The sequence below is a fragment of the Bacteroidota bacterium genome (assembly GCA_034439655.1).
Lineage (GTDB): Bacteria > Bacteroidota > Bacteroidia > UKL13-3 > UKL13-3 > CANJUD01.
In genome coordinates, this window is sequence record JAWXAU010000091.1 from 1 (window position 1) to 57671 (window position 57671).

61 protein-coding genes (1 of these 61 running past the window's edge) are annotated in these 57671 nt (G+C 37.0%); 36 read left to right on the forward strand and 25 right to left on the reverse strand.

The features are described from left to right. The first annotated feature begins 422 nt into the window (after positions 1-422). Both odhB and SGJ10_05935 read left to right on the forward strand, forming a co-directional pair. Complete coding sequence (odhB, locus tag SGJ10_05930; protein ID MDZ4757663.1) at positions 423-1631, forward strand: 2-oxoglutarate dehydrogenase complex dihydrolipoyllysine-residue succinyltransferase; 1209 nt, start codon at positions 423-425, stop codon at positions 1629-1631. Between the two features lie 6 nt (positions 1632-1637). After that, entirely contained in the window at positions 1638-2891 is a 1254-nt protein-coding gene (locus SGJ10_05935; protein ID MDZ4757664.1) for an amidohydrolase family protein, read from the forward strand. Between the two features lie 77 nt (positions 2892-2968). Here the strand turns inward: SGJ10_05935 and SGJ10_05940 are convergent, their stop codons facing one another. The 5 genes from SGJ10_05940 to SGJ10_05960 all read right to left on the reverse strand — a co-directional run bounded on the left by SGJ10_05940 (position 2969) and on the right by SGJ10_05960 (position 9118). Next, a complete protein-coding gene (locus tag SGJ10_05940) occupies positions 2969-5146 on the reverse strand; it encodes a ComEC/Rec2 family competence protein (GenBank protein MDZ4757665.1) in 2178 nt (725 codons plus the stop codon). A 190-nt stretch (positions 5147-5336) separates the two neighbouring features. Beyond that, the gene (gene lpdA / locus SGJ10_05945) at positions 5337-6725 is read right to left on the reverse strand and encodes a dihydrolipoyl dehydrogenase (GenBank protein MDZ4757666.1); all 1389 of its coding nucleotides are present in this window, start codon (positions 6723-6725) and stop codon (positions 5337-5339) included. Positions 6726-6871: 146 nt separating this feature from the next. After that, complete coding sequence (locus SGJ10_05950) at positions 6872-7516, reverse strand: VTT domain-containing protein (protein ID MDZ4757667.1); 645 nt, start codon at positions 7514-7516, stop codon at positions 6872-6874. A gap of 291 nt (positions 7517-7807) precedes the next feature. After that, positions 7808-8260 carry a D-aminoacyl-tRNA deacylase gene (gene dtd, locus SGJ10_05955; protein MDZ4757668.1) on the reverse strand — a complete coding sequence of 151 codons (453 nt, stop codon included), beginning with the start codon at positions 8258-8260 and terminating at the stop codon, positions 7808-7810. A 9-nt stretch (positions 8261-8269) separates the two neighbouring features. After that, complete coding sequence (locus SGJ10_05960) at positions 8270-9118, reverse strand: hypothetical protein (GenBank protein ID MDZ4757669.1); 849 nt, start codon at positions 9116-9118, stop codon at positions 8270-8272. A 123-nt stretch (positions 9119-9241) separates the two neighbouring features. Here SGJ10_05960 and SGJ10_05965 point away from each other — a divergent pair, with 123 nt between their 5' ends. The 3 genes from SGJ10_05965 to def are packed head-to-tail and all read left to right on the forward strand — an operon-like array spanning position 9242 to position 10982. Then, the gene (locus SGJ10_05965) at positions 9242-10015 is read left to right on the forward strand and encodes a glycosyltransferase family 2 protein (protein MDZ4757670.1); all 774 of its coding nucleotides are present in this window, start codon (positions 9242-9244) and stop codon (positions 10013-10015) included. A 5-nt stretch (positions 10016-10020) separates the two neighbouring features. Further along, positions 10021-10419 carry a Holliday junction resolvase RuvX gene (gene ruvX, locus SGJ10_05970; protein MDZ4757671.1) on the forward strand — a complete coding sequence of 133 codons (399 nt, stop codon included), beginning with the start codon at positions 10021-10023 and terminating at the stop codon, positions 10417-10419. Then, positions 10419-10982, forward strand: coding sequence for a peptide deformylase (def, locus tag SGJ10_05975; protein ID MDZ4757672.1), 564 nt, complete (start codon positions 10419-10421; stop codon positions 10980-10982). Before ruvX ends, def begins: the two co-directional genes overlap by 1 nt. A gap of 80 nt (positions 10983-11062) precedes the next feature. Here def and SGJ10_05980 read toward each other — a convergent pair whose 3' ends face one another. Next, positions 11063-13654, reverse strand: coding sequence for an AAA family ATPase (locus tag SGJ10_05980; protein ID MDZ4757673.1), 2592 nt, complete (start codon positions 13652-13654; stop codon positions 11063-11065). A 105-nt stretch (positions 13655-13759) separates the two neighbouring features. On the opposite strand from SGJ10_05980, the gene SGJ10_05985 reads away from it, so the two are divergent. The 4 genes from SGJ10_05985 (at position 13760) to SGJ10_06000 (ending at position 16811) form a co-directional block, all read left to right on the forward strand. Beyond that, complete coding sequence (locus SGJ10_05985; protein MDZ4757674.1) at positions 13760-14815, forward strand: class I fructose-bisphosphate aldolase; 1056 nt, start codon at positions 13760-13762, stop codon at positions 14813-14815. Between the two features lie 184 nt (positions 14816-14999). Further along, positions 15000-15215, forward strand: a complete 216-nt coding sequence (locus SGJ10_05990; protein MDZ4757675.1) for a hypothetical protein — start codon at positions 15000-15002, stop codon at positions 15213-15215. A 114-nt stretch (positions 15216-15329) separates the two neighbouring features. Beyond that, the gene (locus tag SGJ10_05995) at positions 15330-16151 is read left to right on the forward strand and encodes a hypothetical protein (protein ID MDZ4757676.1); all 822 of its coding nucleotides are present in this window, start codon (positions 15330-15332) and stop codon (positions 16149-16151) included. After that, positions 16152-16811, forward strand: coding sequence for a hypothetical protein (locus SGJ10_06000; protein ID MDZ4757677.1), 660 nt, complete (start codon positions 16152-16154; stop codon positions 16809-16811). It abuts the gene before it with no gap. A 45-nt stretch (positions 16812-16856) separates the two neighbouring features. Here the strand turns inward: SGJ10_06000 and map are convergent, their stop codons facing one another. Continuing rightward, the gene (gene map / locus SGJ10_06005; protein MDZ4757678.1) at positions 16857-17633 is read right to left on the reverse strand and encodes a type I methionyl aminopeptidase; all 777 of its coding nucleotides are present in this window, start codon (positions 17631-17633) and stop codon (positions 16857-16859) included. Positions 17634-17889: 256 nt separating this feature from the next. Between map and rpmH the strand changes: the two genes are divergently transcribed. From rpmH to SGJ10_06040, 7 genes are all read left to right on the forward strand, one after another. Beyond that, a complete protein-coding gene (gene rpmH, locus SGJ10_06010) occupies positions 17890-18048 on the forward strand; it encodes a 50S ribosomal protein L34 (GenBank protein ID MDZ4757679.1) in 159 nt (52 codons plus the stop codon). 224 nt (positions 18049-18272) lie between these two features. Then, positions 18273-18686 (forward strand): ribonuclease P protein component, encoded by a 414-nt coding sequence (locus SGJ10_06015; GenBank protein ID MDZ4757680.1) that lies wholly within the window; start codon positions 18273-18275, stop codon positions 18684-18686. A gap of 1 nt (position 18687) precedes the next feature. Then, positions 18688-18912, forward strand: a complete 225-nt coding sequence (gene yidD, locus SGJ10_06020; protein ID MDZ4757681.1) for a membrane protein insertion efficiency factor YidD — start codon at positions 18688-18690, stop codon at positions 18910-18912. A 107-nt stretch (positions 18913-19019) separates the two neighbouring features. Next, complete coding sequence (gene speB / locus SGJ10_06025; GenBank protein ID MDZ4757682.1) at positions 19020-19931, forward strand: agmatinase; 912 nt, start codon at positions 19020-19022, stop codon at positions 19929-19931. Then, a complete protein-coding gene (locus tag SGJ10_06030) occupies positions 19928-21055 on the forward strand; it encodes a cysteine desulfurase family protein (GenBank protein MDZ4757683.1) in 1128 nt (375 codons plus the stop codon). The genes speB and SGJ10_06030 overlap by 4 nt, the downstream gene beginning before the upstream one ends. A gap of 520 nt (positions 21056-21575) precedes the next feature. After that, a complete protein-coding gene (locus SGJ10_06035) occupies positions 21576-22118 on the forward strand; it encodes a DUF1572 family protein (protein MDZ4757684.1) in 543 nt (180 codons plus the stop codon). Further along, positions 22115-23179 carry an o-succinylbenzoate synthase gene (locus SGJ10_06040; GenBank protein MDZ4757685.1) on the forward strand — a complete coding sequence of 355 codons (1065 nt, stop codon included), beginning with the start codon at positions 22115-22117 and terminating at the stop codon, positions 23177-23179. The genes SGJ10_06035 and SGJ10_06040 overlap by 4 nt, the downstream gene beginning before the upstream one ends. On the opposite strand, the gene ndk is transcribed toward SGJ10_06040, so the two are convergent. The 4 genes from ndk to menD all read right to left on the reverse strand — a co-directional run bounded on the left by ndk (position 23144) and on the right by menD (position 26772). Beyond that, positions 23144-23563, reverse strand: a complete 420-nt coding sequence (gene ndk / locus SGJ10_06045; protein MDZ4757686.1) for a nucleoside-diphosphate kinase — start codon at positions 23561-23563, stop codon at positions 23144-23146. The two genes, SGJ10_06040 and ndk, sit on opposite strands and share 36 nt — an antisense overlap. Positions 23564-23639: 76 nt before the next feature. Further along, the gene (locus tag SGJ10_06050; GenBank protein MDZ4757687.1) at positions 23640-24356 is read right to left on the reverse strand and encodes a polysaccharide deacetylase family protein; all 717 of its coding nucleotides are present in this window, start codon (positions 24354-24356) and stop codon (positions 23640-23642) included. Positions 24357-24475: 119 nt separating this feature from the next. Continuing rightward, positions 24476-25072 (reverse strand): CAP domain-containing protein, encoded by a 597-nt coding sequence (locus tag SGJ10_06055; protein ID MDZ4757688.1) that lies wholly within the window; start codon positions 25070-25072, stop codon positions 24476-24478. Next, a complete protein-coding gene (gene menD / locus SGJ10_06060) occupies positions 25069-26772 on the reverse strand; it encodes a 2-succinyl-5-enolpyruvyl-6-hydroxy-3-cyclohexene-1-carboxylic-acid synthase (GenBank protein MDZ4757689.1) in 1704 nt (567 codons plus the stop codon). The genes SGJ10_06055 and menD overlap by 4 nt, the downstream gene beginning before the upstream one ends. A 32-nt stretch (positions 26773-26804) precedes the next feature. Between menD and SGJ10_06065 the strand changes: the two genes are divergently transcribed. The 11 genes from SGJ10_06065 (at position 26805) to SGJ10_06115 (ending at position 37078) form a co-directional block, all read left to right on the forward strand. Then, on the forward strand, positions 26805-27215 hold the full coding sequence (locus SGJ10_06065; protein MDZ4757690.1) for a DUF2452 domain-containing protein: 411 nt from the start codon (positions 26805-26807) through the stop codon (positions 27213-27215). 72 nt (positions 27216-27287) lie between these two features. Beyond that, positions 27288-28028 (forward strand): hypothetical protein, encoded by a 741-nt coding sequence (locus SGJ10_06070; protein ID MDZ4757691.1) that lies wholly within the window; start codon positions 27288-27290, stop codon positions 28026-28028. 68 nt (positions 28029-28096) lie between these two features. Next, positions 28097-29170, forward strand: a complete 1074-nt coding sequence (gene prfA / locus SGJ10_06075) for a peptide chain release factor 1 (GenBank protein MDZ4757692.1) — start codon at positions 28097-28099, stop codon at positions 29168-29170. 43 nt (positions 29171-29213) lie between these two features. Further along, positions 29214-29978 carry a triose-phosphate isomerase gene (tpiA, locus tag SGJ10_06080; GenBank protein ID MDZ4757693.1) on the forward strand — a complete coding sequence of 255 codons (765 nt, stop codon included), beginning with the start codon at positions 29214-29216 and terminating at the stop codon, positions 29976-29978. Between the two features lie 163 nt (positions 29979-30141). Further along, positions 30142-31446, forward strand: a complete 1305-nt coding sequence (locus SGJ10_06085; GenBank protein ID MDZ4757694.1) for an aminopeptidase P N-terminal domain-containing protein — start codon at positions 30142-30144, stop codon at positions 31444-31446. 129 nt (positions 31447-31575) lie between these two features. After that, positions 31576-32265: an outer membrane beta-barrel protein gene (locus SGJ10_06090; protein MDZ4757695.1), complete on the forward strand. Its 690-nt coding sequence runs from the start codon at positions 31576-31578 to the stop codon at positions 32263-32265. Between the two features lie 90 nt (positions 32266-32355). After that, a complete protein-coding gene (locus SGJ10_06095) occupies positions 32356-33294 on the forward strand; it encodes a glycosyltransferase family 2 protein (protein ID MDZ4757696.1) in 939 nt (312 codons plus the stop codon). A gap of 190 nt (positions 33295-33484) precedes the next feature. Next, a complete protein-coding gene (recO, locus tag SGJ10_06100) occupies positions 33485-34213 on the forward strand; it encodes a DNA repair protein RecO (GenBank protein MDZ4757697.1) in 729 nt (242 codons plus the stop codon). After that, a complete protein-coding gene (locus SGJ10_06105) occupies positions 34210-34674 on the forward strand; it encodes a low molecular weight protein-tyrosine-phosphatase (GenBank protein ID MDZ4757698.1) in 465 nt (154 codons plus the stop codon). Before recO ends, SGJ10_06105 begins: the two co-directional genes overlap by 4 nt. Before the next feature lie 25 nt (positions 34675-34699). Beyond that, on the forward strand, positions 34700-35215 hold the full coding sequence (locus SGJ10_06110) for a response regulator (protein ID MDZ4757699.1): 516 nt from the start codon (positions 34700-34702) through the stop codon (positions 35213-35215). 87 nt (positions 35216-35302) lie between these two features. After that, complete coding sequence (locus SGJ10_06115; protein ID MDZ4757700.1) at positions 35303-37078, forward strand: hypothetical protein; 1776 nt, start codon at positions 35303-35305, stop codon at positions 37076-37078. Between the two features lie 151 nt (positions 37079-37229). Here the strand turns inward: SGJ10_06115 and SGJ10_06120 are convergent, their stop codons facing one another. The 5 genes from SGJ10_06120 to SGJ10_06140 all read right to left on the reverse strand — a co-directional run bounded on the left by SGJ10_06120 (position 37230) and on the right by SGJ10_06140 (position 41020). After that, on the reverse strand, positions 37230-37586 hold the full coding sequence (locus SGJ10_06120; protein ID MDZ4757701.1) for a T9SS type A sorting domain-containing protein: 357 nt from the start codon (positions 37584-37586) through the stop codon (positions 37230-37232). After that, on the reverse strand, positions 37587-38117 hold the full coding sequence (locus SGJ10_06125; protein MDZ4757702.1) for a hypothetical protein: 531 nt from the start codon (positions 38115-38117) through the stop codon (positions 37587-37589). It lies immediately after the preceding gene. Between the two features lie 8 nt (positions 38118-38125). Then, positions 38126-38800 carry a hypothetical protein gene (locus tag SGJ10_06130; GenBank protein MDZ4757703.1) on the reverse strand — a complete coding sequence of 225 codons (675 nt, stop codon included), beginning with the start codon at positions 38798-38800 and terminating at the stop codon, positions 38126-38128. A gap of 1 nt (position 38801) precedes the next feature. Continuing rightward, positions 38802-38993: a hypothetical protein gene (locus SGJ10_06135; GenBank protein ID MDZ4757704.1), complete on the reverse strand. Its 192-nt coding sequence runs from the start codon at positions 38991-38993 to the stop codon at positions 38802-38804. Positions 38994-39247: 254 nt separating this feature from the next. Continuing rightward, on the reverse strand, positions 39248-41020 hold the full coding sequence (locus tag SGJ10_06140; protein MDZ4757705.1) for an ABC transporter ATP-binding protein: 1773 nt from the start codon (positions 41018-41020) through the stop codon (positions 39248-39250). 114 nt (positions 41021-41134) lie between these two features. Between SGJ10_06140 and gcvH the strand changes: the two genes are divergently transcribed. Genes gcvH through SGJ10_06155 form a run of 3 tightly spaced genes read left to right on the forward strand, consistent with a single transcriptional unit; the run spans position 41135 to position 42486 of the window. Continuing rightward, on the forward strand, positions 41135-41515 hold the full coding sequence (gene gcvH, locus SGJ10_06145; GenBank protein MDZ4757706.1) for a glycine cleavage system protein GcvH: 381 nt from the start codon (positions 41135-41137) through the stop codon (positions 41513-41515). Positions 41516-41542: 27 nt separating this feature from the next. Beyond that, complete coding sequence (locus SGJ10_06150) at positions 41543-41971, forward strand: hypothetical protein (GenBank protein ID MDZ4757707.1); 429 nt, start codon at positions 41543-41545, stop codon at positions 41969-41971. Beyond that, the gene (locus SGJ10_06155) at positions 41968-42486 is read left to right on the forward strand and encodes a hypothetical protein (GenBank protein MDZ4757708.1); all 519 of its coding nucleotides are present in this window, start codon (positions 41968-41970) and stop codon (positions 42484-42486) included. The genes SGJ10_06150 and SGJ10_06155 overlap by 4 nt, the downstream gene beginning before the upstream one ends. Before the next feature lie 152 nt (positions 42487-42638). Here the strand turns inward: SGJ10_06155 and SGJ10_06160 are convergent, their stop codons facing one another. Further along, positions 42639-43403, reverse strand: a complete 765-nt coding sequence (locus SGJ10_06160; GenBank protein MDZ4757709.1) for an exodeoxyribonuclease III — start codon at positions 43401-43403, stop codon at positions 42639-42641. Positions 43404-43520: 117 nt separating this feature from the next. Between SGJ10_06160 and SGJ10_06165 the strand changes: the two genes are divergently transcribed. The 3 genes from SGJ10_06165 (at position 43521) to SGJ10_06175 (ending at position 47729) form a co-directional block, all read left to right on the forward strand. After that, the gene (locus SGJ10_06165) at positions 43521-44615 is read left to right on the forward strand and encodes a mechanosensitive ion channel family protein (GenBank protein ID MDZ4757710.1); all 1095 of its coding nucleotides are present in this window, start codon (positions 43521-43523) and stop codon (positions 44613-44615) included. A gap of 114 nt (positions 44616-44729) precedes the next feature. Beyond that, complete coding sequence (gene typA, locus SGJ10_06170; protein MDZ4757711.1) at positions 44730-46547, forward strand: translational GTPase TypA; 1818 nt, start codon at positions 44730-44732, stop codon at positions 46545-46547. A gap of 150 nt (positions 46548-46697) precedes the next feature. Beyond that, positions 46698-47729: an acyltransferase family protein gene (locus SGJ10_06175; protein ID MDZ4757712.1), complete on the forward strand. Its 1032-nt coding sequence runs from the start codon at positions 46698-46700 to the stop codon at positions 47727-47729. A gap of 285 nt (positions 47730-48014) precedes the next feature. Here SGJ10_06175 and SGJ10_06180 read toward each other — a convergent pair whose 3' ends face one another. Both SGJ10_06180 and SGJ10_06185 read right to left on the reverse strand, forming a co-directional pair. Beyond that, on the reverse strand, positions 48015-48596 hold the full coding sequence (locus SGJ10_06180; protein MDZ4757713.1) for a thymidine kinase: 582 nt from the start codon (positions 48594-48596) through the stop codon (positions 48015-48017). Positions 48597-48616: 20 nt separating this feature from the next. Continuing rightward, on the reverse strand, positions 48617-49504 hold the full coding sequence (locus tag SGJ10_06185; protein MDZ4757714.1) for a hypothetical protein: 888 nt from the start codon (positions 49502-49504) through the stop codon (positions 48617-48619). A gap of 59 nt (positions 49505-49563) precedes the next feature. Between SGJ10_06185 and SGJ10_06190 the strand changes: the two genes are divergently transcribed. Together SGJ10_06190 and acs are read left to right on the forward strand one after the other, a co-directional pair. Further along, a complete protein-coding gene (locus tag SGJ10_06190) occupies positions 49564-50067 on the forward strand; it encodes a DUF6265 family protein (protein MDZ4757715.1) in 504 nt (167 codons plus the stop codon). An 18-nt stretch (positions 50068-50085) separates the two neighbouring features. Continuing rightward, a complete protein-coding gene (gene acs / locus SGJ10_06195) occupies positions 50086-51972 on the forward strand; it encodes an acetate--CoA ligase (GenBank protein ID MDZ4757716.1) in 1887 nt (628 codons plus the stop codon). 52 nt (positions 51973-52024) lie between these two features. Here the strand turns inward: acs and SGJ10_06200 are convergent, their stop codons facing one another. The 6 genes from SGJ10_06200 to SGJ10_06225 all read right to left on the reverse strand — a co-directional run bounded on the left by SGJ10_06200 (position 52025) and on the right by SGJ10_06225 (position 57211). After that, positions 52025-52210, reverse strand: a complete 186-nt coding sequence (locus SGJ10_06200; protein ID MDZ4757717.1) for a hypothetical protein — start codon at positions 52208-52210, stop codon at positions 52025-52027. Between the two features lie 264 nt (positions 52211-52474). Next, on the reverse strand, positions 52475-52897 hold the full coding sequence (locus SGJ10_06205) for a hypothetical protein (protein ID MDZ4757718.1): 423 nt from the start codon (positions 52895-52897) through the stop codon (positions 52475-52477). Positions 52898-53084: 187 nt separating this feature from the next. Beyond that, positions 53085-53471 (reverse strand): hypothetical protein, encoded by a 387-nt coding sequence (locus SGJ10_06210; protein ID MDZ4757719.1) that lies wholly within the window; start codon positions 53469-53471, stop codon positions 53085-53087. Between the two features lie 202 nt (positions 53472-53673). Further along, the gene (locus SGJ10_06215) at positions 53674-56127 is read right to left on the reverse strand and encodes a TonB-dependent receptor (protein ID MDZ4757720.1); all 2454 of its coding nucleotides are present in this window, start codon (positions 56125-56127) and stop codon (positions 53674-53676) included. Between the two features lie 265 nt (positions 56128-56392). Beyond that, on the reverse strand, positions 56393-56788 hold the full coding sequence (locus tag SGJ10_06220; protein MDZ4757721.1) for a hypothetical protein: 396 nt from the start codon (positions 56786-56788) through the stop codon (positions 56393-56395). 198 nt (positions 56789-56986) lie between these two features. Then, on the reverse strand, positions 56987-57211 hold the full coding sequence (locus SGJ10_06225) for a hypothetical protein (protein MDZ4757722.1): 225 nt from the start codon (positions 57209-57211) through the stop codon (positions 56987-56989). Between the two features lie 98 nt (positions 57212-57309). Here SGJ10_06225 and SGJ10_06230 point away from each other — a divergent pair, with 98 nt between their 5' ends. After that, positions 57310-57671, forward strand: the 5' end (the start) of a protein-coding gene (locus tag SGJ10_06230; protein ID MDZ4757723.1) for a M1 family aminopeptidase. Its footprint extends 1564 nt past the window's final position; only the first 362 of its 1926 coding nucleotides appear in the window; its start codon is at positions 57310-57312; its stop codon lies beyond the right edge, outside the window.

Below are 57671 nucleotides of genomic sequence, written 5' to 3' on the forward strand. Positions count from 1 at the left end.
AAGGGACTAATCCCGAATGCTTTCGGGATGTAGTTCGGCATTACCATTCTACAAACCAAATCCGCCACAGGCGGAGAACTATTTTAGTTTAAGAATTGGAAAATATAAAGCACACCCTCCCTTTGTTTGTGCACCATCAAGAGATTTAAATTACCCTAAATATTCGGCTGATATATAGTTGAACCATATATACTCGTTTGTGGTTGGTGAATCCCGAATAAGGTTCGGCACATAACCACAGGCAACTAGGGTTTGATTATGACTCAACTATATTTCTGCCAAATGCTCTTCAATCCTTAACGGTTAAATTTATTTACTATTATATAAAGATGTTTTTAAAGACATGTTGGCAAGGTGAATATTCACCTTGCCCATTTGCCATATAAATTGTAGGTTTGCACCTATAATCATCAAACCCTATTATGGCATTAGAAATAAAAGTACCCGCAGTGGGCGAATCAATCAGTGAAGTGACCATTAGCCGTTGGCTTAAACATACTGGTGACTATGTGCAAATGGATGAAGTATTGTGCGAATTGGAAAGCGACAAAGCTACTTTTGAATTAAACGCTGAAGCTGCTGGCGTGCTTACTACTAATGGACAAGAAGGTGATACTATTAAAGTAGGCAGTGTTATATGCAGTATTGATACTACCGCCAAAGCTCCTGCTATAGCTAAAGAAGCAGTTGGCAGCACAACACCAAAGGCCGAAACACAAAAATCAGAATCGGTAGGTACGCAAAATTATGCTACCGGCCACCCAAGCCCCGCTGCCCAAAAAATATTAAGTGAAAAAGGAATTGCCCCAGCCGCTATAACAGGAACAGGCAAAGATGGACGGATTACCAAAGAAGATGCTGAACAAGCAAAAGCTTCACAAAAAGTTGAAGCCTCCAAAACTATTATAACACCTGCACCAGTTGCAGGTAGTAGAGAAGAAAAACATGAGAAGATGAGCAACCTCCGTAAGACTATTAGTCGTAGGTTAGTTGCTGTAAAAAATGAAACTGCTATGCTCACCACTTTCAATGAGGTGGATATGAAAAGTTTGATGGATTTGAGAACTACATACAAAGAAAAGTTCAAAGAAAAACATGCAATTGGTTTGGGGTTTATGTCGTTTTTCACCAAAGCCGTTTGTGAAGCACTTAAAGATTTTCCTTCAGTTAATGCCTCGATTGATGGGGAGGAAATTATATATCATCAATATTGTGATATTTCTATAGCGGTATCAGCCCCAAAAGGATTGGTGGTACCCGTAGTTCGTAATGCCGAAAGTATGACGTTGGCTGATATTGAACGCAGCATCGCCGACCTTGCTGGGAAAGCTAGAGAAAATCGTTTAAGCTTGGAAGAAATGACGGGCGGCACATTCACTATTACAAATGGTGGTGTATTCGGCAGCTTGATGTCGACACCCATTATTAATGCTCCGCAAAGTGCAATATTGGGCATGCACAATATTATAGAAAGACCTGTTGCCATTAGCGGCCAAGTAGTAATCAGACCCATGATGTATGTGGCTTTGAGTTACGACCACCGCATTATTGACGGGCGTGAATCTGTTGGTTTTTTGGTTCGCGTAAAACAATTATTAGAAGATCCTGCAAGAATGTTATTGGGAGTATAATAGTACATGAGAAAAATACTATTATATATATTTATATTCCTATCCCATTATATAAGTGCACAAGTTACAATATACTATGGAGCTACTATCCATGTGGGCAATGGGCAGCTGATTTCAAAAGGGGTGATGGTTGTGAAAGGCCAGCAAGTGGTTGATATAGCAAGAGATTTAACACAAATGGAAATTAAATGGGCTGCAGATAAGCCTGTAAAAGTAAGCTTGCAAAGTACCCAAGAAATATATCCAGGTTTTATTGCCCCAAATTGCTATCCCGGCCTTAACGAAATTGACGCTGCACGAGCTACGAAAGATTTTATTGAAGTTGGGAGCTACAATCCAAATATTAGGACGCTCACAGCCTTTAATACTGATAGCAAAATACTTCCCACACTTGCTTTCAATGGCGTGCTTGCAGTGCAGGCATCTCCTTTTGGAGGAACAATTTGCGGCACTTCCTCAATTATGGCTACAAGTGCTGATAATTGGGAGGATGCAGCATTATATAGTGACGATGGAATATATATAAACTGGCAAGAAATTTCACAGCCTGCAAACGAAGACCAAAATAAATACCATATAGCATTTTTGGAAGGTTTGGGCAAGTTTTTCGAGGAAGCAAAAGCATATAATAATTTATCGGAGATTACTGAAAAAAACCTCAAATATGAAAGTACACGTGGATTGTGGCAAGCTGAAAAAAGATTATATATACGTGTGAATTCTGCCTATGGAATTTTGGAAGCTATAGATTTTGCCAAACAGAAAAATATAAAAAATCTTGTCATTGTGGGTGGTACGGAATCATATAAAGTTTGTGCCTCTTTAAAACAAAACCAGGTACCTATTATATTAATGAACCTTCACCGACTTCCAACTAGAACAGATGAAGATGTATTATTGCCCTTCAAACTCCCAAAAATGTTGCTCGACTCAGGGATAGATTTTTGTGTGGGAGTTGGGGGTTCGTGGGAAGTACGGAACCTGGCGTTCCAAGCTGGAACGGCTGCCGCATATGGACTTACAAAAGAACAAGCACTTTCAGCAATTACTTATAATACAGCAAAAATTTTGGGTTGTGATAGTCAATTGGGAAGTTTGGAAATTGGCAAACAAGCCACTTTCTTTATCAGTAACGGAGATGCACTTGATATGAAAGGCAATGTATTATATAAAGCTTTTATAAAAGGTATTGAAATTAATTTGCAAGGACAGCAACAAGATTTATATAAAAAGTATAATAAGAAATATTTCGGAGAGTAAGGGTGTTAATAGTAAGAGGGAAGTAGTTGGGGAATATTTTTTGCATCACAAAAGTTAAAAAGCTGTACACAGTATGTTTATTCCACAACCAATTCTACTGCACCCTTTCTACAATCTGTGAAATTACTTTTATATAGCAGAGCTTCTTTTTTCCACCTATCAATATAATAATTCGAATTGCTGAGGTCTGCTATATAATGCCGGGCTTTCACCTTGCCAGCCAAGTCTTCCCAATGTTTCATAGGTTTGTGGCTTATGATTGCAATATCTACTGAATCCTTAAATGCTGTAGTTGGGGTTTGGTCAATAATTAAAATCTTTTTGCCATTAAAAATATATAGGTTCTTATAATTTTGTAAGCGATTAGTTGTATGTTTTTGTGTGTCATTCAACGCATACAAGTTCTTTTCGGTGGCACCCATATCAACCCAGTGTTTTTGAAATTTAAACTTGAGAGTGGCTTTATTATATAATATATTGGTATCGCCCACTGCGGTTAAATTGTGTGAATCGAAGAAACCCACGACAGTCTTGCCCTGTATGGCATAAACAAATATTTTCTTTTGTTGTTGCCATTGGTAGTTTTCTATCATTTTTGTGCACAGAAAAACAACCATAAAAAGGGATGCGGTATAAAAAGTATACTTATTTTTATGGGTAAAAAATTGGGTAACGAAAAAGAAAATTATCAATAATAAAAGTGTTTGCCAAAAACCGATACTCACCCCTTCGAAAGTAGCATAGGGAATTTGACCAATAAATTTAACTGTATCATCTGTCCATTTGATTAAATAGTCCAAAGCAATGCCCATACTGCTTGCCAGCAAGGGAATGAAAGAAAACGCTACCAATAATAATCCGATATAAGTTATAATAGTTGAAAGCGGAATAATGAGCAAATTGGAGATGAGAAAATAATTAGGAAATTGTCCGAAATAGTAAAAACCTAGAGGTGAGGTGGCCAATTGTGCAGCAATAGATACCGCGGTAATATTCCATACTTGGTTCGTAAACCAATTATTAAAAGTAAACCAGCTATAGATACGTGGATGTAAAAATACAATACCCAATACCGCCAAGTATGAAAGCTGGAAACCCACGTCGTACAATGAGTAGGGATTGATGAGCAATAATATAAAAGCTGAGGCTGCAATAGAATTATATATGTTCGTATTGCGGTGGAATGTCTCCGCTATGATAATAATCGTAAACATCAATGCTGCCCTATTTACTGATGGAGATAGACCCGTAATTAAAGCATAAAACCATAGCGTAACTACTATAATACAAAACCTCAAAATACGCAATGATTTCTTGCGGGTGAGAAAACCCAATAAAGCTTTTAATACAAAGTACAATATGCCTACATGCAAGCCCGAAACTGCCAATACGTGCAGGGTGCCCGTATCTGCATACGCCTCCACCAAATCCTGCGACAGGTCTTCTCGATAACCAAAAATTAATGCAGCGGCCACACCCTTTTGTTCATCGCCTGGAATATAGTTTTTATAGAGTCCTACTATATACTTTTTGATGGAATAGAATAAATTATCTAATACATGTGATGAATCTTTTCCCACCATTTCCCATTCCCCATCTCGAGCAAAAACTTGATAACTATAACTATTTATTTTCATATACCTGTTATAGTCAAACTCGCCCGGGTTCAATGGTTTGGGGATTTCAATCGGTTTGCCACTAAGCAATAAAATAGAGCCATGCTCAAGCTGTATAGCATCACTATCTTTGGGCAAGTATAATAATATATTACCACTGGCATAGGTGTAATTACTATCATTTAATACTGCCAAAACTTTCGCTTTTGCCCGCACTGATTTTTCTCGTGGTACTGCATTTTCTACCAGCTCAACTTTTATATATTTTTCATCCTTTTGAAGTCTAACAAAATGATCATTTTTATAACTATCAGCTTGTGTAATGGGCAATAATAACCCCAAAATAATGAATGCTAAATTTAAGCAAACAGTATATATTACTTTTAGCTTTCTTACGAATTTGCTTTGATAAAAAACTAATATAAACAATATACAAACCAAGCCTACAAATACATATTGTAAATAATCGAAAGCCCAAGTAAAGTAAGTAGATAAGGCAATTCCCAATACCAAGGGCAGCACCATACGCACAAAAGGCACTTGATGCCAAGGGTTTATATGTTGCGTTTGTATAATACGTTCTTTATTATACTGACGAACTCTAAAAAATTGTTGTATAAAGTTAATGAGCCACTTCATTTAGTGGCCAAAAGTAAATGAGAAAAATCATAATCCGTCATTCTGAGTCTCGTCACACAATAATCTTGATAATAATCATGAGTTTTTAAGTCGAGGCGAAGAATCTGTTCAACGTATGTAGGTACTACAATTGTCCTCCCATCCCAAAAGATTCTTCGCGGGAAGCCCGCTCAGAATGACGTTAGGGCTTCTACAAATGAATACATTCTCCATACGCATCGGCAGTAGCTTCCATAATAGCCTCGCTCATAGTAGGATGTGGATGTATCGATTTTAAAATTTCGTGTCCTGTGGTTTCAAGACGGCGAGCGACAACGGCTTCGGCAATCATTTCGGTAACGTTTGCACCCACCATGTGGCAACCTAACCATTCACCATATTTGGCATCGAATATTACTTTTACCATACCATCTTTTGCTCCCGAAGCACTTGCTTTTCCGCTTGCACTAAATGGGAAACGACCTACTTTAATATCATAACCCAATTCACGGGCTTTCTTTTCAGTAAGACCCACACTGGCTACTTCAGGCCAGCAATAAGTGCATCCTGGTATATTTTCATAATTGAGTGGTTCTGGATTGTGACCCGCAATTTTTTCTACACATATAATACCTTCTGCACTGGCTACGTGGGCAAGGGCTGGACCTTTCACTATATCACCAATAGCATATATACCATCAATATTTGTTTTATAAAAATCATCAACCAATACTTTTCCCTTATCGGTTTTTATACCTAATGTTTCCAGTCCAATATTTTCTAAATTTGTTTGTATTCCTACTGCTGATAAAACAATATCACATTCTACAACTTCTTCTCCTGTTTTGGTTTTTATTTTTACTTTACAACCTGTACCACTTGTATCAACTGAAAGCACCTCCGATTCGGTCATAATGCTTATTCCTGATTTTTTATAAGTGCGTGCAAGTGCTTTTGATATTTCTTCATCTTCCAGCGGTAATATACTTGGTAGAAATTCTACAATGGTAACTTTGGTTCCTATACTATTATAGAAATACGCAAACTCAGCACCTATTGCTCCTGAGCCTACTACTACCATACTTTTGGGTTGGACAGGCAGTACCATTGCATCAGTATAACCTACTACTTTTTTGCCATCCATCTTTATATTTGGTAATTCTCGACTACGAGCACCTGTGGCAAGTATAATACTTTTTGCTTCGTAGTTTGTTTTTTTACCATCGGCTCCAGTTACCTCAAGTTTGCCTGTGCCAACTAGTTTTCCATAGCCTACGATTACTTCAATTTTATTTTTCTTCATCAAAAAAGAAATGCCTTTGCTCATTCCATTTGCCACATCGCGGCTACGTTTTATAATATTGGCAAATTCTGGTTTCGATTCGCCGACTGTGATTCCATAGTCGGCAGCATGTTTTATATATTCAAATACCTGTGCCGATTTAAGCAAAGCTTTGGTAGGAATACAGCCCCAATTGAGGCACACACCGCCCAATTCAGATTTTTCGACGATGCCTACTTTCAAACCTAGTTGGCTAGCTCTAATGGCTGCTACATAACCGCCCGGGCCACTGCCCACTACTAAAATATCAAAATTCATACTGCTTGTTTATTAATTAATTTGGGCTGCAAATTTAACTCAAATCACGCTATAGAAAACCTATCGCATCTAACTATTTCATTTTCTATAACTTATATTTGTTTCTGAGGTATTTATGCCGAGAAAAAAAATATCCCAAAATAATATTATGGTGCTTTAATTTTCCTTTTTTCTTTAATATAAGTACGAATCACGGTACCCATAGCCACCACTATCATACCTAAGGTGATAAGCCCAATATGGTCGCCCACCCACGGGAATTTTTTGGCCAGCCAATATCCGCTGCCCACCATGGTAATAGTCCACATCAAACTTCCTACAATATTATATAATAGAAATTTGCGTGGATTTATTTTGGCTACGCCCGCAATAATGGGTGCAAAGGTGCGAATAATGGGTAAAAAGCGGCCTAGTATTAATGCCAATCCGCCATGTTTATCATAAAAGCTTTTGGAAAGAGCCACATAACTTTTTTTGAATATCAAAGAATTTTCACGGACAAAAAGCTTTTCTCCTACCCGTTTACCAAATTCATAGCCTACTGTATTTCCCAATATGGCTGCTCCATTAATAGATAATAAAACTGTCCAAAAACTATAATCCAATTTGCCGTTGGCACAAAGCAGTCCTGCCGCAAAAAGCAAGGCATCGCCTGGCAAAAAGAAGCCGATAAGTAAACCAGTTTCGGCAAATACAATCAATAGCAATACCCAAAACCCGCCATAGGTAATCAACTGCTGTGGGTCGAATACATTGGGTACTTCTTCAGATATTACTTGTAGTAGTTCCATGCGGAATTTGTTGCCACAATTTTAGGTGAAGGCAAGCAATAAAACGAGTGAAATATTTGAAACGTGGAAAACTGGGTTTGAAATCTATATGCAATTTATATTTTCTGTATAGGTGCTTTGTCGGTACACAATATTAATAATATTTGTAATTCTGAAGCACGAGGCAGGCCGACGGCGGGCACTATGGCTGGTCTTGTTACTATGTGTGCTAAGCAGCAGATGTCTCAGCCGCGAGTTGCAGGACGACATAACAAACCTGTTTATGTTCTGACCACATATAACCAATTTTTTCTATTCTCTATTCTTGCTATCTATTATAATAGTAACGGGCCCATCATTAATTAAACTCACTTTCATATCGGCACCAAACTGCCCTTTGGCTATGGGCTTGCCCAATTCTGCATTTAATAATTCTATAAACTTTTCATATAAGGGAATCGCAGTTTCGGGCCTCGCTGCGTCTATGAAACTAGGTCTGTTCCCTTTCTTTGTGGAGGCATGTAATGTAAACTGACTCACCAATAAAATATCGCCGTGTATATCTTTTACGCTCAAATTCATAAGACCCGCAACGTCAGAAAATATACGCAAATTGCCCACTTTATTTGCAAGCCATTGTATATCTTCTATATCATCTTCCACACAAATTCCTACTAGTACCATCAGCCCTTGTGCAATTTTACCAACTTCATTTCCTTGAATGGAAACTTGTGCCTCAGAAACCCTTTGTATTACTAAACGCAAACCTACAATTTAGTTAAGTGCCTTATTGATATAATACAGAAAGAAATCTTTCTCATATTCGAGCATATTTTTCATTGCTTTATTCCAATCAAGCCATCCCAGTCCCACTTGCTGCTTTCCACAACATATAGTAGGCAAAAACGAATGTATAACAGGGTACTTATTTGTAATAAATTTATGATAATACAATATCATATATGTATCACTATTACAGTTTTTTTGGGTATTGTAAAACCACATACATTCACCGCTGTCATAGCGGAGGTTCACAGTTTCCGACGTATTACCTATCTCTAGCAGAGAATCTGAATACACATCAACCAAATCATTAAATATATAATTTCGGAATTTAATGTTGGTAGACAATATCAAATTGTATGAAAAATCAAAAAAATCTTCTCCCTTCAAAGTCATAGGTGATGCTTTAATATCTTTGTCGCTTATTACATGATAATTAATACAAGCAGAAATCACTTCTTTTTCATCATCATTCAACATGGGCAAAAACAAATTAGCTGGCAATTCTATCAGATCAACCACTGAGTCACCCTCCAGTTCGGGTTCATTAAAGCGATACAAGATTTTTATGCGGGTTATTTGGGTTAAGGATTTACTAATATGCTGGTCCCAAAAATTAAATTTAATTCCTGCTATATTATTCTTAGTAAGCAGGAACTCACTGTTTCGCTTAGCAGCTTTCAACAGATATCTGCCTATATATACTCCTGCAATTCCACCTACTTTTTCACTTTCATAGGTGTTAAATTGATCAGAAAAACATTTGAAAGTGGGCGAATTGATGGAATCGAAAAGTTTGTCGATATATTTATTGTACACATGCTGCGTATAGCTTCCCATAGTATTTGCCGATAAAATTTTGTGCTGCCCACACAGATGGGTACAAAAAAATATATTGATTGTACAAAAAAATAAATACTTTCGCATCTTATTAAAAAATTAACGCAAACATACATCAAAAAGTTGCATACCCTTCAAACTCCCATAAGTGCTGTTATAATAGCCAACAATGCGTCCCGCTCCATCGGTCATACCATTGCCGCCATGCTGTGGTGTAACGAGGTATTGGTAGTAGACTCAGGCTCAACCGACAATACTGTCGAGATATGCAAAGCTTTAGGTTGCACCGTGATGCATCACAACTTTGAAAGTTATGGGAAACAAAAACATTTTGCCGTGTCGCAGGCTAAAAACGATTGGGTCTGGGTAATTGATGCTGACGAAATTGCCACGCCTGAAATTGTAGCAGAAGCATGCAAAAAAATAGATTCGGGAGAATATGTGGGTTATATGGTTCCCATTTCACTGGTCTTTATGGGGAAATTATTGCGATTTGGGAATGAATATAAAAAACCACATTTACGATTGTTCAACAAAAAGCATGGAAACTATAATGAAAGTTTGGTACACGAAGATGTGTTATTAACAGGAAAAATCGGGAAGTTGCAACACCATGTTTTGCATGATAGTTATTATAATATAGATGACTATTTTAAAAAGTTCAATAATTATACAACCCGTGCCGCCGAGCAATTGCATGCACAGAACAAAAATATAAATATCCTTTCACCTATTATAAAACTACCTTTCCACTTTATTATATTATATATATTTAAGGGTTTGATTTTTGATGGTATAGCTGGATTATTGTGGGCCACATTTTCGAGCTGGTATTCTTTTGTAAAATATATAAAACTATGGGAAATGAATAAACTAAAATCCACCAAACTTCAATGAGAGTAATGGCTTTCGATATTGGACTGAAGAGAATTGGCGTAGCTGTTACAGATCCACTGCAAATTATTGCTACCTCGGTAGGAACTTATTCACCCAATGATATCGCAAATTATTTGAATGAATATATAAAAACCGAACCCTTGGAACTTTTTGTATTGGGTAAACCTTTGCAAATGGATGGCAGCAATTCGGAATCTTATCATTTGGTTGAACAATTTTCGGCATGGCTGCAAACTACTTTCCCTGATATTCCGCAAAAATGGATTGATGAAAGACTCACGTCCAAAATGGCTTCACAGGCTTTGTTCGATAGTGGACTGAAAAAAAAACAGCGACAAGATAAAAAGTTATTGGACGCAGTATCGGCTACCTTAATTTTGCAAACTTATTTACAGTCCAAATAATGATTCTTCCTATATATGCATACGGTGAGCCCGCCCTTCGCAGCGAGACTATTGAAATACAGCGTTCATTTCCACACCTCGAAGATATTATAAAAAATATGTGGGATACCATGTACCATACCAATGGCGTGGGTCTTGCCGCCCCGCAGGTTGGTATTTCCATTCGTTTATTTGTTGTTGACTCCACAGAGATGTACAAAGAGGAGGACGAAGACCCCAGCAAAGGAATCAAAAAAGTATTTATCAATCCCAGTATCATAAATGAATCGGGGCAGGAATGGGAGTATGAAGAAGGCTGTTTAAGTATACCTGGCATCCGAGAATTTGTAAGCCGCAAATCCAATATCAAAATTAGATATTATGATGAGCACTTTGATACCCATACCGATGAATATGATGGCTTAACTGCCCGCGTTATTCAACACGAATTTGACCATCTAGAAGCTATATTGTTTGTAGACAAAATATCATCCCTCAAACGCCAATTGAACCGTAATAAACTTTTGCAAATAAGCCGTGGTTTTGTGGATGTGAAATATAGGATGAAATTTGCGAGAAGGTAGTTCTTGTCATCCTGTCCGCCGCGGCAGATATCGAAGGATAAGCATTTTTCGACAAAAAAAAATGTACAAAAAAAATTATATTAAATCCCTAATTGAAACCCTATAGTAGGCGACCCCAATCCTGGACCCATGCTAATATGTTCTACATCTGCGGCAGTCAAAGTTTTCACCATTTCGGGAGTTCGATCCTCTGCTTTCATTGCAGCCAATCGTAAGTTCTGCTGTTTTACTGCATCATCCATTAGTTTCCTTACCGCACGTGCATTGCCAAAGAATTTATCGCGTTGTGTCCACAAGTTTTCTAATAGTTTTTCTAGCATCGTTTTCGCATCTGCATCGGGCGTGATGCCACGTTCGGTTAGCATTTTGGAAGCTATTAATTTCAATTGTTCCAAATCGTAATCTTCAAAAACCATCATACGGTCGAAACGAGATTTAAGTCCAGGGTTGGATTCTATAAATCGTGTCATCGGTTCTGTATAACCTGCAACAATTACAATAAATTCGCCGCGGTTATCTTCCATCCGTTTTAATATAGTTTCTACGGCTTCTTTTCCAAAATCATTATCGCTGCCATGCAGTGCATAAGCTTCGTCAATAAACAAAACTCCGCCCATTGCTTTGTCAATCATTTCTTTAGTTTTCAAAGCTGTTGAACCTATATGGTTTCCTACCAATGCTTGTCTATCACACTCCACCAAATGTCCGCGTTCCAATATTCCCAAAGCTTTATATATTTGTGCGAGGATACGTGCCACCGTGGTTTTCCCTGTACCAGGATTGCCTGTAAATACAGCATGTAGGTTGAGCAAACTGCGTAAATCTTTTCCTGTTTCTCTATAATACCTAACGAGTTTTACAAGTTCATCAATTTCTGTTTTTGTTTTGTTAAGGCCTACCATATTACTAAGTTGTAATAATGAATCACGCAACAAGTCTTCATCAACAGGTATGCTTGCAATCTCACGATTTTTCTTTTCGAAGATGGGCACCAAATCGGCCACTTCAAGAGCCATCAAATTTTCTTTCGATAATTCTTCGGGGTTGGGCATTTGCATAATACGCAATCCCAAATTCATTTTTGCCTCATCCAATATATTATTGACTAGTCGTGCATTTCCAAAATTTTGGTTACGGGCACGGTAAGCCTCTACCAATTTTTTATACATAAAAACTTGTGCATCGGGACTAAACTCCACCATGCGTTTTTGAGCAGCATATAAAGCTATTTTTTCAAGCTCGTCGGGTTTATAATCGGGGTATTCAAAAGTCATTTGAAAACGCGATTTGAGACCCGGGTTCGAGTCTAAAAAATTATTCATTTGTTCAGGATAACCCGCCACCACAATAGCTAAATCGCCTTCGCCATCACTCATTTCACGAACCAATACTTCTATTGCTTCTTTACCAAAATCTTTGCTGTCGTCGTCTTTTCGTGAAAGACTATAGGCTTCGTCAATAAATAAAATGCCACCTCTGGCTTTTTTAATAGCTTCTTTAGTTTTAGGTGCTGTTTGCCCAATAAATTCCGCCACCAATTCACTACGGTCGGCTTCATATACATGGCCTTTACTCAACAAGCCTAAGTTATGATATATTTTGCCGAGCATGCGTGCCACAGTTGTTTTTCCTGTTCCTGGATTTCCTGTAAATACTGCATGTAAATTAATTTTATCGGTATCCGTAAATCCTTTTTTGCGGCGAAGTTTTATAAAGTTAAGATAGCTTGTATAGTCGTGTACTTTCTTTTTGATACCGTTTAAACCAATGAGTCCGTTCATCTCACTCATCAATTCCTCGAACGATCGTCCGCCACTTACTGCAGGCAAAGATTTATCTTGTAATTTATTCCTGCTAGGTGTAAAATATATTTGTTCGTCGTCAATTATTTCTACTTCTTCAATTCCAATCTCAAAAGGAATTACTGCCACAATTTGATTCATAAAAACCAATTCCACAGTATAGATATCGGTGCTCCAACTTCCCTTAATATCACTTCCCCAACCGACAGTGCAGTTTATTTCCTCATCGCCGGGGTATATAAATAATAGTTTATCGACCGAGCCTTTAAGTTGGCCACTCACTGTTTTGAAATTGAATATCATTTCACAAGCCCAGTAATCGTGCTCTTTCAATAAGTTTTTGGCATTGAGCTCTACCCATACATAACGGGTATCAACACTATTAAAAGTTTTAAGATACGTGCGTTCATGCTCGGGCACATTGGCATCGGGGCCTTCATATATCTTAATCTCATTGATATCGAAATAAGGATTAACATGGGCATTGGCAAGGCCATTATGCTCTACATAAAAACTACGCTCGGCAGCCATTTTATTTTCTATCCATGCCTCCCAACGGTAGGAGCCACGTTTCCAATAATTGCCTTTGTTTTTAACGCCCCAGCCTTCTCTCACAAATACCACACTGTCTTCCTTTTTCACGGTACGGTCGCAGTTCAAACTACAAATTTCTGCACCATCGGGACCAAAACATTTGAGACGAATATGCACGTCCCAATCTTGTTCGTCGAACAATTTATTAAAGAACGAAAATTCACAATATATATAGGACAACTCGCTCTCATCATATACCAAACGGTAGTTCTTCTCATTATTTGCCAACCACTCGGTGCTGGCAAAAATCCGCAAATCCTTAAACTTGTGTTTCATATCCATAAGAACAAAATTAAGGATAAATGGTTGCTTATTCCCAACTTTTGCAAAGTTTTTTAACTTTACGAAAGTTGGGCGTACTTTTGCGGCAAATTTTAAAACATGAATATTAATAATATTACCGAGCTTCTTGGCAATCAGGCCAATAGCCTACTTGGTCATAAGGCCATCATTAGCAAAGACCTCTTGCACCAGCCAGGTCCCGATTTTGTGGATCGTGTTTTTGCTCAAACCAACCGTAATACTCAGGTATTGCGTAGTATCCAAAGCATTTACGACCATGGCCGTTTGGGCCGTACAGGTTATGTGTCAATCCTTCCTGTAGATCAAGGAATAGAACATTCAGGTGGTGCTTCATTTGCACCCAACCCCATTTATTTCGACCCTGAAAATATTATTAAACTTGCTATCGAAGGCGGTTGCAATGCTGTTGCTTCTACCTACGGAGTATTGGCTGCATGCTCACGTAAGTATGCTCATAAAATCCCTTTCATCGTAAAAATCAACCACAACGAAATTCTCACTTACCCCAATAAATTTGACCAGGTAATGTATGGCTCTGTTGAAGAAGCTTGGAATCTTGGAGCTGCTGCGGTAGGTGCTACTATATATTTCGGTAGCGAAGAATCGACCAGGCAAATACAGGAAGTGGCGGCGGCTTTTGAGCGTGCCCACGAGCTTGGAATGGCTACGGTGTTGTGGTGCTATTTACGTAATAATGGTTTCAAAAAAGAGGGTGTCGATTACTCTGCCGCTGCCGATTTAACAGGACAAGCCAACCATTTGGGTGTAACTATTCAAGCAGATATTATCAAACAAAAATTACCTACAAACAATGGTGGTTATAATGCCATTAACTTTGGCAAAACACATCCAAAAGTATATAGTGAACTATGTACCGATAATCCGATTGACTTATGCCGTTATCAAGTAGCAAACTGTTATATGGGCCGTATGGGTTTAATAAACAGCGGCGGCGAAAGCAAAGGTGCTAGCGATATGGCTGAAGCAGTAATGACAGCGGTGGTTAACAAACGTGCGGGTGGTTGTGGTTTGATATCGGGTCGCAAAGCTTTCCAAAAACCCATGACTGAAGGTGTTACTTTATTGAACGCTATTCAGGATGTGTATTTGGAGAAGGGGATTACTTTGGCGTAAGGATAATTAAGAAAATTATATGGATAAAAGCCGTTTCTCTGAGACGGCTTTTTTACTAAAAAAGCATCATTGATATTAGGTTTTTTCGACGGGCATCTTTATGTTTTTGTAGCAACTTCAAACTTATAAAAAATATTGTTGTATAATTATTTCGCTACTTTAACATTAATTTATAATATACTAAATGTGCGAAAACAAACTAATTGACATATCTAGTTGGCAAAGTGGTAGTAATGATTTCGTTCCAATAGGTAAACGTATAAAGCGAGTTGTATTTGAACCTGAGACAGAAAAATTATACTATTTTAAGGTACCTAAAGATAAATATCCTTGGGAGTTTTGGACAGAAGTTATATCATACCAAATTGGACAAAGCTTAGGTTTTAATACCAATTCTTAAACTATAATAGTTCTCCGCCTGTGGCGGATTAGTTTGTAGAATGGTAATACCGAACTACAATACATTTAGTCCCTTTCTTTTGGACTATTATATATTGAGTTTCGGTATAATGTATTGAAATATGAGCCTGCAATTTCTAAAGATTCTGTCGGGTGTTTATCTCCTTCTATGGTAGGAGAGCATGAAGAATTAATACACGGGCAGCAGTTCCTTACACAAATATTGCCAACTTTTGAAACTAAAAAAGGGATAGATCATAACTTTCAGTTGATAGAATCTTTCTTTAGAGATAGTGAACATGAAGTTTCTTTCGAAGAATTTATACACATGTTAGTCTTTGATGCGATAATAGGTAACAGGGATAGGCATCAACAGAATTGGGCTATGATAAGAGGGGTTGAAATAGATGTGAAAAATCTAAAGTTAAATGCAAAAATATTTAGTCAAGATGCATCAGTATTAAAGATAATATGGCGATTAATAGGATTGGGGCTGTCGAGAAAAACGAATAAGTCAATTGCAAATATGGAAATAGAAATAAACGAACATTACAGATTTTCTCCCTTTTTTGACAATGGAAATTGTTTGGCATATAATATCATTGAATCCAAAATTGGTGATATGGTTAAAAACGAAAAGCAGCTTGAAAATTATCTTTTCGGCAATAAAGCAGTAAGTCATGTTAAGTGGGATGGTGCATCAATTCCACATATTGATTTACTTAAAAATGTTTCTCGCCATCATAGGGAAGCTGTTTTGACTGGCATTGAAAAGGTTAATCGAAACTTAAATGCTATATCATTTGAAGATATAGTAACAAACATTGATAATGGATTGGATGTTGTACAAAAGGATTACGTTCTATCTTTGCAGCGGAAAGAATTAATCTGCAAATTATTGAATGCAAGAGTAGCTAGGCTTTTAAGCAGTTTTTAAATGGTATTAAACAATATATATATTAGTTGGCGGAAAGGTAAGGGTGGGAACCGTTATCTTATAGGTTTGCTCGAGAGGCTAACTAGTGGATTTGCCTTTTCTTATATAAAAGAAGAAGTTATTAAGGCGAGAAATGATGGGTTCAAAAATTATCCCGATTTTTCTACTGTGAATTTTGACCATAAATATACCGGTGATTTAGAAAGAGTTTTTTCACTTAGACTAATGCCCGAGGGGCGACCCGATCGTGAACAGTATCTTTCTTTTTGGGATGCAAATAATCCAAAATATGATTGGTTTGACGAATTGGGATTTACCCAAGGGAGATTAGCCACTGATAATTTTGAATTTCTTGCTAAGCTTCCATATTATGATAATAATCTAGGGTTCGTAACCGATATAGCCTCACTAACTCATAATCCACTACCTATTGACAAGGTAAAGCAAGGAGACAAGTTAAGATTTGAACTGGACACAAACCATCTTACAGACCCTAGTGCTGTTAAGGTATATAAAGACTCCGAATTTATTGGTTACATTAAAAGAGGGCATTCATTTTTCTTTAAAGATGCAAACAGAAACAGATTGAGATTAACGGTTAAGCACATTGAAAAAAATGGAATGGTTAATCAATTATATATTTCTGTAATAAAGGAATAAGAAATATTATAGGACTAGATTATATAGCCGAAATAACTTTTTATATCAAGGCTTCTCAAACTCACCATAACCATCTGTCAAAATATCAGGTATGGTGTCGGTAATCAAAATTGTATGCTCAAATTGAGCAGATAATTTTCCGTCAATGGTGCGGGCGGTCCAACCATCTTTGCGGTCTACTTTACTGCGGGCCTTACCTGCATTTATCATGGGCTCGATGGTGAAAATCATTCCTGGTTGTAATACAGGGCCTTTATTGCGTTCATGCTCAGCATGATTCACTTCAGGGTCTTCGTGGTATTTTACGCCTACCCCATGTCCGCAAAATTCATATACTACCGAGCAACCCTGTGAAGTGGCATAACGGTTTATTTCAAATCCAATATTGCTAAGTCGGTTGCCGGGCTTGCATTGCATAATGCCAATGCTCAAACATTCTTTGGCAACTGCTATTAGTCTTTTTGCATAATCGCTACAGGGTCCTACTTCATACATGCGGCATGAATCACCATAATATCCTTCAACAATTAAGGCCACATCAATATTTAATATATCTCCGTCTCTTAATTGGTAAGGACCCGGAACGCCGTGACAAATCACATCATTAACTGAAGTGCAGCATGATGCTGGAAAACCACGGTAGCCTAGGGATGCAGATTTTGCTCCATGGTCATTCACATACTCACGGCATTTTTTATCGATATCGGCTGTGGTAGTTCCGGGCTGTGCGTACTGCCCCAAATATTTAATGGTTTCGTAAGTAAGAATGCTGGCCTTGCGGATGCCTTCTATTTGTTCAGGAGTTTTGATGAGGATTGCCAAGGGATTGATGAATTACGAATCACGAATTTTAAATTACGAATTGCAATCCCTAGCTATCGTGCTCGTGGTTTGGTGTTATCACCAGCCACATCGCATTTATCATCCAACAGCCTGAATTCGTAATTCGTAATTCGACACCCGTAATTATGTTTGTGGCGGCAAATTTACAGCCCCTTTCATCTAAATTTGAAAAATATTTGCGAGGTAGAAAAAATCTGCCTACTTTTGCACTCCTTTAAAAATTAAGCATAGCAAAATGAAACGTACATTCCAACCATCGCAACGTAAAAGAAAGAATAAACACGGATTTATGGAACGCATGTCCACCAAAAACGGACGTAGAGTATTGGCAGCCCGCAGAGCTAAAGGCCGTCATAAACTTACTGTGAGCGACGAGCCACGCCATAAACGTTAATAGAAAATATTTTTTAATGAGTAAAGCCGGCTTCAAGTCGGCTTTTTCTTTTTTCAGCCCACATGATTTTATACCGATTTAACATTCAAAATAGTCCAATTTACGCAAGTTTCATTGTGCTATTTTTATGCATTATCAGCATTACCATTGTAAATTTATAAATCAGTTTGGGCTGTTTTATAAAAACAATGGGTATTATTGCATCTTTGCTTAAAGAAATATAAATGGATACCATCCGTTACACCTTCAAAAAAAATGAAAGGCTTTGCCGCGAAAGCCATGTAAAGAAGCTGTTCACGGGTCGCAATGATTATAGTGATAAATTATTTCCCTTTCGTATCTCCATCAATTTTGTTCCTGCCGAAAATGTACCTTGCAGCAAATTTTTGCCAGTAGTTCCCAAAAGAAATATTAAAAAAGCAGTACATCGCAACCGTAAAAAACGTTTGATGAAGGAAGCTTGGCGATTGAGCAAACACTTATTGCTTCCAATTCTTAACGAAACAAAAACAGATGCACATATTGCTTTGTTCTACAATAGCAAAGAGCCCATCACCTTTGTGGAAGTGCAAGAAAAACTAAATATATTGCTCGAGCAACTCCTCAAGAATTATAAACCTACTACCGAAAGTATATAATATGCCCAACCCATTATCATTACTTTTTATTGGGCTGATAAAAATATATCAGTATACTATTTCGCCTTTGTTGCCTAGTGCCTGTAGATATACTCCAACTTGTTCGCAGTATGGTGTGGAAGCTATCAAAAAATATGGCCCCTTAAAAGGTGGATGGTTGACACTAAAAAGAATATGGCGGTGCAACCCTTGGTGGGGTAGTGATGGGCACGATCCAGTGCCGTAGAGATTTGACAACCCAGCCACGCCTGTGTGTATGCAGATTTGTCAAATCTGCTTAGGCCCCAGTCATGCAGAGTTGTCAAATCCCCCAAATCCCTTAATTTTGCAACGATGAAATATTTGAAAACCAAAGACAACTTTTTGGCCATTGAGGATGAGAAACTATATAGTTATGAAAATAGCAAAGTGGTGATACAGCAAGTTCCGTATGAATATACCAGCAGCTATTTAAGTGGTTCTCACAAAGGCCCAGCGGCAATGGTAAAAGCATCGCAGTTTGTGGAATTGTATGATGAAGAATTAGAACAAGAAAACTATATAAAGATTGGTGGAATTTGCACCGTAAAAACTTTGGACTTTAAAAACAAAACCAATAAGAAAGCAGTTGATTATATAGAAGCAGAAACTACTAAATTATTAAACGATAATAAATATATAGTTTCTTTGGGTGCTGAGCATACTGTTACTTTAGGTTTTGTGAAAGCATTTTTAAAAAAATTTCCAAAACTCACTGTAGTGCAAATCGATGCCCACAGCGACTTACGTGACAGCTACGGTAATAATAAATTCTCGCATGCATCGGTAATGGCAAGAGTACATGAATTGGGTGTTAATTTGGTTCAAATTGGAATCCGGGCACAGTGCGTTGAAGAAGCTAACTTGATTAAAAATTCAAAAAATATTAGTACTTTTTATGCCCATCAAATTAGAAATAATATAAATTGGCAAGCAGATGTTTTGAAAGAAATTAAAGGCCCTGTATATTTAACGATAGATGCAGACGGCTTTGACCCGAGCATCGTGCCAGCAGTTGGCACTGCCGAACCTAACGGATTGTTATGGAACGAGACTATTATATTTTTGAAAGAATTATTTGCACAAAATGAGGTTGTAGGATTTGATGTAGTAGAAATTGCACCTACAAAAGCAAATATATTAACTGAGTATACGATGGCGAAACTTATATATAAATTGATAGGTTATCAGTCGTTAAAAACTCCCAATAAAAAATCAAAAAAATGAACCGTATTTATTTTGACAACGCCGCCACAACCCCTATCCATCCTGAGGTAGTGAAAGTAATGGCAGCAGCCATGACAGAACATTTTGGTAATCCTTCATCCACCCATGCACATGGCAGGCAGGTGAAAACTTTATTGGAAGAAGCACGCAAAAAAGTAGCAACTATTTTGCATGTTACTCCAGGTGAAATATTTTTCACATCAGGTGGTACCGAAGCTGATAATATGGCTTTGCGATGTTGCGTAGAAGACCTTGGTGTGAAGCATGCCATCAGCAGTAAAATAGAACATCACGCAGTATTACATACATTAGAAGAACTTGATAAAAAAGGAAAGATACAATTACATTTTGTGAATCTTTTGCCTAACGGACATATTGATATTGATCATTTAGAAGAACTACTAAAGCAATATCCGGGTGCATTGGTGTCGTTGATGCATGCCAACAACGAATTGGGAAATATGATAGACTTGGATAAAGTATCACAATTGTGCACAGAAAATAATGCATACTTTCATTGCGATACCGTTCAAACCATTGGTCATTTTCCTTTAGATTTAAGTGTGACAAAAATTGATTTTATCGCATGTGCTGCCCATAAATTTAATGGCCCCAAGGGAGTTGGATTTATATATATAAATAACCGTCTCAAAATTAATCCGCTAATAACAGGAGGCTCCCAAGAACGCAATATGCGAGGCGGTACCGAGAATGTATATGGTATCGTTGGATTGGCAAAAGCTTTGGAGATTGCTTATAACGAATTGGAACACGAAAAAGTACAAATTCTTGAAGTGAAAAACTATATGATGAAACGTATAAAGGAAGAAATTCCTAGTGTGCGTTTCAATGGTGACCCTGATGGTAGAAGTTTATATACTGTTTTAAATGTTTGTTTCCCTCCGAGTCCTGTGAGTGAAATGATGCTTTTTAAATTAGATATTGAAGGCATTTCGTGCAGTGGTGGCAGTGCTTGCAGCAGTGGTAGCAATGTAGGTTCGCACGTACTTGCAGCCATTGGTGTACCTGAGGATTGTAGCTCCGTTCGTTTTTCTTTTGGCAGACAAAACACGAAAGAAGAAGTTGATATTGTAGTTGGGAAATTGAAAGAGATGTTGGTGTGAGAGGAAGGAGGAGTAAGGAGTAAGTGGCTAAGGCGAAATAGGATTCGGGATTCAGTTCGCCGCCGACGAATGGGGGCTTCGCGAATAAATTAAAACAATGTACATTTTATAATAAGAAGTGTAAAAAAACATTAATGTAATGAAGCAAGCAAAGCAAATTATTGTTGAAACATTCTTATCTATACTTGTGTTTTTTTCTGTTTTTTTCTTAACAATATTATATCAAATAAATCCTCTCCACTATTTCAATAGTGGAGAAACCTATAGTCTTAACCTTGGTTTTCCCTTTAAATATTATGAACAATTTTGGTTAACAGGAAGCAAAATACCGAACTCTAGTTGGTTTATTCAAAATTTAATTTATGACTGCTTGCTAACATTGATATTTGTTACTGGACTATATTTTTTAAAACCGAAAGTAAACACTCAAAAAAAAATGAAATTTTCGAAAATATTTCAAAAGTGGATCTTCCCCAATATATAAGCTAAATCGATTCCAAAATTCCAATTCCAATATCCTATGACTCCACGAATCCCGACTCCTGAATCCCATATCCCGTATTCGATTATTTCTGTCTTCAAGCAATACAAAGCCTTGGCAGAAAAAGCCATAGCCCAATTAGATGAAAAAGAATTGTTTTACTTGCCCGATCCTGAATCGAATTCGATAGCGATAATTATGCGTCACTTGGCAGGAAATATGATAAGCCGCTGGACTGATTTTTTAACTACCGACGGGGAAAAACCAGATAGAAATCGTGATGCTGAGTTTGAGCAAGATGATTTAACAGAGGGAAAATTAATATTGTATTGGGAACAAGGATGGAAAGTTTTTTTGGACACGCTGCATAGCTTGCAACCTGATGATTTGCAAAAAACTATATATATTAGAAAAGAGCCATATACGGTGATGGAGGCTATTGCTAGACAATTGGCACATTATTCTTACCATATTGGGCAAATAGTTTTTATAGCTAAACACTTAAAAAATACAGATTGGAAAACCCTGAGTATAGCTAAAGGAAAATCTCAAGATTTTAACAATGAACTCATGGGAAAATGAAGCTCCAAATATTTTCATACAAGCTACAATTTATACAAGCTGCTACTACCAGTCGCGGTAGTATGGATTTTCACCAAGTATATTATATACAAATTTCTGATGGTATAAAAAAAGGAATTGGTGAAGCTGGTCCACTCAAGGGTTTGAGTACAGACTATAATACTATTAAAGATGGCTTAAAACTACTTGCGGAGTATTATAATGATGGAGCTCCAGTTCAAGATATTCTTATATTATTAAATGATTTTCCTTCTGCAAAATTTGCTTTTGAAACCGCATTGTATGATTATAATAGCGGAGGAAGATATATTATTTATGATACACCTTTTACTTCTGCAAATACACCCATAGAAACAAATGGACTTGTTTGGATGGCAGATAGCAAAACCATGTTGGACGAGGCTTTTAAGAAAGCTGAAGCTGGCTTTACAACTATAAAGTTTAAAGTAGGGTCTTTAGATTTTGACGAAGAGTGTAGAATGATTGAGCAACTCAGAAGGTATTATAATAGTTGGAAAATTACAATAAGATTAGATGCCAATGGAGCGTTTGCAAACAATGACGCATTAGAAAAGTTAAAAGAATTAAAACGTTTCGATATACATAGTATCGAGCAACCTATTAAAGCAGGGCATTGGGATTTGATGGAAGAGCTTGTGAGCAAAACGCCCATAGATATTGCCTTAGACGAGGAGCTAATTGGCGTGAATGTATATAATGATGCAGAGCCAATCCTGAAAAAAATTAAGCCACATTATATTATATTAAAACCAACTTTATTGGGTGGATTTACGAATTGCGAAGCATGGGTAAAGCTTGCAGAAAAATATTCTAAGGGTTGGTGGTCAACCTCAGCGTTAGAATCAAATATTGGATTGAACGCTATTGCCCAATGGGCTAGTAAATACAAAAGCCCTATGCCACAAGGATTGGGCACAGGGCTTTTATATAATAATAATCTTTTATCACCGCTTCTGTTGCACGATGGACATTTATTATATAATCCAGCAGGCAAATGGGGTGATTTAGAAACGCTCGAAGCTATTGAAAAAGAAGCTTGATTCGATGGCGGCATTTTCGTCGCTATCGCTACCATGCACCGCATTTGCCTCAATCGATTTTGCATATAATTGACGGATAGTTCCAGCATCTGCTTTTTGAGGATCAGTAGCACCAATTACGATACGAAAATCAGCAACTGCACTTGATTTTTCTAATACTGCAGCCACTATGGGGCCGCTGCTCATAAAGCTAACAAGGTCATTGTAAAAAGGACGCTCACTATGCACTGCATAGAATTGGCCAGCTTGCTCTTTAGTTAACCAAAGATATTTCATTGCATTGATTTTGTAACCAGCATTGATAATGTGGTCAATAATTTTTCCTGTGTACCCATTGCTCACTGCATCGGGTTTAATCATGGTAAATGTGATGTTATCGCTCATTGTATATTATAGTTTTTCGGGGTGCAAAAGTAGTTAAAATCAAGGAGAATGCCTTGCATTATCCCAAAAATTTGTTTTAGAGTTTGCCGTATTTGATTTTTCTTTTAAAGGCCAAAAAGCTCTCATCTCCTCTAATATCAAGGCGTTTTATCAAGTATTTGGGTTTCGGTTTTAGCTTGTTTATTTTGTTACCGATACGAAAAGCCGCTTTTATTTGTCGGTATTTCATGATGCTCTTCAATAGTCCAAAAGTTTTTTTCCTTCGGGGAAAGGCACCATAAGGATAAGCCCAAAAGGGTATATATTTTATTTCTAAATTATCAAGTGTTCTTTGGGCCGAAGCCATATCATCCTCCACCAGATTAATCATCGAATTTCCATAATTTATATGTTTGTAGCAATGGATTGCAAGGTCAATATTACTAGGCAAAGATTTGAGTTGGTCGGCACCCATTATGGGCTCTTGTCCTTGATCCCATTCGTTTACACCCCCTATATATGCTGTAGGAACGAACACCATCGCTGGCATTTTATGATGGTTCAAAATTGGCAAAGCTTGTTCTACAAAATTTTGATAAGCATCGTCGAAAGTAATCAAGACGCTGCGTTCGGGTAATTTGCTTTTGTCTTTGAGGCAAGTAAACAAATCGCCACCCGAAATAATATGATAATTACATTGCCTAAGGTACGCCAAATGCTGCTCGAATATTTTTGTCGAAACACATAGTCCATCGTTTTGATCGGGTTTGATATGGTGGTACATCAAAACCCTAAAACCCTTGTGGGCCGGCATTAACGCAAAATAATAACAAAGTAAGATTATTATAATGGTGAGGAGAATAATGGGTAGGATATACGCTTCCATGGTCTAGTTTTGAGACACAAATAACAATGATTTTTGTGAACTATTTGTTACTTGCACCTTGCCGTATTGTCTGGGTCACGCTCGGTCCCAAACCATACAACCGCATAGTTATCATATATGGAAATGCCTATTGCACGCCACTTCATAGTTTTCCAAATCCCTTTGTTTACGATTACCTCGTTATGTCCTTTGCTCTTTTGCCATGCCTCCAATGCTTTTTTGGGAGTCATCCCTGCCGAGTAATACGTCGCAATTTCAAAACCATCTCCTCGGTAGCTTGTCATCTCTCGTGGCTTGCCCCACATGCAACTTGCTTTTAAATGGTCGGGGGTGTAACAGCAACTTGACCAAATGCCATTATTGCTCCAGCTATGTAAGTTGCAAGGAGGTTTATTGGGATTGAACATTTTCAAATCTAAAGTATGACTTAAGGCAACATAACAAAGAGAATTTGATAAAGATATCGTGTCTAGATCCAAGCTGTCGCGGTATTTCATAATCATTTTGTACAATACTGTATCGGCTGCCGAGGGACAATAGCTTGTTGTTGGCGGGTTTGCTTTCTTCATTTTGAAATTGGCAAAAAGCAGCACCAAGCCTAGTAAAATAACAAAAGAAGTTATATATTTTATGGATGTTTTCAAAATTTCAAATTCTTATATTGATCAAATACGGCTTTATAATTTTCAGCAGAAAATATAATTTCTGCTATGCTTGTTTTTTTGAATTTACGGTATAAATGTGTTTCCAGTTCGGTGTGATTATTAAGTTGAACATAGTCAAGGCCAAAATGTTTTGCAAGGTATTCAAAAGTCAGGCCATGTTTGTTTGCAAAATATTTTTCGAGGGGCATAATTGCTGTCGGCCCATCAATTAACTTAAAAATATTTCCACCATTATTGTTTAAAATAAGTATAGCTAAATTAGGAGGAATATCATTGTTGAAAAATGCATTACTATCGTATTGAAAAGCCATATCGCCAGTAATCAAAAAATGTTGTTTATGTGGCTGTGCCATGGCCATACCCAAGGCAGTAGAATTACAACCATCAATTCCGCTAGTGCCGCGGTTACAGTATATTTCAAATTTTTGTGGGTTACCTATAATATTTGCCCACCGCACGGCCATGCTATTTGCCAAATGAACAACGGCACCAACAGGAATATTTTCCATGATATTTTTGACCACGACCAATTCGTGCCATGATATATTTTTAATAAATGTATTAAAAGCCTCTTTGCCTTTATTAGAATGTTCTTGCCAAACATTATAATAATCCTGTTGTGATACGTTAATTTCAAAGGCTTCTTTAACTAAAAAATTTGTGCATATAGTATTTTCGATTGGCTTTTCAAAAAAGTCATACTCTGTTGCAAACGGACTTATATGCCAATGGTGAAAATAGTTCGTAGTTTGTATATAATTTTTTAGAACCTTTGAAGTATGGTTTCCACCTATAGTAATCACCAAGTCAGGAGCAAATAAATCTATGTCTTGTATATTTCTGATGAGTAAATCAGTATGATACAAATCTGTTACTATATTACTTGTTACATCAGCAATAACTGGTATTTTGTGGTGTTTGGCAAAGTCGTAAATTTGCTTTTTATCATAATTGTTATCCGACCCAAAGCCACACACCAAAAGTTTTTTTTGTGTATAGTCCCAGATAGGTTGTAACTCATCAATAACACTATTGGTAGTGCTATAAGGTGGTTCGGTTATTTTATATAACTTTGGCACTATAAAATTATCATATACAAATGGATAATCTGCAGGATAGAATGGCTCAATGAAAGGGAAATTGATATGCACCGGTCCAGGTTTTCCATCATATAGTAATTCAAATGCGGCAAGCATATTGGTGTTAAATAAATTGGAGTCGGTTATATTCACCGGCATTTGAAAAAAACCTTTTACCTGTTTCCCAAATATATTTTCCTGATTTATCGCTTGTCCGTCGAAATGCAGTGCAGCATTTGGTTCACGGTCGGCAGTAAATATTAGTAAAGGAATATTCTGATAGAATGCTTCTGCTGCTGCTGGGTATAAATTTGCCACGGCAGTGCCTGAAGTCGTAACAATCACGACTGGTTTTTTTGAAGCCTTAGCGAGACCCAACGCTATAAAACCGGCTGATCGTTCATCGTTGGCAGCAATACATCGTATCTCATTGTATCCCCCAAAGCTTAATGTAAGCGGGGCCGAGCGTGAACCTCCACACAAAATGGCAAATTCGACGCCCTGGCTTTTACACCATACAGGAAGTTTGTTTAATATATCATAATCCATCGGCGTGCAAAAATAATACTTCAAGTTGCAGAATATTTTTTTATCTTTCAAAACATTTTGTGCAATTTTGTAGTTGAAGTTATATGGAAGAAGAAACACCCTTGCCCAATCAATCATTGTCGCCTATCCCAATCCATGTGGGCTCAGCACTGATAAGGCCTGAAGACAAAGGCAAAATCACCTCGGTGGCTGTAGAGGCCATGAGTCATTATGCGAACCAAGAAATTGATTTGCTGAGGCAGCAAGCGGAGCTCATTATGAAGCAAGTGCGTGAAATTGAAGAACGGGTAGGAGTTTCGCATCAAATTTATCAAGCTGAAATGCGTTTCACTCCGAAAATTATGGGCGTTTATCATCTTTATGAAAAAAACGATGGCGTAAAATTATTAAGCTTGGTGGGCCCAAATGAATGGGGCCGGTCGTTCCCCTACAAAAACCACGTAGCGAAGGTGAAATTATTGGGGGACCATACTTGGGAAGTAATTAGCAGTTAGTGCTGCAATTTATTTAATGGGATTTTATCGGTCTCTTTTTTGTACATTTGACTTTAAATTTGTAGTTAGGATATGAGACAATGTATATATATATATTTATTTTGTTTATTAATTGGTTCGGCCGCAAAAGCTGAGTTGACAAGGTTTCCGTGCGAGGCTCAAGATTTGGATCAACTCAATTCTATCTTTTTTTTGAAACAAGGAACAGCTATTGAAACATCGCCAAATACGATCAAAAAGAAAATAAAAATTCGTGTACGTGCTTGGTTTGCCGATAGCATGGCCAATGATGAAACAATTAAGTCCCAAGCAAAATTTTACGATAGTTTGGGAAATGAAATTGGTAAAACGCTGCAAATTATTTCGCCCGAAAGATTTACCCGCAGCGATAATAATGGCAGGATAATGATAGAGCTTTTTGGCTTTATTAATGATTTTGTAGTGCTCACCGAAAGTAATATCGAATTCAAACTTAATACTTTTCTGAACAAACAAAAAAAAGAATATATATATAATGATTTGAAAAAACATATTATAGAGAACAATTACTATAGATGGAATGTAGACAGTAATTTTGCGTCCTACGCAATTGATGAATACCCTGTGGATATAATACATCCAGGTAAAAGAATCGTTTTAATTTTTGCCAAAGATGAACTCGTTGCTATTATATATTCGCGAAATTTAAAAATAAAATATTACGAATCGCAGGCCGAATCGAAACCCTATAAAATATATTATCTCAAAAAAATGCGGGATGATGACAAACGAAAAATTGCTGGGGTGTTTTTCAAACAAGTGCGAAGCAAATAGTCTAGTGATTGTTGGACACTCGGTTTTTAAATCGTAAATTTGCACCTTTATTTTTATAAAAAATCATTATGCTCGAAAAACTGGAAGCCATTGCACAACGTCGCCAAGAGGTAGAAAACCTTTTGGGAGCAACGGATGTAATGCAAGATATGAAGCGTTTTGCCCAGTTGAATAAGGAATACCGCAGCTTGGAAAAATTTGTAATTATCTATCATGAATATAAGAATTTGATGGATAATATCGACAGCAGTAGGATGCTTTTAACCACAGAAAAAGACGCTGATTTCCGAGATATGGCCAAGGCCGAACTGGAAGAACTCGAAGAAAAGCGAGGGCCGATGGAAGATAAAATTCGTGATATGCTGATTCCCGAAGACCCTACCGATGAAAAGAATGCAATCTTTGAAATACGTGCAGGAACAGGTGGTGACGAGGCATGTATATTTGTGGGAGATTTATTGCGTATGTATTTAAGATATTGCGATACTGCTGGTTTGAAAGCCGAAGTAATGGATACCAACTATGGTAGTGCTGGCGGTTATAGTAAAGTAACTTTTGAGGTAAATGGCGACCATGCTTATGGTATTCTAAAATATGAATCGGGAGTGCATCGTGTGCAGCGTGTTCCCGCCACCGAAACACAAGGCCGCATACACACCTCTGCGGTGAGTGTGGTGGTATTGCCGCAGGTAGATGAAATAGATGTGGATGTGAAAGAATCGGATATTCGTAAAGATACATTTTGCTCATCTGGCCCTGGCGGACAAAGCGTGAACACGACCTATTCAGCTATTAGATTAACACATATTCCAAGTGGAATTGTAGCTCAGTGTCAGGATGAAAAATCGCAGATAAAAAACTATGAAAAAGCTTTGAAAGTTTTGCGTGCAAGAATATATGAAGTAGAGTATCAAAAATGGTTGGACGAAATTTCTAAAAAGCGTAAAACGATGGTATCTACAGGCGATCGCAGTGCAAAAATTAGAACCTATAACTATCCGCAAGGCCGTGTAACCGATCATAGAATAGGTTATACCATGTATAATCTTCCTTCATTTGTTGATGGAAATATTAATGAAGTATTGGACCAATTGCAGGTGCATGAAAATGCAGAAAAACTGAAAGAAGGTGTGGTTGCGTAATTGAATTTATTAATCATAAAAAACATTATAATATAATACAAAAATGAGAACTAAAATTGTAGCAGGTAACTGGAAAATGAACAAGAATTTTCATGAAGGTTTGGAACTCACCAGCGAAATAAATGGTATGGTGAACGATGAAATTAATGGCAATGTAGAAGTAGTTTTAATCCCTACTTTTATACATTTGAACGCCATCAGTCAGCTTACCCAGGCAAGTAGCAAAGTAAGTACTGGAGCTCAAAATTGTCATACTGAAACATCGGGTGCTTATACAGGAGAAATTTCAGCTGCTATGATAGCTGCCGCTGGTTGTAAATATTGTTTGGCCGGGCATAGCGAACGTCGGTTATATAATAATGAAACCAATGCGATACTTGCTAAGAAAGTAGATGCAATTTTAGCTAATAATTTGATGCCGATATATTGTTGTGGTGAAACTTTGGAAGAACGCAATGCAGGAAAACATTTCGATATTATAGGTTCTCAAGTAAAAGAAGGATTGTTTCATTTATCTAATGAGCAAATACTAAAATGTGTAATTGCATACGAACCTGTTTGGGCCATTGGTACAGGTGTTACCGCTTCAACCGCACAAGCACAAGAAGTGCATGCCTTTATCAGAAACTTATTGGTAGAAAAATATGGCAATGATATAGCATCACAAATCAGAATATTATATGGTGGCAGTGTGAAACCTGATAATGCCACAGAACTTTTCTCACAACCCGATATTGATGGCGGACTTGTAGGCGGTGCAGCACTGCAGTCACGCAGCTTTGTGGATATTGTGAAAGGTGCTTGTTAATTTACGTTGATACGTTTTTACTTGTCAATAGAAATTTGTTTTCAAATAATAATATTTTCCCCGAAGTTTGTGATAATTAGTTGCGAGTTGTATGTTGAGAGATGTCATCATGATAGCTATCGGAACTCATAACTAAATGAATAATAATTTAAAATAACAAATAATGAAATACCAACATCTACCCCAGGAGTTCTATATAGAAAACCGTATAAAGTTTTGTGCCAAAATGCAACCTGGCTCCATCGCTATTTTTACCAGTAACGACGAGATGCCACGCAATGCAGATGCCTTTCACAATTGGAGGCAGAACAGTGATATCCTTTGGTTAACAGGTATCGACCAAGAACATACCATGCTCATTTTATTTCCCGATTCTCCCAATCCTGATTTCAAGGAAGTATTATACTTGCGTGAAACCAATGAGACCATCGAAACTTGGGAAGGACATAAGTATAGCAAAGACGAGGCACATGAAACATCGGGTATTCATACTATTCATTGGAACCATGTTTTCAAACAACAATTGCATCCTGCCATTGTGCTGGCCGAAAATGTATACATGAATTTGAACGAACACGATCGTGCTGCGATACAGGTGCCCAATCAGGAACAGCGTTTGGCTAAAGACATTAGAGATCAATATCCTTTGCACCGATACCATCGTGCGGCCCCTATTTTACATCGCTTGCGTGCAGTGAAATCTGCTATTGAAATAGAACAATTAAAACATGCTATAGAAATTGCCAACAAAGCATTTCGCAGGTTACTTAATTTTGTAAAACCTGGTGTGATGGAATATGAAGTAGAGGCAGAATTAATACATGAATATATCCGCAATGCTGGAACTGGTCATGCCTTTCAACCAATTGTAGCTTCGGGCAGCAGTGCTTGTATATTGCATTATGTAGAAAATAACAGACCTTGCAAGGATGGCGATTTATTATTAGTGGACACTGGTTGTGAGTACGCTAACTATAATAGTGATTTAACACGTTGCATACCTGTAAATGGCAAATTTAGTAAGCGTCAAAAAGAAGTGTATGAAGCAGTATTACGCTTGCAAGAAACTGCCATGAAATTATATTTGAAACCTGGAACTGTGTTACAGCAATATCATATAGAGTTTGGCCGACATATATCTGAAGAATGTATTAAACTTGGCCTCTTAAAAAATGAAGAAGTGATGCGAAATCCCTTGGCGTATAAGAAATATTGTGTACATGGTATCTCCCATCATTTAGGTTTGGATGTGCATGATTCAGGGTTGCGTTGGGAAAAAATGGAACCTGGAATGGTGTTCACCGTAGAGCCCGGAATATATATAGCTGAAGAAGGAATCGGGGTACGTATTGAAAACAATGTTTTGATAAGTGAAACAGGATGTGTAGATTTGATGCCTCAAATTCCCAAACAAATAGACGAAATAGAAAAACTGATGGCTAACAGAAAAACAGAAATGGCCCATTAAAATAAATTACAAACGATGAATTTCGAATATTGCTTCCGCAGTTACAAAATAATTTAGCAAAGTTGTCAAACCTAGCTGCTACCGAATGGTGTAATTCGTAATTTGTCGTTCGTAATCTTTACAAATATTATGAAAAAGTATATATTAATTCTGGCTGCAAACTTGTTTATATATGGTAATTTATTTGCACAACACAAGGGCTATAAATCTGCAATCGGTATCACTTTTTCTCCCGATTATGCTTACCGCTCATTACTCACTACCGACTCGGCAAGTAAGATAATCAAAGAAATTCAAAGAAACCCCCAAAACGGGATTATGGGTTTCACTTCGGGGCTTGATTATCGTTTCAAATTATTTGGTTTAGTCAATATAGAAACAGGCTTGAACTATACCAGAAAAGGATGGTCGAGCGATTCGGTGAATAGCAAATTTGTAATTACAAATTTGTTCAATTATAACTATGTAGTGGTTCCTGTGAAAATTAGAATTAATTTACCGGCTGGCCGCCGTAGGTTGTTTTATATTAATGCGGGTGTATCGGGAGGTGTATTGCTTGGGGCCGCCAAAACTGTAACAACTTCTTATTTTACAGGCACCTTTAAAACAGATAAAACAGCTATTAAATCTGATGTGAGTAATAAAATATATTATAGCATGGTGTTTGGATTTGGTTTAGATTATCGTATGGTAAGTAATCTATATTTCAAGATTGAACCTAATTTTCAAAGAACAATGAGTGAGTACTCTAAAGAAACTTTGAGCTCGTTCTTAAACTCAGGAGGCGTGAATTTGGGGCTACTTTGGGGACTTAAATAATTAATGATTTAAAGATTAGTTGTGAGTAGCGTGTTGTGAGACCAACTGCTCGAAAGAACCCTTACAACCCACAACCCGCAACAATTAAATATGAAATTAATCTCTATAGTAATTCCTTCTTATAATGAACAGGACAATGTAGTGCTACTTGCCAATAAGGTAGTGGAGCAATTAGAGGGAAAATATAATTATGAATTAATTTTTGTGGATGATGGAAGTAGTGATGGAACCTTAGAAAATTTAAAGAAATTAAATCAGCAAAACAGTAAAATACATTACCTTAGTTTTTCTCGTAATTTTGGTCATCAAAAAGCATTGCGATGCGGCTTGGCATACTCACAAGGCGATGCGGTAATATCAATGGATGCAGATATGCAACATCCTCCCTACATGATACCACAACTAATAGAAAAATGGGAAGCGGGTTATGATATTGTGTACACCCAAAGACTCGACACGCAAGATGTGAGTATATTCAAACGCACAACCTCCTCTTTTTTTTATAAAATGACAAGTCGTTTGGCAGATATCGAAATGGAAGAAGGCACTGCCGATTTTAGATTATTGGACCGCAAAGTAGCCAATATTATAAACCGAACAGGAGAGAGTAATTTATTTATTCGTGGGTTTATTGTGTGGATGGGATTTAAGAAATACAAAATTGCTTATAAGCCAGAGCCTCGTCATTCGGGTGTTACCAAATATACATTTAAAAAAATGTTTTTATTTGCACTTAATGGCATCACTTCCTTTAGTGTAAAACCATTATATATTTCTACGGTTCTTGGTGTTATTATTTCCTTCTTTAGTTTTTTATATGCACTGTATGCGATATATAATTATTTTTTCAAAAACGGTGTGGTGGACGGATGGACATCCATACTTGTAAGCGTATTGTTTATTGGTGGTTTGCAATTAATTATTCTGGGAATTATAGGGGAATATTTAGGCAAATTATTTATGCAAACTAAAAATAGACCCGATTATATTGTAAGCGAAAGTAGCATGAAAGAAGTAGCTAGTAGCTAGCCCGCCGCGGCTGTAAGTATAAAGACTTAGCTACCATTCAACACTGTTTTGTCTTTATACTATTAGCAAAAATGAGAAAAATGAATATCAGAATAGAAGGGAGTTAGTATTTGTACTTTGTTGCTATTCAATGTTTTTTATCTTTATACTATATACTTTGTACCTTATACTATATACTTTATACTAAAAAATGGCGAGCGAAAAATCAAGAGGTATCATTATCAACCACGTAAATTATAGTGAGACGAGCGTGGTATGCAATATTTTTACCCGCGAACATGGATTGCTAGGATTTATGATGAAAGGTTTGCGTAGAGGTAAAGGAGCCATCAAAAGCAGTCATATTATGTCGCTCAATCTTGTAGATATTATATTCGACAAAAAACCCAGTCAGCAATTACTCACACTCAAAGAACTGCACTGCAATCCTTTGTTGATGGGTATTCACGGAGAAATAAATAAGAACGCCTTATCAATTTTTATCAGTGAAGTATTACAGAAAAATTTATATAAAGAACATATAGACCAAAGTTTGTTCGATTATTTAGAAAGCAGTATTATATATATCAACCGTACAAAAAATATAGCCAACCTGCCATGTTATTTTTTGATAAAATTAGCTGTGTTTATGGGTTTCAAGCCCAAGGGTGCTTGGCAGCCTGATGAGTTATTGATGCTAGATATTTTTGATGGAATATTTACCAATTTGGTTAAAAAGGACCACCCACAACTGTCAGTAAATGCCAGTAGGTATATATATAATTTGCTAAACAGCACTATTGAGCAACAAGAGGACTTGACTGAGTCTTATCAAACAAGAATAGAAGCTTTGGATGGCTTGGTAGATTATTTTCAATTCCATATACTTAACCAACGAAAATTGATTTCTCACCAAATTTTACATGATATTTTAAGATGACCAAATTGTTATTTGTTTGCTTAGGCAATATTTGCCGATCGCCCATGGCTGAAGCAATAATGAACCACTATATTAAAGAGCTCGATCTGGATGTAAGCTGCGACAGTGCGGGAACTTCCAGCAACCATGTAGGCGAAAGACTCGACAAAAGAGCACTCAAAAAATTGAACGAACATGGTATCGAAGCACCTCATCGGGCACGACAATTTTCTAGTGCTGATTTTAAGGAATTTGATTTTATCTTTGCCATGGATAAACAGAACCTACAAGACATTTTGAGATTATCGAACCATAGCCATAATGCCCAAATCAAGCTGATGCGAGCTTACGATCCAACTCCTGAAAACTGCGAAGTTCCAGACCCTTGGTTTGGCGACTTCCAAGGTTTTGAGCCAGTGTATCAAATGCTTGACAGAACAGTTCTAAATTTTCTGAAAGCGGAAAACTTTATTTATAAATAATTTTAAAAACCTATCCAATTTAATAATGATACACGAAGAACCTACGAGACATAGTCCTGACAACACAAAGTCAGATGAGAAAAAAAACGAACAAAATCTGCCTGTGGTATTGTTTGTTGACGATGATGAAAATAATCTTACCAGTTATGTGAGCAATTACCGAAACGTTTTTAAAGTATACACAGCCAATAACGGTATTGAAGCAATGCTTAAAATGGAATGGCAAAAGTTTGATGTAGTAGTTTGCGACCAAAGAATGGAAGGAATGACTGGCATAGAGTTTTTAAAAAATGTAGCTAAATTATATCCCGGTACTATTAGAATATTCGCCACAGGATATACTGATTATGAACATCTGATGGATGCCATAAATGAAGCAGGTGTATATAAGTGTGTGTTTAAACCCATTGATCACGATAAGCTTTTAAGTTACTTATACTCTGGTGCCAACCTTGCAAAAGCATACCACGATGGAAAGTATCTATTGGAGAACTTAAGAGAGAAGCATAAAAAAATGTATAAGGAAGATATAAAGGAGTAATGCCTTTTTTGAACCTGTATGAATATTATTAACTTACGTCGCCTAAGGATGATTATTATAAGATAAGTTTACCTTTTGCGACATCTTATGCAAAAACTAATTTTATGTTCCTTTTGTATTGTCATTCTTTTAGGTATCGTACCCATACAATCTCGGGCACAAGCACTAAACAATGATTTTCGTATTGGGGTTTTCGGTACCAGCTTAGGGTGGTATTATAGCGATTCACTCGGCTATGTTCCCTACCACGAACCTTATATGAACGACAGCTATTATTCCAGCGTCCTCAATGTGCTTGCCGCGGATGGTTTCAATACCTATGTTAGATACGAAGCTTGTTCGTCGGGAATGCGGGAAAATTACCTGAAACAAGAATTATTATTGGCCAAAAAAGTTGGGATGAAAATGCATGTGGGATTGGGGTATTATTTTAAGCCCACACTTATAAAAGATACATTTTATGGAAGTGGTGATAATATATATGATGCCTGTGGAGTGAAAATATTGCCACAAGAAAGTGCCGAAGAAAAGGGATTATATAGAATAGATTATAGTCATTATTTTAACAGTATATTTTCAAAGGCACCCTACAAAGATGCTATATGGGGATACCACTTGGCAGAGGAAGCAGAATATTGCCACCTACAGCACAGGGGCAGTGATTGCAAGGGTTTTGCGGGATGGGGTGAGTTTGAAGCAAGCAGTACAAGCTGCAATGGCTACAATTCTAAATTTCCTTACTATTGTAAATGTGAAACACCGCCAGAAAATATAGAATCAGCAAAAAACTATTTCAAAGATATATTAAATTCCAATGGAGTTTATAATCATCATTTTATTACTATGCCCGCTAACCATGGCAAATCTATCAATAAAAATTCATACGATGATAATAATAGTATCTATGATTCAGTAACACAGAAATGGTCGGGATTCAATTCGCCAGATTATATAAAGATAATGACCCAAAAACAGGATGTGGTTTTTGAAGGTTCCTATACCACCGTAGGAAGTAGAACAAAACATACCAAAGAAAAATACAAGAATATATACTCCAATAAATATCATTATTTGGGACAATATAAATCGATTGATTTCATAAAAAAATATTGTAGCAATATACAAAAAGTAGTTGCGGTGGGAAATACTTGGTATGCTGATGGTGGTGGATATTTGAACAATTATCATTTAGATACCAATATAAAAAATGCAAATTGGTTGTGGTTTCAGGCATATACTTCTATCATACACGGAGCAAATGGAATATGGTTTTGGTGGCTGCACGATATGTGGCAAATGGACGAAAACCCCAATGTGTGGGACAATACTAAAGACACCGATAGATATGCCCGCGAGAATTTCCCCAAACTATATAAAAATTATGTGTCTTATTTAACAAGAGAAGTGCGATATCTCGTCAATTTAAATTTAATTTCTACTGAACCCAATACTATATTAATGGGTAAAACAGATCATACTGATACAAACCATATCATTCCTCCTTCAAAAGAATATATAAAGCATATCAAAAAAGAATACAGGAATGAAAATTATGGCCTTCGATATACTATAAGAACAAATGGGGAGAATATTATAATGATTATTTCAAACCCATGCTATAAAGCAGTTTCAACCACTTTAGATTTTTCTAAAATTAAAAATGATATGATACAAAAATCTGATAGCGTAACGGTATTGTTTGAGGACGGTACAAAGATTTCCAAACCCTCATATAAAGTTGATCGGAACTCGCATCAATCTGCTCATTATAATATAGCATTGAAGAAACACAAGTTAAAAATTGAAATGGGGCCTTTGGATGTGAAGATACTTTTGTTCGGGCCTAAGCTTGTAAGTCAGTAGTATATATCTTGATGAGCTTTTACAAATTTCTGTGCGATTGAATTCCCGTCTTTATAGTTTGCTTCTAAGTAGAAATAGATCGTCAGTATTATGCCGTATTATTCATATAATATAGCACAAGGAAGTGAGAATGCTTTTTGAATTTGATATATCAATTTGCTTTTACGAACCGTTGTACTGAGTTTCTTCCATCTTTATAATTTACCTGCAAAAGATATACTCCAGTTGGATACGAAGCTATATTAATTTCCCTGTTATAATCTTTTGTTAGATACAATTCCCTGCCTGAAACATCCAATATTTTAATATTGAGAACTTCGGGTGCTATATCTCCAAAATTTAACTTTAAATTATCAGAAACCGGATTTGGGATAATTGTAAAGCCTATGTTTCTAGGGGTAACTCCTTCATTAGCACTAAGGCCTCTTGTTAGTTCATGAACAATCCAACTTATTAATATGCGATTGGGTGCCACCAACTGAATAGAAACAGGATAATCATTGCCCAATCAACCGACAGGCTTTAATAGAAACAATTTTTTATAACCTGTTTTTGTGAATATTATATCGTAGTCATTGCTGGTATAGTTACCAATGCCCCAATTTGATGGTGCCGTACCGTTAAAAGAGAATATATTATAAACAATGTTTGTAGTATAGTCGGTATCATTATTATTACTCCCTTCTTGGATGCTAGTATCGGAAGAATATAATATATCAAAATTATGGTTCATCAATAATACATAGTCATTACCTACCTTTGATCGGACATCAAACTTTTTTCCTTGAAACACCACATAATCATTATTAATAGCGGAATCCCTATATACAAAAAGATAAGTCCTAAAAACGCTGTCGTTTATTCTTTCAAACTTGTGAACGGTTGACTGTGGGTATGTGCCTGCTATTACCTGTTTGATAACATTTCCGCTGGTATCTAACATAGCAATACCAAAACCTTTAATATCGGCATATGATTGTGCTTGAATAGTTATATAACTTATTGCACAAAAAGTGATGGTCAAAATTAGTTTTTTCATAACGTTATTTAATTAAGATAATATGATATAAAGATGTTTGGTACAGCAAAACTAAAAGAGTTTACATAGTTATTACCTGCAGGTTTTGTCAAATCAATATAATATTGGAATCCACACTCCATTTTTTTGCCGCTATAGGTAAAACCCCACAAAAAGCCTGCATCAAATCGTGTCCAATTCAATTTATTTGAAGTATAGTCAGCAAAACCTCGACCTTTAGTACTATAGGCATTATCGAGATTGTTATAAACAGTTCCATTAAATCCAATTCCATAATTTAAATTGATATGCTTACCAAGAGTTGACGAGAGGGAGAAATTCAGGTTTATAAGAAATTGATTTACATGCAAGTCTAACTCTTTCAATCTTGATGTCCTACGTGCTGCTATGTCTCGTAGGGTGTCTGTTACAAAATAAAATCTTCTTAAGCCCATATTTGCTGAAATATTTCCTGCCAAACGCTTTCTTATATGTTTTTTTACTCCATACCCACCTGTAAAATATCCACCCGCAAGGCTGCGGCCATATCTTCTTTGCCCTGGATACACATACGGAACGCTAACAGGACCACTATAGCTGGTAAAGGCTGTCCCAATATTTGTTGAAAGAAAATGCCTGTTTTCTTGAGCGTTGCAAATGCATATTGAAAAAAATATAATCAATATCAATAATCTTTTTATCATGTTATTTACTAATGGATACTGGCACTGTTAAGCGGTTTGGGAAATAACCCGCCTCCCATTTTGTACAAACTTTAGAGAAAAAAAGAGTGTCGTCCTTATATAAATAGGTTTTCATGGCGATTGCAGGATTTGTATTAGATACACGCAATTTCAATAATTCATACTTGTCCCAATCGCCCATAAAACATGACATTTCATCATCAACAATGAACTGAGATGTTTGTGAAAAAGAATCAGTAACAGTTAAAAAGGTTAAGAATAAAATATAAAAATAATGTTTTTTCGTATATATATAATAGTTTATTTATTCAATTATATTATTTATAATTTCACAACTCATTAAAAAAACATAGCTTGTGGTTGGTGAGGACACACAACCAAGGACATCTATGGTTCTATTATGCTCAGAGCACATATATGCCACAATTAATTATTCATCATTAACCATTATAATATCTCTGCTCCCACAAATTGCATCTGGTACAAATTATAATACGCTCCATGCTGTTTTAATAAATCTTCATGGGTGCCACGCTCTATAATACGTCCCTGGTCCATCACCATTATTTCTTGTGCTTTGCGAATCGTACTCAGTCGATGTGCAATCACTATACTGGTGCGGCCTTCCATTAATACTGCAATAGCTTTTTGAATCATTTGTTCAGCCACACTATCTATGGAAGAAGTTGCTTCATCCAATATTAATATATCTGGATTGGCAAGCATCGTGCGTACAAATGCGATGAGCTGTCTTTGACCTGTGCTTAGTGTTGCACCACGCTCGTGCACATGTTCCAAATATCCATTTTGCAAACCTTTAATAAACTCATGTATACCTGCAAGTTTGCATGCCTCTTCTACTTTTGCTTGTGATATATTGGTATCAAACAATGTGAGATTATCTAATATAGTTCCTGAAAAAAGATATACATCTTGCATCACCACACTAATGCGTGAACGCAAACATTGTATATCATATTCCTCCACGGGTATATCATCTATGTATATACGGCCTGTATATCCTGTATAAAATCGGTTCACCAATCCTATCACCGAAGATTTGCCGGCACCTGTAGCCCCAACTATAGCAAGTGTTCTGCCTGGCAATACTTCAAAACTTATATCATTCAAAACCGGTTGTCCTTCGTTATAAGAAAACCGCACATTTTCAAATTTTACATGGCCTTCCAATTTATCTTTTATAATAGTTCCTCCTGTTTCAACTACATCTTCTTCTTCCAATAATTTGAATATGCGGTCGCCAGCCACCATGCCCATTTGCAAAGTATTAAACCTATCGGCCAACTGACGAATGGGTCTGAAAAATTGGTTAATGAGCATAATAAAACCTGTAAGCAAGCCTAGTGTAGCATCGTGCGTAGCAAGTGTATTAAACTTTAAACCATACCATACAATTAATGCAGTAGAAAGTGCGGTGATAATTTCGACCACAGGAAAAAATACCGCATAAGCAAATACGCCTCGATTTTGGGCTGTTCGATGTGCATCATTTATTTTTTCAAATTTTTGATATTCATTTTTTTGCTGCCCAAATATTTGCACAATCTGCATGCCTTGTATATGTTCTTGCACAAAAGTATTCAGTTGCGTAACTCTAGTTCTTATCTCATTGAACGAAGCATTGACGGCATTTTTAAATATATAGCCTGCATAAAATAAAAAAGGCAAAACTGTCAAACAAACCAAAGTGAGTTTCCAATCTTTATAAAACATCAAAGCTAATATAAAAACTATTTGCAACAAGTCGCCCAAAATACTAACGGCACCTTCTGCAAAAACATCGGCCAAAGTCTCAAGGTCACTAATGGAGCGTGTTACAAGTGTTCCGACTGGAGTTTGATCGAGTTTGGAAAGTTTATAATTGCTGATAAAATTAAATACCCGCACTCTTAAAGTTTTGATCACATCTTGTCCCACCACTGCCGTAAAATATCCCTGAATAAATTGCACCGCAGTTTGAAATATCAACAAACCAATCATGAGCATTGTGAGCTGCCAAAGACCTACGGAATCTTTTTTTACCACATAATCATCAATTGCAATTTGGGTAAGATGTGCCCGCAACGGATTAAGCATCGACATCAAAATGGTAGCTATAATAGCCGTGAAAAACAGGCCCCTGTACGGCAAGGCAAGTTTATATATTTTACCGAGCAAGCTCAGGTCGAAGGCTTTTTTATTTTTTTCGAGGGTGGCCAATGCTCTTAATGATGTTTGGTTTTGGAATAAAATTAAAAACTTTGCAAAAATCGGTAATTAGAGTTGTTTTGGTTTTAGAAAATTGCATATTTTTGCGGCAAATAATTTTATATCATGAATTTTCCAGAAAACCTCCGCTATACCACCGACCATGAATGGGTTCTTGTATCTGGCGACATTGCTACTGTAGGCGTTACCGATTTTGCTCAGCGTGAGTTGGGTGATATTGTGTTTGTCGAAATTGAATCGGCAGGCAAAACTTTGAACCAACATGAAATATTTGGAACCGTAGAAGCGGTGAAAACTGTTTCGGATTTGTTCATGCCTTTATCAGGCGATGTGATTGAGGTGAACAAAGGTCTTGATACCAATCCTGAATCTATCAATAGCGACCCTTACGGTGCAGGATGGATGGTAAAAATAAAAATGAGCAATCCTGCTGAATACGATTCTTTACTTAGCTCAGAGGCATACGCTTCTGCGGTGGGCGTTTAATAGTATTCAGATTTATAAAACTGTTTCTTGCAAAAAAGAGGCAGCATGAATGCTTATATATTTACTATGAGCAAAACCATGCAATATACAAAAGCTAAACTCTCCATCGTATACGTATCGTTGTGGTTTGTGTTCGTATTTGCACTATGCAGTTTTCCGGGCAATCAAATTCCAAATTTCGAATTCCTGAACCAAATCAGTTTTGATAAAATTATTCATCTCGGTATGTTTGCTGTGCAAATGGTTTTGGTGCAAAGGGCATTGTATTTAAATAACTTTTCTATAAATATATATATAATACCTATTGCAGAGCTGCTGATAGTTTGGGGTATCACTTTAGAATACATGCAAACAGTCTTCTTCATCAATCGTTTTGGGGAATGGGTGGATGCAATAGCCAATAGTTTGGGCGTAATAATTGGCGGATTTATAGCTCATAAATTATATACCAAATGAAATTTACTGAACGCGTTGCCATTGTTTTATTCGTGATTGGATTCATTCTTAAGAGCAGTCAAGTGCAAGGTGGAGATATCATATTGGTTACCTCCTTGGCAAGTTTGTGCTTACTATATTTCCCTTTGGGCTTTTATAGTTTGAAAAAACCAAACCTCTCTGTTAAATTTATTTTTCCTTCTATCATATATGGTTTTATTTTATCGACAATGCTAGTGGGTTTGTTTTTTAAACTAATGATATTACCTGGTGGAGAAGCTTGGCAGGTCATCTGTTCCCCGTTTTGGTTTTTGGCAATTGCTACTATTATATATAAATATTTGAAAGCTACCGATGCCAAACTATATTATAGGAGTATCCTGATAAAAAGTATTTTCTTATTGGTACTCAATATCATATTTTATATAGTTCCAGCCGAAAGTATGATAGATTTATTTAATGGAAAAGGAACTCCAGCAAGCGAGCAAATGAAAGATTACTATCATAGGCTGAAGGATAAGGAAGGGGTTTATTAGTATCAAGTATCTAGCTCTATCGTCATTCTGATCCCGACTTATCGGGATTCAATGCAAAGAATCTCATAAATTTAGATTCGAAAAACAACTATATACTATCGACAGATTCTTCGCCCGAAGCGGGTTCGATAGCAATCGGACTCAGAATGACGTTACCCCAAAAGCACGCCTGTGGGGCAATGGTCGCTATGCCTTGCATTGGGGTCAATCCATGATTGTTTTATTTTACTTTTTAAACCATCGCTCACTGCACAATAATCAATACGCCAACCCTTGTTATTGTTTCGGGCATTGGCTCTGAAGCTCCACCAAGTATAGGCATGGGGTTGTGGGTTCAAATGTCGAAATGAGTCAGTCCATCCGCTGTTAAAATATTGTTCCATCCATTCTCTTTCCTCAGGCAAAAAACCACTGCTCTGTGCATTCCCCTTTGGGTCGTGGATGTCGATTGCTCGGTGGCATATATTATAATCGCCGCATACAACCAAATTAGGAATCTGGGTTTTCAAATCTTTTATATATGCTTCAAAAAAGGCCAACCATTCCATTTTGAAAGCTTGTCTTTCTTCACTGCTACTGCCTGATGGCATGTACACGCTCATCACCGAAAGATTGTCATAGTCGGCACGGATTACACGGCCTTCTCGGTCGTACAAAGGATTACCACAACCTATCTCTATATGTTTGGGTTTGTCTTTGCACAATAAAGCTACGCCACTATATCCTTTCTTTTCAGCAGAATGAAAGTAGCAGTTATTATAGCCCGCCACCGCAAACAAACTGGTATCTATTTGGTCGGGTTGTGCCTTAGTTTCCTGCAGGCAATATATATCAGCCTGTTCACTTTGTATATAATTTGCCAAGCCTTTGCTCACAGCCGAGCGGATGCCGTTTACGTTATAGGTGATGATTTTCATTTAATGAATTTATTTGCTGCAAATGTATAGGTCTTGATTCAAAAATGGGCAGCTCATAAAACAAAGAATTAAAAAATATCGTTAATATTAAAAGTATTATATATAATTTTGCAACGCATGCTTTTAAATATTTTAGAGAAACAAATCTGGGGTAATTCTGTGGAGTCCTACTTGTGGATGTGGGGTATTTTGCTTACTGGTTTCATATTTAAAAAATATTGTGCGGGTTTTTTGAGTAGGCAGCTTTACCGAACATTTAAAAAGAAAGTTGGAAACAAGCAATACCCTACGGAGTTTGTTAACTTATTGCGTTCGCCCTTCGAATTATTACTGCTCGTTATCATTATCATGCTCGCATTCGACCGCATCGATTTACCTGTGGACTGGACTCTCAAGTTTGGTAAAAGCACTTATATCATTGAGCAGGTTATTGTATCGATAGGGAAATTTATTTTGATTATTGCAATTACGTGGATTGTGCTGCGGAGTGCTGATTTTACCGCGTTTGTATTGCTCGAAGCCGCAAAATTGCACCACGACTATAATGGGGAGCAAGTGGTGAAGTTTTTCAAGGATATTATTAAAGTTTTTATCGGAATATTCTCGATACTGGTTATTCTGGGCAGTGTGCTGGGCATGGACATTACTTCCCTCATTACAGGTCTTGGTATAAGCGGTTTGGCTATTGCACTTGCGGCACAAGACACTATAGCAAACTTGATTGGCTCGATCGTAATATTTCTCGACAAACCCTTTACCGTGGGCGATTTGATTGAGTCAGACAAAATAAAAGGAGTAGTGGAAGAAGTTGGTTTCCGTTCCACCAAAATTAGGACTATGGAGAAAACATTGCTCACCGTCCCCAATAAAAAATTAGTTGATACCGCTCTCAACAATATTAGCCGAGCAGGCATCAGAAGGGTGAAAACAATTTTGAACATTGAGGCAAATACTAAACACGATGTTGTAAAACAGCTCATCGATGAAATTAAAAATAAGATTGATCAAAACGGTGAAACCAGCGAAAACCACCAAGTAACTTTCTCCGATATCATAGATAATAACATACAAATAACCATCGTGTATTTCGTGCTCACCGCCGACCTCGATACCGCCGCCCATGTAAAGGAGGAGCTCAATTATAAGTTTTTGCATATCATTGAAAAGCTCGGTGTAGTATTGTCAGGAAATATTATAACGACAAAGGAGTGAAATAATAGCTATTTTTAGGTTATATTTGTATTGAGCTAACATTAAAATCATTTATTTTTCAGGATTCCTTTGTAAATAGCTGAAATTGTGGTAATTTTGCGGCCTTTTTTATATATGTTACAACTCAGAAATATAGCAATAATTGCTCACGTTGACCACGGTAAAACTACTTTGGTTGACAAAATTTTGCATCAGTCTAAATTGTTTCGCGACAATCAGGAAACAGGTGATCTTATACTTGATAACAACGATTTGGAGCGTGAACGAGGAATTACCATCTTGGCAAAAAATGTATCGGTACGTTATAAGGACGTAAAGATAAATATTATTGACACCCCTGGTCACGCCGACTTTGGCGGCGAAGTGGAACGTGTGCTAAACATGGCCGATGGCGTGGTATTATTGGTAGATGCATTTGAAGGCCCCATGCCTCAAACCCGCTTCGTGCTAAAGAAAGCTTTGGAGCTCGGCAAAAAAGCCATCCTCGTTATCAATAAAGTGGACAAGCCCAATTGCCGCCCCGATGAGGTTCACGATGCCGTCTTCGATTTGTTTTTTAACCTTGATGCCACCGAATCACAATTAGAATTTAAAACAGTTTTTGGTTCTTCAAAGCAAGGATGGATGGGTCCCGATTGGCAAAATCCTACCGAAGACATTACTTATTTGTTAGATACTATAATAGAGTATTTCCCCGCACCTCTGGTATTAGAAGGCACTTTGCAAATGCAAGTAACTTCGTTGGATTATTCTACCTATACAGGCCGCATGGCCATTGGACGTTTATTGAGAGGCGACTTGAAACTCAATCAGAATGTGAGCTTGATGAAACGTGACGGAGTGATACAAAAATCGCGGGTGAAAGAATTATATCTCTTTGAAGGTTTGGGAAAATTGAAGGTGGAAGAAGTACAACCCGGTGATATATGTGCAATTTTTGGAATCGAAGGTTTTGAAATTGGTGATACCATTGCCGATTTTGAAAATCCCGAAGCATTGCCACCCATTAAGATTGAAGAACCAACAATGAATATGCTCTTCACTATTAACAACTCTCCTTTTTTCGGCAAAGAAGGTAAATTTGTAACATCACGCCACTTACGTGACAGGTTGGATAAAGAACTTGAAAAAAATCTAGCAATGAGATTGGAAGACACTGGTTCGCCAGACAGCATTCTGGTATTTGGCCGTGGTATTCTCCATTTATCCGTTCTTATAGAAACTATGCGTCGCGAAGGCTACGAATTGCAGGTAGGGCAACCACAGGTTATTATTAAAGAAATTGACGGTGTGAAATGCGAACCTATCGAAATACTAACTGTAGATGTTCCATTAGAAACCTCGGGCAAAGTAATTGAATTGGTGAGCCAACGTAGAGGCGAAATGAAAATAATGGAACCCAAAGGTGACCTTATTCATTTGGAATTTTCTATTCCTTCTCGTGGACTTATAGGTTTGCGAAATATAGTATTAACCGTTACAGCGGGCGAAGCAATTATGGCACACAGACTAGAAGGTTTCGAGCCTTGGAAGGGTAATATTCCTGGCCGAATAAACGGTGTATTAATTGCCAAAGAAAAAGGAACTGTTACCGCCTATGCCCTGGATAGGCTTCAAGACCGTGGCGAATTTTTTGTGGGGCCCGGCGATGAAGTATACATGGGAATGATTATCGGCGAACATATCAGACCAAACGACTTGGTCATAAATTTAACGGAAGCCAAAAAACAAAGTAATGTGCGTGCATCTGGCAGCGATGATGCTGTTCGCATTGTGCCGAAAACGGTATTCTCTTTGGAAGAATCGATGGAATATATACAAGGCGACGAGTATGTGGAAGTAACTCCAGGTTCGATGAGAATACGTAAAATTTTATTGGACGAAAACGAGCGAAAGCGTGCAAGCAATCAAAAACTTGCTGTTACAGTTTAATAATAAGTAATACATTTGCAGGCAGTATTATACCTCTTGCAAGGTTCACGTCATTGCGAGGAACGAAGCAATCTCGTAAATATTTAGGAGATTGCTTTAGTCGTGCCTCCCTCGCAATGACGGTGGGGCTTTGAAGAGGCCGTATCATGTATGCCTCAAACTACCATTCCAAAACAACGCATCATTTGGCCTGACAACCTCAGAGCCTTGGCTACAGTAGCTGTAGTGGTGCTTCATGTTTCCAGTTCTATATTATATGAATGGGGCAAAGTATCTTCTTCCGATTGGTGGACAGGAAATATATATGATTCTTTAGTTCGCTGGTGTGTCCCAGTTTTTTTGATGGTGACGGGTGCGTTGCTCATTCCAAAACAAGATACTTTTGCTGAAATTATAGCAAACAGAATTGGGAAACTCATCGTGCCTTTTGCCTTTTGGAGTTTGATATATTTGATTAATTCGCTCTACATACAAATAATTCAAGATAATGAGATGAGCATTTCTCAATGTTTTGTATATATCGCCAAAAGCCTTTACCATGGCACGTCTTATCACTTATGGTATATCTATGTTCTGCTGGGAATATATTTACTTTTGCCTACTATATCCAAAAATTTAAACCTTTTATCTGATAAGAATTTATTATATATTATACTTCTTTGGATGCTGATATTATGTCTGAATTATATACCAAGTTTGCATTTTAAACCCTTGGCATTTGTGGGATATGTAGGCTATGCTGTTTTTGGTTTTTATTTATTTAAAGTGTCCATCAATAATATAATGGCTTTTCTAATGTTGGCGGCAGGTTTAGCCATCACTGCTTATGGCACGTTTTACTTATCAAATCAGCAAAAAGGTTTCAATGAAATGTTATACAATTATAATACGCCGCATATTGCAATTATGGCAGCAGGAGTTTTCATATTGGCAAAAAATGAGACGAAAAATTATAATAATAAATGGTTTGTGAAAATCAGAAATGTTATAGCACAAAAAAGTTTGGGGGTCTATTTAATACATGTACTTATTTTAGAAATCTTAAACAAGTTCGGAATAGATTGGTTTTACCTGGAACCTTTACTGAGCATACCATTTACAGCTATGGTTTGTTTAATTATATCAACTACAATAGTATATTATGGAAGTAAATCTCAAGTTGGAAAATATATATTTGGATGAATTTTTTTCGTCATACTGTTCGCCGCGGCGAATCGTCAATAGGTAGTACCGACACTCAATATATAATAGTCCAAAAGAAAGGGACTAAATATAGTAGTTCGGCATTACCATTCTACAAACTAAATCCGCCACAGGCGGAGAACTATTATAGTTTAAGAATTGGTATAATTATTATATTACCAATAATTAAAAGACGAGGCGAAGAATCTGCTGGGGAAGTAAGCATCTTCCAACCAAAACAGATTCTTCGCAGTAAAGCAATTTTCATAATGGCGGGAATATATCCTATTTCTGCGAATCCATTCCCTCCAAAAAACACCTGCGGCAACGCGGTTCATATAAATCTTTTTCACCCAAAACAACAAGGCCACCTTCGTTTTTTTTTCGATACGAATGCATAGCAATATCTCCACATTGCACACAGATGGCGTGTACCTTGGTTACATAATCGGCAATTGCCATAAGGTTGGGCATTGGGCCAAAGGGTTTTCCCAAATAGTCCATGTCGAGCCCTGCAACTATTACACGGAGACCGCTGTGGGCAAGCTGCTCACAAACTTCTACCAAACCCATATCGAAAAATTGGGCCTCATCAATTCCAACAACACTTGCTTCACGAACCAATAATAATATATTACCCGAAGCGGGCACGGGCGTAGACATAATTGCATTTGCATCGTGCGACACTACTTGCTGTTCATCGTAACGAGTATCGATGGCTGGTTTAAATATCTCGGTTTTCTGATTGGCGATTTTTGCCCGTTTCAATCTGCGAATAAGTTCTTCGGTTTTGCCCGAGAACATACTTCCGCAAACAACTTCTATCCATCCTTTTCCGTGGTTTCCATATTTGGGTTCTATAAACATTTCGGTACAAAAGTAATGATTTATTTACGTAATAATAAATTTGAAAACAGTAAAAATGGGACTTCAACTATATCATTTTCAATATTCAAAAACAAAGACTTTTTTGCAATCAAATAATGCGTTTTATAATTAATAATTTTACTTTGATCAATAGTCATGTGCTTGCTTTTATATAGTTTATGAGCAAAGTGGAATACCGTATCTGTTTTGTTAACAAGGGACTGTGTGGTAGTTTGATAGACACCATTGGTGTCAGAAATATAATAACCCTCCTTGCTAAAATTAATAAAATGATTGTTTTTTAAATTCAATTTCTTGAGCAAACGTCCATTCAAATCAAAATTATATATTATATTTTTTTCATCGAACATTAAAATGCTTTGACCATTATCATATAATATTTTCACTTGCAGTTTATCGCCCGTAGTTTGTTCTAGGTTATTGGTCTGTTTGATAATTTCACCCTTGCCATTAAATTTGATAATTTTTTTCAGGTTGGCATCGAACAACAAAAATTCATTGTCATAACTTTTTGCAAATGCAGAATAATTTTGCCCCAAAGTGTTCAAATCTATCTGGAACTTAAAAGTAAGGTTATTATCTGTTACCAAAACTATATTGTCATCTGCATAAAAAACACTGATATCGAAAGGATTTGAAGCATCGATAATTGATGCTGCCCCAAAACTTTTAAAATGCTGTGTGACCAATATTTTTAAACTACTGTCATACTTTAAAATATCACTATTGGCATTTATACTATAATAGTTCCCATTTGCACCTTCCACCAATTGTTTGCAGTTTTTCAATAACACCATACTATCTAGCTGCTGAGCCGCAATAGGATTTGCAAGCACCATCGCAAAACAAAGAACCAATAAGATTTGATATTTTTGAATTATTTTCATATTTGTTTGCAAAAATCCTTTTTGTTACGCAATTTTGACCTGATCTTAATAGAACCAATATGCAAAGTAACAACATAATACTTTTATTGCTTATCACTTTTTGTTTTTCTTGCAAAAACAATACAGAAGAAACGTATAAACCAAAAGAAACCAATTTTAAACTCTCAACTTTTAGCTGGCTGCGTGGTACTTGGGTGGGTAACTCAGCTAAAGACTCTACCTCGTTTACCGAGTCGTGGGCTACCGACAGTAATGGGAATTGGGCTGGTAGAGGCTTAATGCTTTTTGGAAAAGATACTGTGAACGAGACCATCGGCATATACAAAGAAGAAGATCGCGTTTATTATACTGCCAAAGTGGAGGGACAAAACTATGGAGGAACTACTCGTTTTCTATTAAGTGATACAGCTAATGGGCAGTATGTGTTTAGTGACGACGAGCATGATTTTCCGCAGGTTATTATATACAAACAGACTTCGCCAAATAATTTTGAAGCTACGCTAAAAGGAATAAAGCATGGAAGATTTCAAACAAATATATATAAGTTTGAACGGAAGAATTGATTCCTTATCATATTTTACATGCAGCAGATTAATAACTTCGAGGCATATCTAAAAGCGTATCAAAATTCCATAAATAATCCTGAGCTATTTTGGAGTGAGGTAGCTAACGATTTTCATTGGACAAAACCATGGAAATCCACGCTGGAATGGAACTTCACCGAACCTCATATACAATGGTTTAAAGGTGGAGAAACCAATCTCTGTTATAATTGTTTAGATCGGCATTTGCCCGAAAAAGCAAATCAAACTGCTATCATATTTGAGCCCAATAATCCTAATGATGTGGTAAGAAAGTTATCGTACCAAGAATTATATATAGAAGTTTGCAAATTTGCCAATGTATTAAAATCATTGGGCGTAAAAAAGGGGGATCGAGTATGCATATATACGCCCATGGTGCCCGAGGGAGCCATCGCCATGCTTGCTTGTGCAAGAATAGGTGCTGTTCATTCTGTTGTTTTTGCTGGGTTTTCTGCTACTTCTTTGGCTGATAGAATTAATGACAGCGAATGTAAAATATTAATTACAGCCGATGCAGTTTATCGTGGCGACAAACTTGTCGCACTCAAAAATATAGCAGATGATGCTTTGCAAAATTGCCCCTCCATCGAGCATTGTATTATATATAATAACCGCAGCGAGAATGTGAATATGGTAACTAGTCGTGATTTGTGGTGGCATGAATTGATGACTGATATAAGTGCTGAATGTCATTCAGTACCAATGGATGCAGAAGATCCCTTATTTATATTATATACTTCAGGATCTACCGGAAAACCAAAAGGCGTATTACATACTACAGGTGGCTATATGATATATGTGGGCTATACTTTTTTAAATGTATTTAATTACCAGAAAGAAGAAATATTTTGGTGTACTGCCGATATTGGTTGGGTTACAGGACACAGCTATTTGATATATGGTCCGCTATTGAATGGTGCTACTACCGTCATGTTTGAAGGTGTTCCAAATTTTCCAAATGCAGGACGATTTTGGGAAGTAGTAGACAAACACAAAGTTAATATATTTTATACAGCTCCCACGGCTATCCGTGCATTGGAAGCCCAAGGTACGCAGTGGTTTGATGGAAAAAGTTTATCAAGTTTAAGAGTATTGGGAAGTGTGGGAGAACCTATTAATGAGGAAGCTTGGCAATGGTATCATAAAAATGTCGGTCATACAAATTGTCCGATTGTAGATACTTGGTGGCAAACAGAAACGGGTGGAATTTTAATATCGCCGATTGCTGGTATTACACCTTTAAAACCTGCCTTTGCAACCTTGCCCTTGCCCGGAATCCAACCTGTGTTAATAGACACAGAAGGAAAAGAAATTGAAGGGAATGATGTAGAAGGAAATCTATGTATTAAGTTTCCTTGGCCTGGAATGAGTCGTACTTTATATGGGGACCACGAACGTTTCCGACAAACTTATTATAATACGTATCACAATTATTATTTTACAGGCGATGGTGCCCGACGAGATTCAGAAGGTTATTATAGAATTACTGGAAGGGTGGATGATGTGATTAATGTGTCGGGTCATCGCATAGGAACAGGCGAGGTAGAAGATGCAATTAATAGCCATGCGTCGGTAGTAGAAAGTGCGGTAGTTGGTTACCCGCATGAAATAAAGGGACAAGGAATTTTCGCCTTTGTTATTATAACAGAATACCAAGAAAATTTGAATGTAGAAATTAAAGAGGCCGTTTCAAAAGTTATTGGCCCCTTTGCCCGACCAGATAAAATTATTATAGTTCCAGGTTTACCAAAAACTCGTTCAGGAAAAATTATGCGTCGTATACTGCGTAAAATTGCCGAGGGTGATGTATCTAATTTGGGGGATACATCTACCTTGCTCGACCCCGGAGTTGTGGAGCAGATAAAGGTGTTGGCGGGGGTGTAGCGGTGTGGTTGGTGATTTGATAACTTTGACTGCGTCGACGATTGCAAAGTTGTCAAATCTTCGTGTCGTGGCAAGTTGTCAAATCTGCATCGTGTACCAAATCAGCTCGTGGTTTAATACGCACCATCAAATGAAAATGATTGCCCAATAAACAATAGGTATAAGTATCCACTAGGGGCGTTAAATATTTATCATATTGTTTTAGAAAAAAACTGTAATTCCTTTCATTACAGAACATAGATTTTTATCTATGCTTCTTTTGTATACATGATAAAATTTATCTTCTTCGAATCGGGTATAATAATGTGCGACTTTTGCCATATTTGTAGTGGGTTATAATATATTCCAGATACAATATTCTGCGGCAAATTTGACAATTTGTGTTGCCGGGGAATTTGTGGGTCGTATATTTGACAACTCTGCCAAACACCATCAAAAAAGGCGGAGGAAAAATATATAATGATATATTCCCTCCGCCTTGCTAACGATTATAAATTATAAATTAATTCCCGCACACGCAGTGGCCTGCGGCATCACATGCTGCTTTACATTCACCGCTGCAATCGCTACAGCTACAAGCATCTTCCTTGTCGCAACTGACATCGCATGATGAGCCAGCTATATTTGAAGCTACTGTTTTTGAAGTAGCTGCACCTTGAACAGTTTTACTATCACAACATTCGCTGCCAGGGGTGCATACACAGTGACCTGCTTCATCGCATTTGGCTTTGCATTCGTCTGGGCAATCTTCGCAAGTACAGGGTCCGTCACTATCGCATTTTGTATTCGTAGTTTGTGAGGTTTTGTCCTTTTTGCAACAGGCTTTTCCTTCTTCTTTGCAACATGAACCATTGAACGCGTATACTACGCCTGCTATTCCTACTACCGCAACAATGGCGGCAATTATCCAATATGATTTTTTCATTTTAGTATTTTGTTTATTTTAGTATACCCTCACGGCGATATACCATTTGTTTAATTAAGCAACCGTAATTTGCTATAATAATAGATGTTTAATTTTTGTGGTAGATTTGACAACGCAGCCAAAGCCTGTGCGAACACGGAGTTGTTAAAATGCGGTGGTTGATTTGTCAAATCAGTGCTGCATAATCTCAGCAACTAAAACGCCCTATAAGCAAATGTTTTCGATATTTGCTAACTAAAGGCGGCCCATGCAAATTGATATAGTGAACATCGTAATTAGATGGGATACTTGCAAGATGATAAATAGGTGCAGAAGGGAGCAGAGCCATGGAACAAGAATGATTGGGCTCAGTAATACTAGCTGCGGCTACATGGTCGGTATGAACTTTCAAATAGAAATTTTGATCATGGCAACAACCTTCTTCTTCACATCCTTCATCGCAACCGCAATCGGCATCTGCACCACTGAAAATAACAGCACTAAGCTCCTCACCGCAGAAATGCAATCTCACTGCCACCCCAGTAATACTAAGGATATAAAGCGAAACGGCAAAGATGGCTGCGAACTTTTTCATAATTCAATTACAAAGTTAGTGCATTGCAAGAGTACAGCCAAATTTATTTTTGGGGCAAACCGTCATTCTGATCCCGACTTATCGGGATTCAATTTGAAGAATCTCATTATAGTTTGCACTATATCAAATAGGTCTTCGAATTCATGAGATTCTTCGCCCGAAGCGGGTTCGATAGCTATCGGACTCAGAATGACGGTTCCAATTATATCAAAGGCACTACAATCTTAAAACTAAAATTCCTACCCATATTATTTATCCCACTTCTGCCCGTATAATTTTGAGGATAATTGTCCATATACTTTAGTCGGCTCATATTGCTTTGATATACCATATTAGTTAGGTTAGTACCTATTATATTAAAAGTGAAAAGTATATGTCCTTTTTTATTTACCACATTTGCACCAAAACCCGCATCCAACAACGTGTATCCTGCTGTAAAGGTTTCTGTGCCATAAGCTAGAAAAACTCTATTTTGTGGAGCATTATATCGAACATCAAATTTTACAAAACCTTGGGTGAAACACAGCCACTTTTTATTGAGTTCAGCACGGATTTCGTGCGATGTTCTTAAAGGTGGAATAAGAGGCAAATACTTGGTACTATCATTTAAAATTGCCCCGTTTCCTCCCAAATTTTGTGCATATACTACCGAAATTGCATTTTCAAAATGCAACCAATCATAAGGATGTGGATGGGCATCAACAGATACTTCTCCACCCCACAAACCTGCATTGGTTTGGTGAAATTTGAATACTGGATATGCATTCCCATTTTGATTATATATTGAATCACCTCCTTGTATATTTAGTAGTTTTTGATTATATATATAATAGCTAAGTCTGTTATAAAAAACCTCACTACTTATAGTAAAATGTTTACCATAATAAAATGCTCCAAAATCGCTCTGCAGGCTAAATTCGGGCTTGAAATTGGCATCGCCTAATTGTTGGAAACTGGTGCCGGGATGTACTCCTTTTGCAGAGATTTCTGCAATATTTGGTGAACGATAACCGCGTGCAATATTGAACTTATAACATAGTTTTTCACTTCTATTATAGGTTGCCCCGATGCTCGAGCTCATCCCCGAAAATATATGTTTGTAGTTTTCAAACTGCCATGAAATAGTACTGTCATTCATATTATAAGGTGTTTGTATATCAAAACCATTTGTGGCATCTGTTTTTGTATATAATGCTTGGTTGCTGAACGAACGTATATCATATCTTGCTCCTACACTAAAATCAAATTTTTTTACCGACTTTTTGATATAAAAAAATGGGCCTATGTCAAATGATTTATAGGCCGGGATAACAAAATCGGTAGCGGTTGCAGCATTTTTGTTTGACTGAACCATGCCATTCAACCCTGCGGTAATATGGTATTCTTTATACGGTTGAAAAATATATTTTATATCATAAGTTGCAGTGTTTAAAATTAAATTTAGTCCTGCCAAATCCGCATACAATGGATGGCTATATTCCCGTCTATGACTTTGTTGCAAACCAAGCTTGACCGTGAGTCTGCTCTTGCCGATAAAAAAGTTTGTGGCAGAATATAAACGATAATGTTGCACATGCTGATGTATTACATTAATATCATAAGAATTCAAATCGCGAGCGTCAGCAATAAGGCGAATAGTATCTTCCTCACTTACTTTTTTCGTAAATTTGCGTGTTGCAGAATCACGACTGCCATCGGGGATCTCTTGTATGTTATCATATACTGAAAAATTTAAAGAACTAATTCCCCATTTTTTTGCTATCCCAATATTTGCATTTAAATCCCTTTCATGGTATTTGGTCCCGAATACTTTTCCATCGTATTTATTATAATAATTACTCGCTTGTTTTTCTGACATTCTAAAGCCCCATATAATGCCTTTGTTATTTCCTGCAAGCCCTAAAGAAGTAGCCCATTGCTGATTATTACTTTGATAATTTCCAGTAAAATTTCCGCGTATCAGCCCCCTAGCAACTGGATTAGCAGGAATTAAATTTACTACTCCTGCCAATGCATCCGAACCATACATTAAACTGGCAGGACCTTTCACAATTTCTATACGGTCTATTAAATATTGATCTACTTCAATGCCATGCTCATCGCCCCATTGTTGGCCGTCTTGTCGCACGCCGTCAAATAAAGTTAGAATACGGTTGTATCCCAATCCTCTTATATAAGGTTTTGATACATTCGGTCCTGTAGTAACCGCACTCACGCCTGGAACTTTTGCAATTAAGTCTATAATATTGGCGGCTTGATTTTGTTGTATATATCTTCTATCAATACGCACCATAGGTATTGGACTTTTTCGTTCGTCGGTGGGCGATCCTACACCTGTTACTACTGCACCATGCAGCTCAACTGCTGAGTGTGACAGTACCAAAGAAATTAAACTTTTCATGGTATTATTTATCGTGATAATTTTTTGAGAAAAACCTGTTGCGGAAATCTCTACCAAAAAATTCCCACTTGGTAAGTTTTGTATATTAAAAAAACCTAAGCTGTCTGATAATTCCGTTGTTTTTAAATCGGGAATATATATAGTTGCTGAGATTATTGGTTTGTTGTCTTCGTCTATTACCCTACCTCGTATACCGTCTTTGGCGAGTAGTTGTAGGGGTAAAATATATATAAGTATTTGTATGATGTGTTTCATTGTTTTTTTTGGTTTGCAGTCATTCCTATTAAATCGCCATTGTGTTCGCCGCGGCGAATTGTTTCAATACGAAGAATCTGTTGGATCGTAGTCGAAACCCGCTCCCTATGAACAGATTCTTCGTCTCGTTTATAAAGTATTTCTAAATATTAGAAATTATCGTTTGACGAGACTCAGAATGACGTTGATGCTGACTCAGAATGACGGTAATGAATGATGTTAAAAGAAATAAAATGGGTTAATCAATAGTAAAAAAACTATAATATTAACAAAAACCAAAAACAGGTGGCCCTTTATTGGCAGCACGCAACAAAAATTCTTGGTGCGAAGCTATATATATAATTTGCTTAGGAGCAAGTAATGTTATAATATCTTTTTGAAATGGAAGTGTTGCACTTTCCAGATATTTTGCTGTTTCAAATTTGCATAATTTGCAGTGTTCTTTCTCGGTAGTAATATGCTGACTATGTCCACAGATTGATTGTGTTAGATTTCCAGGCAATAAGGTGGCTACCATACAAGCATGCTCGGGCTCATCGTGAATATGAGTTGGGTTCACACAAACTTCAAACTCATGCTCGTGCCACAAACCTGCAGGTATTTGGCAGAAGCTGAATACCACTAGTATGAACCAAGTTTGTAGCTGTTTGTAAAATATCATTTGCGAGGGCAAAGATAGGGGAGGGATTTTGGATATAGGACATAGGATTTTGGATATGGTTCGCCGCGGGGAATGGGGGTTGCTGACGCATGATTTAATTGCGATGTTTATGAACTAAGAAGTAGGATTTAGTGCTTGCTACTATAAGATTCTTCGAATTGAATCCCGATAAGTCGGGATCAGAATGACGGCACAGGACTACAAATCCCAAAGCCTATTGCGGCGGCGGCGGCGGATATAGCGTGTCATGTTTCGCCAAAAATCGACCACCATGCCAGCCACCACAAAGGGTGACCCTATAGCGATAAAACTGGTATATATAAAAAACATCCGCACCCTGCGGCTCTCAATACCCATGGTGTCGCCAAGAAAGCTAAACATTTTGAAGGCTGATTTTTCTATATAATACTTTAATTGTTCCATATACTTTTATGAACCACAAATATATTAAATTTCTTTTACAAAAAAATAATTTTATTCTGTCTTTTTTATCCCTGTTCCCATAGTACTTTTGCTTATTGATGCGTTCACGTTTTTTTTATATAGTTTTAGGAATAGGTCTCTTACTTGCGAAGCAAGCAGATGCCCAAATTTTTGAGCAAGAATCCATTGCCAAACAAGAGCTGGAATATCATCTTAAAAAACCACTTGCCAAGCCACGGTCATTTACGGCCAATTATCATGTGCATCATTACAATTTGAATTTATTATTGAATCCCGATACACAATATGTGCAGGGCAGTAATGCGGTATCTCTTAAAGTATTGAGCAATGCATCGTCCTTGGAAATTGATTTGAGCAGCAAGCTAATTGTCGACTCACTTTTCTCAAGCAAAGGCAAAGAAAAATATATTCATTTAGCTGATGTTATATATATAAATTT

What these genes read in the sequence shown, in the direction of transcription:
- odhB (MDZ4757663.1), top strand. Translation starts at nt 423, where the DNA reads ATGGCATTAGAAATAAAAGTACCCGCAGTGGGCGAATCAATCAGTGAA.
- SGJ10_05935 (MDZ4757664.1), top strand. Translation starts at nt 1,638, where the DNA reads ATGAGAAAAATACTATTATATATATTTATATTCCTATCCCATTATATA.
- SGJ10_05940 (MDZ4757665.1), bottom strand. Translation starts at nt 5,146, where the DNA reads ATGAAGTGGCTCATTAACTTTATACAACAATTTTTTAGAGTTCGTCAG.
- lpdA (MDZ4757666.1), bottom strand. Translation starts at nt 6,725, where the DNA reads ATGAATTTTGATATTTTAGTAGTGGGCAGTGGCCCGGGCGGTTATGTA.
- SGJ10_05950 (MDZ4757667.1), bottom strand. Translation starts at nt 7,516, where the DNA reads ATGGAACTACTACAAGTAATATCTGAAGAAGTACCCAATGTATTCGAC.
- SGJ10_05960 (MDZ4757669.1), bottom strand. Translation starts at nt 9,118, where the DNA reads ATGGGAAGCTATACGCAGCATGTGTACAATAAATATATCGACAAACTT.
- ruvX (MDZ4757671.1), top strand. Translation starts at nt 10,021, where the DNA reads ATGGCTTTCGATATTGGACTGAAGAGAATTGGCGTAGCTGTTACAGAT.
- def (MDZ4757672.1), top strand. Translation starts at nt 10,419, where the DNA reads ATGATTCTTCCTATATATGCATACGGTGAGCCCGCCCTTCGCAGCGAG.
- SGJ10_05980 (MDZ4757673.1), bottom strand. Translation starts at nt 13,654, where the DNA reads ATGAAACACAAGTTTAAGGATTTGCGGATTTTTGCCAGCACCGAGTGG.
- SGJ10_05985 (MDZ4757674.1), top strand. Translation starts at nt 13,760, where the DNA reads ATGAATATTAATAATATTACCGAGCTTCTTGGCAATCAGGCCAATAGC.
- SGJ10_05990 (MDZ4757675.1), top strand. Translation starts at nt 15,000, where the DNA reads ATGTGCGAAAACAAACTAATTGACATATCTAGTTGGCAAAGTGGTAGT.
- SGJ10_06000 (MDZ4757677.1), top strand. Translation starts at nt 16,152, where the DNA reads ATGGTATTAAACAATATATATATTAGTTGGCGGAAAGGTAAGGGTGGG.
- rpmH (MDZ4757679.1), top strand. Translation starts at nt 17,890, where the DNA reads ATGAAACGTACATTCCAACCATCGCAACGTAAAAGAAAGAATAAACAC.
- SGJ10_06015 (MDZ4757680.1), top strand. Translation starts at nt 18,273, where the DNA reads ATGGATACCATCCGTTACACCTTCAAAAAAAATGAAAGGCTTTGCCGC.
- yidD (MDZ4757681.1), top strand. Translation starts at nt 18,688, where the DNA reads ATGCCCAACCCATTATCATTACTTTTTATTGGGCTGATAAAAATATAT.
- speB (MDZ4757682.1), top strand. Translation starts at nt 19,020, where the DNA reads ATGAAATATTTGAAAACCAAAGACAACTTTTTGGCCATTGAGGATGAG.
- SGJ10_06030 (MDZ4757683.1), top strand. Translation starts at nt 19,928, where the DNA reads ATGAACCGTATTTATTTTGACAACGCCGCCACAACCCCTATCCATCCT.
- SGJ10_06035 (MDZ4757684.1), top strand. Translation starts at nt 21,576, where the DNA reads ATGACTCCACGAATCCCGACTCCTGAATCCCATATCCCGTATTCGATT.
- SGJ10_06040 (MDZ4757685.1), top strand. Translation starts at nt 22,115, where the DNA reads ATGAAGCTCCAAATATTTTCATACAAGCTACAATTTATACAAGCTGCT.
- ndk (MDZ4757686.1), bottom strand. Translation starts at nt 23,563, where the DNA reads ATGAGCGATAACATCACATTTACCATGATTAAACCCGATGCAGTGAGC.
- SGJ10_06050 (MDZ4757687.1), bottom strand. Translation starts at nt 24,356, where the DNA reads ATGCCGGCCCACAAGGGTTTTAGGGTTTTGATGTACCACCATATCAAA.
- SGJ10_06065 (MDZ4757690.1), top strand. Translation starts at nt 26,805, where the DNA reads ATGGAAGAAGAAACACCCTTGCCCAATCAATCATTGTCGCCTATCCCA.
- SGJ10_06070 (MDZ4757691.1), top strand. Translation starts at nt 27,288, where the DNA reads ATGAGACAATGTATATATATATATTTATTTTGTTTATTAATTGGTTCG.
- prfA (MDZ4757692.1), top strand. Translation starts at nt 28,097, where the DNA reads ATGCTCGAAAAACTGGAAGCCATTGCACAACGTCGCCAAGAGGTAGAA.
- tpiA (MDZ4757693.1), top strand. Translation starts at nt 29,214, where the DNA reads ATGAGAACTAAAATTGTAGCAGGTAACTGGAAAATGAACAAGAATTTT.
- SGJ10_06085 (MDZ4757694.1), top strand. Translation starts at nt 30,142, where the DNA reads ATGAAATACCAACATCTACCCCAGGAGTTCTATATAGAAAACCGTATA.
- SGJ10_06090 (MDZ4757695.1), top strand. Translation starts at nt 31,576, where the DNA reads ATGAAAAAGTATATATTAATTCTGGCTGCAAACTTGTTTATATATGGT.
- SGJ10_06095 (MDZ4757696.1), top strand. Translation starts at nt 32,356, where the DNA reads ATGAAATTAATCTCTATAGTAATTCCTTCTTATAATGAACAGGACAAT.
- recO (MDZ4757697.1), top strand. Translation starts at nt 33,485, where the DNA reads ATGGCGAGCGAAAAATCAAGAGGTATCATTATCAACCACGTAAATTAT.
- SGJ10_06105 (MDZ4757698.1), top strand. Translation starts at nt 34,210, where the DNA reads ATGACCAAATTGTTATTTGTTTGCTTAGGCAATATTTGCCGATCGCCC.
- SGJ10_06110 (MDZ4757699.1), top strand. Translation starts at nt 34,700, where the DNA reads ATGATACACGAAGAACCTACGAGACATAGTCCTGACAACACAAAGTCA.
- SGJ10_06115 (MDZ4757700.1), top strand. Translation starts at nt 35,303, where the DNA reads ATGCAAAAACTAATTTTATGTTCCTTTTGTATTGTCATTCTTTTAGGT.
- SGJ10_06125 (MDZ4757702.1), bottom strand. Translation starts at nt 38,117, where the DNA reads ATGAAAAAACTAATTTTGACCATCACTTTTTGTGCAATAAGTTATATA.
- SGJ10_06130 (MDZ4757703.1), bottom strand. Translation starts at nt 38,800, where the DNA reads ATGATAAAAAGATTATTGATATTGATTATATTTTTTTCAATATGCATT.
- SGJ10_06135 (MDZ4757704.1), bottom strand. Translation starts at nt 38,993, where the DNA reads ATGTCATGTTTTATGGGCGATTGGGACAAGTATGAATTATTGAAATTG.
- gcvH (MDZ4757706.1), top strand. Translation starts at nt 41,135, where the DNA reads ATGAATTTTCCAGAAAACCTCCGCTATACCACCGACCATGAATGGGTT.
- SGJ10_06155 (MDZ4757708.1), top strand. Translation starts at nt 41,968, where the DNA reads ATGAAATTTACTGAACGCGTTGCCATTGTTTTATTCGTGATTGGATTC.
- SGJ10_06160 (MDZ4757709.1), bottom strand. Translation starts at nt 43,403, where the DNA reads ATGAAAATCATCACCTATAACGTAAACGGCATCCGCTCGGCTGTGAGC.
- SGJ10_06165 (MDZ4757710.1), top strand. Translation starts at nt 43,521, where the DNA reads ATGCTTTTAAATATTTTAGAGAAACAAATCTGGGGTAATTCTGTGGAG.
- typA (MDZ4757711.1), top strand. Translation starts at nt 44,730, where the DNA reads ATGTTACAACTCAGAAATATAGCAATAATTGCTCACGTTGACCACGGT.
- SGJ10_06175 (MDZ4757712.1), top strand. Translation starts at nt 46,698, where the DNA reads ATGCCTCAAACTACCATTCCAAAACAACGCATCATTTGGCCTGACAAC.
- SGJ10_06180 (MDZ4757713.1), bottom strand. Translation starts at nt 48,596, where the DNA reads ATGTTTATAGAACCCAAATATGGAAACCACGGAAAAGGATGGATAGAA.
- SGJ10_06185 (MDZ4757714.1), bottom strand. Translation starts at nt 49,504, where the DNA reads ATGAAAATAATTCAAAAATATCAAATCTTATTGGTTCTTTGTTTTGCG.
- SGJ10_06190 (MDZ4757715.1), top strand. Translation starts at nt 49,564, where the DNA reads ATGCAAAGTAACAACATAATACTTTTATTGCTTATCACTTTTTGTTTT.
- acs (MDZ4757716.1), top strand. Translation starts at nt 50,086, where the DNA reads ATGCAGCAGATTAATAACTTCGAGGCATATCTAAAAGCGTATCAAAAT.
- SGJ10_06200 (MDZ4757717.1), bottom strand. Translation starts at nt 52,210, where the DNA reads ATGTTCTGTAATGAAAGGAATTACAGTTTTTTTCTAAAACAATATGAT.
- SGJ10_06205 (MDZ4757718.1), bottom strand. Translation starts at nt 52,897, where the DNA reads ATGAAAAAATCATATTGGATAATTGCCGCCATTGTTGCGGTAGTAGGA.
- SGJ10_06210 (MDZ4757719.1), bottom strand. Translation starts at nt 53,471, where the DNA reads ATGAAAAAGTTCGCAGCCATCTTTGCCGTTTCGCTTTATATCCTTAGT.
- SGJ10_06215 (MDZ4757720.1), bottom strand. Translation starts at nt 56,127, where the DNA reads ATGAAACACATCATACAAATACTTATATATATTTTACCCCTACAACTA.
- SGJ10_06220 (MDZ4757721.1), bottom strand. Translation starts at nt 56,788, where the DNA reads ATGATATTTTACAAACAGCTACAAACTTGGTTCATACTAGTGGTATTC.
- SGJ10_06225 (MDZ4757722.1), bottom strand. Translation starts at nt 57,211, where the DNA reads ATGGAACAATTAAAGTATTATATAGAAAAATCAGCCTTCAAAATGTTT.